At 44.5% G+C, this 57,671-nt stretch carries 53 protein-coding genes (2 of these 53 only partly in view); 27 read left to right on the forward strand and 26 right to left on the reverse strand.

The genetic code is table 11. The features are described from left to right. Positions 1 to 295 carry the start of a DNA internalization-related competence protein ComEC/Rec2 gene (locus MN199_RS06705; RefSeq protein WP_335738850.1) on the reverse strand. The gene continues 1,949 nt to the left of window position 1, outside the view, so 295 of the gene's 2,244 nt are visible here — the first part of the coding sequence; the start codon lies at positions 293 to 295; its stop codon lies off the left edge, out of view. Positions 296 to 319: 24 nt separating this feature from the next. Here MN199_RS06705 and MN199_RS06710 point away from each other — a divergent pair, with 24 nt between their 5' ends. Continuing rightward, complete coding sequence (locus MN199_RS06710; RefSeq protein WP_132583682.1) at positions 320 to 850, forward strand: DUF2062 domain-containing protein; 531 nt, start codon at positions 320 to 322, stop codon at positions 848 to 850. Here MN199_RS06710 and MN199_RS06715 read toward each other — a convergent pair. Genes MN199_RS06715 through MN199_RS06725 form a run of 3 tightly spaced genes read right to left on the reverse strand, consistent with a single transcriptional unit; the run spans position 847 to position 3,953 of the window. Next, positions 847 to 2,085 carry a lipoprotein-releasing ABC transporter permease subunit gene (locus MN199_RS06715; protein ID WP_335738851.1) on the reverse strand — a complete coding sequence of 413 codons (1,239 nt, stop codon included), beginning with the start codon at positions 2,083 to 2,085 and terminating at the stop codon, positions 847 to 849. The two genes, MN199_RS06710 and MN199_RS06715, sit on opposite strands and share 4 nt — an antisense overlap. Next, positions 2,078 to 2,761: a lipoprotein-releasing ABC transporter ATP-binding protein LolD gene (lolD, locus tag MN199_RS06720; RefSeq protein ID WP_335738852.1), complete on the reverse strand. Its 684-nt coding sequence runs from the start codon at positions 2,759 to 2,761 to the stop codon at positions 2,078 to 2,080. The genes MN199_RS06715 and lolD overlap by 8 nt, the downstream gene beginning before the upstream one ends. Further along, positions 2,754 to 3,953 (reverse strand): lipoprotein-releasing ABC transporter permease subunit, encoded by a 1,200-nt coding sequence (locus tag MN199_RS06725; protein WP_335738853.1) that lies wholly within the window; start codon positions 3,951 to 3,953, stop codon positions 2,754 to 2,756. The genes lolD and MN199_RS06725 overlap by 8 nt, the downstream gene beginning before the upstream one ends. 96 nt (positions 3,954 to 4,049) lie before the next feature. Between MN199_RS06725 and MN199_RS06730 the strand changes: the two genes are divergently transcribed. The 11 genes from MN199_RS06730 (at position 4,050) to rimO (ending at position 18,716) form a co-directional block, all read left to right on the forward strand. Further along, on the forward strand, positions 4,050 to 4,649 hold the full coding sequence (locus tag MN199_RS06730; RefSeq protein ID WP_132583690.1) for a PilZ domain-containing protein: 600 nt from the start codon (positions 4,050 to 4,052) through the stop codon (positions 4,647 to 4,649). A gap of 36 nt (positions 4,650 to 4,685) precedes the next feature. Further along, entirely contained in the window at positions 4,686 to 8,162 is a 3,477-nt protein-coding gene (mfd, locus tag MN199_RS06735; protein ID WP_335738854.1) for a transcription-repair coupling factor, read from the forward strand. Next, on the forward strand, positions 8,159 to 9,244 hold the full coding sequence (locus tag MN199_RS06740) for a CsiV family protein (RefSeq protein ID WP_335738855.1): 1,086 nt from the start codon (positions 8,159 to 8,161) through the stop codon (positions 9,242 to 9,244). The genes mfd and MN199_RS06740 overlap by 4 nt, the downstream gene beginning before the upstream one ends. Before the next feature lie 154 nt (positions 9,245 to 9,398). Beyond that, positions 9,399 to 9,680, forward strand: coding sequence for a hypothetical protein (locus MN199_RS06745; RefSeq protein ID WP_132583696.1), 282 nt, complete (start codon positions 9,399 to 9,401; stop codon positions 9,678 to 9,680). Between the two features lie 106 nt (positions 9,681 to 9,786). Continuing rightward, positions 9,787 to 10,722, forward strand: coding sequence for a ribosome biogenesis GTPase YlqF (gene ylqF, locus MN199_RS06750; protein ID WP_132583698.1), 936 nt, complete (start codon positions 9,787 to 9,789; stop codon positions 10,720 to 10,722). Between the two features lie 69 nt (positions 10,723 to 10,791). Next, the gene (locus MN199_RS06755) at positions 10,792 to 11,121 is read left to right on the forward strand and encodes a cobalt transporter (RefSeq protein WP_335738856.1); all 330 of its coding nucleotides are present in this window, start codon (positions 10,792 to 10,794) and stop codon (positions 11,119 to 11,121) included. Positions 11,122 to 11,172: 51 nt separating this feature from the next. Beyond that, on the forward strand, positions 11,173 to 12,435 hold the full coding sequence (locus MN199_RS06760; RefSeq protein WP_335738857.1) for a TolC family protein: 1,263 nt from the start codon (positions 11,173 to 11,175) through the stop codon (positions 12,433 to 12,435). 2 nt (positions 12,436 to 12,437) lie between these two features. Beyond that, entirely contained in the window at positions 12,438 to 13,397 is a 960-nt protein-coding gene (locus MN199_RS06765; RefSeq protein WP_132583704.1) for an efflux RND transporter periplasmic adaptor subunit, read from the forward strand. Between the two features lie 9 nt (positions 13,398 to 13,406). Next, on the forward strand, positions 13,407 to 16,526 hold the full coding sequence (locus tag MN199_RS06770; RefSeq protein WP_335738858.1) for an efflux RND transporter permease subunit: 3,120 nt from the start codon (positions 13,407 to 13,409) through the stop codon (positions 16,524 to 16,526). A gap of 109 nt (positions 16,527 to 16,635) precedes the next feature. Continuing rightward, the gene (locus tag MN199_RS06775; protein WP_132583708.1) at positions 16,636 to 17,148 is read left to right on the forward strand and encodes a DUF1993 domain-containing protein; all 513 of its coding nucleotides are present in this window, start codon (positions 16,636 to 16,638) and stop codon (positions 17,146 to 17,148) included. Between the two features lie 164 nt (positions 17,149 to 17,312). After that, positions 17,313 to 18,716, forward strand: a complete 1,404-nt coding sequence (gene rimO, locus MN199_RS06780; protein WP_132583710.1) for a 30S ribosomal protein S12 methylthiotransferase RimO — start codon at positions 17,313 to 17,315, stop codon at positions 18,714 to 18,716. A 34-nt stretch (positions 18,717 to 18,750) separates the two neighbouring features. On the opposite strand, the gene MN199_RS06785 is transcribed toward rimO, so the two are convergent. The 3 genes from MN199_RS06785 to MN199_RS06795 are packed head-to-tail and all read right to left on the reverse strand — an operon-like array spanning position 18,751 to position 21,393. Beyond that, positions 18,751 to 19,320 carry a dienelactone hydrolase family protein gene (locus tag MN199_RS06785; protein WP_132583712.1) on the reverse strand — a complete coding sequence of 190 codons (570 nt, stop codon included), beginning with the start codon at positions 19,318 to 19,320 and terminating at the stop codon, positions 18,751 to 18,753. Next, complete coding sequence (locus MN199_RS06790) at positions 19,320 to 20,489, reverse strand: vWA domain-containing protein (RefSeq protein WP_132583714.1); 1,170 nt, start codon at positions 20,487 to 20,489, stop codon at positions 19,320 to 19,322. The genes MN199_RS06785 and MN199_RS06790 overlap by 1 nt, the downstream gene beginning before the upstream one ends. A 58-nt stretch (positions 20,490 to 20,547) precedes the next feature. Continuing rightward, positions 20,548 to 21,393: an AAA family ATPase gene (locus MN199_RS06795; RefSeq protein ID WP_132583716.1), complete on the reverse strand. Its 846-nt coding sequence runs from the start codon at positions 21,391 to 21,393 to the stop codon at positions 20,548 to 20,550. Positions 21,394 to 21,504: 111 nt separating this feature from the next. On the opposite strand from MN199_RS06795, the gene cysK reads away from it, so the two are divergent. Further along, a complete protein-coding gene (gene cysK / locus MN199_RS06800) occupies positions 21,505 to 22,479 on the forward strand; it encodes a cysteine synthase A (RefSeq protein WP_132583718.1) in 975 nt (324 codons plus the stop codon). Positions 22,480 to 22,583: 104 nt separating this feature from the next. Then, positions 22,584 to 23,024, forward strand: coding sequence for a hypothetical protein (locus tag MN199_RS06805; protein ID WP_132583720.1), 441 nt, complete (start codon positions 22,584 to 22,586; stop codon positions 23,022 to 23,024). Between the two features lie 9 nt (positions 23,025 to 23,033). Here the strand turns inward: MN199_RS06805 and MN199_RS06810 are convergent, their stop codons facing one another. Together MN199_RS06810 and ggt are read right to left on the reverse strand one after the other, a co-directional pair. Continuing rightward, a complete protein-coding gene (locus tag MN199_RS06810) occupies positions 23,034 to 23,774 on the reverse strand; it encodes an enoyl-CoA hydratase (RefSeq protein WP_132583722.1) in 741 nt (246 codons plus the stop codon). A gap of 12 nt (positions 23,775 to 23,786) precedes the next feature. Beyond that, positions 23,787 to 25,547 (reverse strand): gamma-glutamyltransferase, encoded by a 1,761-nt coding sequence (gene ggt / locus MN199_RS06815; protein ID WP_335738859.1) that lies wholly within the window; start codon positions 25,545 to 25,547, stop codon positions 23,787 to 23,789. Between the two features lie 195 nt (positions 25,548 to 25,742). Here ggt and rrtA point away from each other — a divergent pair, with 195 nt between their 5' ends. Continuing rightward, positions 25,743 to 26,333 carry a rhombosortase gene (gene rrtA, locus MN199_RS06820; RefSeq protein WP_335738860.1) on the forward strand — a complete coding sequence of 197 codons (591 nt, stop codon included), beginning with the start codon at positions 25,743 to 25,745 and terminating at the stop codon, positions 26,331 to 26,333. Here the strand turns inward: rrtA and MN199_RS06825 are convergent. Then, entirely contained in the window at positions 26,314 to 26,988 is a 675-nt protein-coding gene (locus tag MN199_RS06825; protein ID WP_132583726.1) for an RluA family pseudouridine synthase, read from the reverse strand. The two genes, rrtA and MN199_RS06825, sit on opposite strands and share 20 nt — an antisense overlap. Positions 26,989 to 27,094: 106 nt before the next feature. Here MN199_RS06825 and MN199_RS06830 point away from each other — a divergent pair, with 106 nt between their 5' ends. Together MN199_RS06830 and mscL are read left to right on the forward strand one after the other, a co-directional pair. Further along, positions 27,095 to 27,781: an RluA family pseudouridine synthase gene (locus tag MN199_RS06830; RefSeq protein ID WP_335738861.1), complete on the forward strand. Its 687-nt coding sequence runs from the start codon at positions 27,095 to 27,097 to the stop codon at positions 27,779 to 27,781. A gap of 128 nt (positions 27,782 to 27,909) precedes the next feature. Further along, positions 27,910 to 28,311: a large-conductance mechanosensitive channel protein MscL gene (gene mscL, locus MN199_RS06835; protein WP_132583730.1), complete on the forward strand. Its 402-nt coding sequence runs from the start codon at positions 27,910 to 27,912 to the stop codon at positions 28,309 to 28,311. A 92-nt stretch (positions 28,312 to 28,403) separates the two neighbouring features. Here the strand turns inward: mscL and MN199_RS06840 are convergent, their stop codons facing one another. Together MN199_RS06840 and MN199_RS06845 are read right to left on the reverse strand one after the other, a co-directional pair. Continuing rightward, on the reverse strand, positions 28,404 to 30,875 hold the full coding sequence (locus tag MN199_RS06840) for a S9 family peptidase (protein WP_335738862.1): 2,472 nt from the start codon (positions 30,873 to 30,875) through the stop codon (positions 28,404 to 28,406). Positions 30,876 to 31,060: 185 nt separating this feature from the next. Next, complete coding sequence (locus tag MN199_RS06845) at positions 31,061 to 31,669, reverse strand: FMN-dependent NADH-azoreductase (RefSeq protein ID WP_132583734.1); 609 nt, start codon at positions 31,667 to 31,669, stop codon at positions 31,061 to 31,063. 180 nt (positions 31,670 to 31,849) lie between these two features. Here MN199_RS06845 and MN199_RS06850 point away from each other — a divergent pair, with 180 nt between their 5' ends. Together MN199_RS06850 and MN199_RS06855 are read left to right on the forward strand one after the other, a co-directional pair. Next, complete coding sequence (locus MN199_RS06850; protein WP_243695478.1) at positions 31,850 to 32,503, forward strand: sigma-70 family RNA polymerase sigma factor; 654 nt, start codon at positions 31,850 to 31,852, stop codon at positions 32,501 to 32,503. Next, entirely contained in the window at positions 32,487 to 33,176 is a 690-nt protein-coding gene (locus MN199_RS06855) for a ChrR family anti-sigma-E factor (protein WP_335738863.1), read from the forward strand. Before MN199_RS06850 ends, MN199_RS06855 begins: the two co-directional genes overlap by 17 nt. A gap of 85 nt (positions 33,177 to 33,261) precedes the next feature. On the opposite strand, the gene MN199_RS06860 is transcribed toward MN199_RS06855, so the two are convergent. Both MN199_RS06860 and fadR read right to left on the reverse strand, forming a co-directional pair. Next, a complete protein-coding gene (locus MN199_RS06860) occupies positions 33,262 to 35,502 on the reverse strand; it encodes an aminotransferase class V-fold PLP-dependent enzyme (protein WP_132583738.1) in 2,241 nt (746 codons plus the stop codon). Between the two features lie 132 nt (positions 35,503 to 35,634). Beyond that, positions 35,635 to 36,351 (reverse strand): fatty acid metabolism transcriptional regulator FadR, encoded by a 717-nt coding sequence (gene fadR, locus MN199_RS06865; protein WP_132583740.1) that lies wholly within the window; start codon positions 36,349 to 36,351, stop codon positions 35,635 to 35,637. A 171-nt stretch (positions 36,352 to 36,522) separates the two neighbouring features. Between fadR and dsbB the strand changes: the two genes are divergently transcribed. After that, on the forward strand, positions 36,523 to 37,059 hold the full coding sequence (gene dsbB, locus MN199_RS06870; RefSeq protein WP_132583742.1) for a disulfide bond formation protein DsbB: 537 nt from the start codon (positions 36,523 to 36,525) through the stop codon (positions 37,057 to 37,059). Positions 37,060 to 37,120: 61 nt separating this feature from the next. On the opposite strand, the gene MN199_RS06875 is transcribed toward dsbB, so the two are convergent. The 8 genes from MN199_RS06875 to prmB all read right to left on the reverse strand — a co-directional run bounded on the left by MN199_RS06875 (position 37,121) and on the right by prmB (position 44,237). Beyond that, positions 37,121 to 38,173 (reverse strand): alkene reductase, encoded by a 1,053-nt coding sequence (locus MN199_RS06875; protein ID WP_335738864.1) that lies wholly within the window; start codon positions 38,171 to 38,173, stop codon positions 37,121 to 37,123. Positions 38,174 to 38,216: 43 nt separating this feature from the next. Beyond that, positions 38,217 to 38,684, reverse strand: coding sequence for a GNAT family N-acetyltransferase (locus MN199_RS06880; protein ID WP_335738865.1), 468 nt, complete (start codon positions 38,682 to 38,684; stop codon positions 38,217 to 38,219). Positions 38,685 to 38,785: 101 nt separating this feature from the next. Beyond that, positions 38,786 to 39,403 carry an FKBP-type peptidyl-prolyl cis-trans isomerase gene (locus MN199_RS06885; protein ID WP_132583748.1) on the reverse strand — a complete coding sequence of 206 codons (618 nt, stop codon included), beginning with the start codon at positions 39,401 to 39,403 and terminating at the stop codon, positions 38,786 to 38,788. Positions 39,404 to 39,491: 88 nt separating this feature from the next. Beyond that, positions 39,492 to 39,782 (reverse strand): YfcL family protein, encoded by a 291-nt coding sequence (locus MN199_RS06890; protein WP_418338076.1) that lies wholly within the window; start codon positions 39,780 to 39,782, stop codon positions 39,492 to 39,494. A 1-nt stretch (position 39,783) separates the two neighbouring features. Then, entirely contained in the window at positions 39,784 to 40,914 is a 1,131-nt protein-coding gene (locus MN199_RS06895; protein WP_335738866.1) for an ATP-NAD kinase family protein, read from the reverse strand. Between the two features lie 84 nt (positions 40,915 to 40,998). Continuing rightward, the gene (locus tag MN199_RS06900) at positions 40,999 to 42,156 is read right to left on the reverse strand and encodes an MFS transporter (protein ID WP_132583753.1); all 1,158 of its coding nucleotides are present in this window, start codon (positions 42,154 to 42,156) and stop codon (positions 40,999 to 41,001) included. A 9-nt stretch (positions 42,157 to 42,165) separates the two neighbouring features. After that, a complete protein-coding gene (gene aroC, locus MN199_RS06905; RefSeq protein ID WP_335738867.1) occupies positions 42,166 to 43,284 on the reverse strand; it encodes a chorismate synthase in 1,119 nt (372 codons plus the stop codon). 2 nt (positions 43,285 to 43,286) lie between these two features. Beyond that, the gene (gene prmB, locus MN199_RS06910; RefSeq protein WP_335738868.1) at positions 43,287 to 44,237 is read right to left on the reverse strand and encodes a 50S ribosomal protein L3 N(5)-glutamine methyltransferase; all 951 of its coding nucleotides are present in this window, start codon (positions 44,235 to 44,237) and stop codon (positions 43,287 to 43,289) included. Positions 44,238 to 44,290: 53 nt separating this feature from the next. On the opposite strand from prmB, the gene smrB reads away from it, so the two are divergent. Further along, on the forward strand, positions 44,291 to 44,833 hold the full coding sequence (gene smrB / locus MN199_RS06915) for an endonuclease SmrB (RefSeq protein ID WP_335738869.1): 543 nt from the start codon (positions 44,291 to 44,293) through the stop codon (positions 44,831 to 44,833). Positions 44,834 to 44,847: 14 nt separating this feature from the next. Here the strand turns inward: smrB and sixA are convergent, their stop codons facing one another. Continuing rightward, entirely contained in the window at positions 44,848 to 45,336 is a 489-nt protein-coding gene (gene sixA, locus MN199_RS06920; RefSeq protein WP_335738870.1) for a phosphohistidine phosphatase SixA, read from the reverse strand. A gap of 200 nt (positions 45,337 to 45,536) precedes the next feature. Here sixA and MN199_RS06925 point away from each other — a divergent pair, with 200 nt between their 5' ends. Beyond that, positions 45,537 to 48,332: an insulinase family protein gene (locus tag MN199_RS06925; protein ID WP_335738871.1), complete on the forward strand. Its 2,796-nt coding sequence runs from the start codon at positions 45,537 to 45,539 to the stop codon at positions 48,330 to 48,332. Between the two features lie 79 nt (positions 48,333 to 48,411). Continuing rightward, positions 48,412 to 50,610: a putative bifunctional diguanylate cyclase/phosphodiesterase gene (locus tag MN199_RS06930; RefSeq protein ID WP_335738872.1), complete on the forward strand. Its 2,199-nt coding sequence runs from the start codon at positions 48,412 to 48,414 to the stop codon at positions 50,608 to 50,610. Between the two features lie 43 nt (positions 50,611 to 50,653). Here the strand turns inward: MN199_RS06930 and MN199_RS06935 are convergent, their stop codons facing one another. Next, a complete protein-coding gene (locus tag MN199_RS06935) occupies positions 50,654 to 51,001 on the reverse strand; it encodes a MaoP family protein (RefSeq protein WP_132583767.1) in 348 nt (115 codons plus the stop codon). Positions 51,002 to 51,130: 129 nt separating this feature from the next. On the opposite strand from MN199_RS06935, the gene hdfR reads away from it, so the two are divergent. Continuing rightward, positions 51,131 to 52,003, forward strand: coding sequence for an HTH-type transcriptional regulator HdfR (gene hdfR, locus MN199_RS06940; protein WP_335738873.1), 873 nt, complete (start codon positions 51,131 to 51,133; stop codon positions 52,001 to 52,003). Positions 52,004 to 52,023: 20 nt separating this feature from the next. On the opposite strand, the gene fadJ is transcribed toward hdfR, so the two are convergent. Further along, positions 52,024 to 54,159: a fatty acid oxidation complex subunit alpha FadJ gene (fadJ, locus tag MN199_RS06945; RefSeq protein WP_335738874.1), complete on the reverse strand. Its 2,136-nt coding sequence runs from the start codon at positions 54,157 to 54,159 to the stop codon at positions 52,024 to 52,026. After that, the gene (gene fadI, locus MN199_RS06950; RefSeq protein WP_335738875.1) at positions 54,159 to 55,469 is read right to left on the reverse strand and encodes an acetyl-CoA C-acyltransferase FadI; all 1,311 of its coding nucleotides are present in this window, start codon (positions 55,467 to 55,469) and stop codon (positions 54,159 to 54,161) included. Before fadI ends, fadJ begins: the two co-directional genes overlap by 1 nt. A gap of 198 nt (positions 55,470 to 55,667) precedes the next feature. Here fadI and MN199_RS06955 point away from each other — a divergent pair, with 198 nt between their 5' ends. The 3 genes in view from MN199_RS06955 to MN199_RS06965 are tightly spaced (each overlapping or abutting the next) and all read left to right on the forward strand, a layout consistent with a single transcriptional unit that may run on beyond the window. After that, positions 55,668 to 56,621: an AAA family ATPase gene (locus MN199_RS06955; protein WP_132583775.1), complete on the forward strand. Its 954-nt coding sequence runs from the start codon at positions 55,668 to 55,670 to the stop codon at positions 56,619 to 56,621. Further along, positions 56,590 to 57,564, forward strand: coding sequence for a DUF58 domain-containing protein (locus tag MN199_RS06960; RefSeq protein ID WP_335738876.1), 975 nt, complete (start codon positions 56,590 to 56,592; stop codon positions 57,562 to 57,564). The genes MN199_RS06955 and MN199_RS06960 overlap by 32 nt, the downstream gene beginning before the upstream one ends. After that, on the forward strand, positions 57,557 to 57,671 hold the beginning of the coding sequence (locus MN199_RS06965; protein ID WP_335738877.1) for a DUF4381 domain-containing protein. The gene runs 371 nt beyond the window's last position; only the first 115 of its 486 coding nucleotides appear in the window; the start codon lies at positions 57,557 to 57,559; the stop codon falls past the right edge of the window. Before MN199_RS06960 ends, MN199_RS06965 begins: the two co-directional genes overlap by 8 nt.

Consider the following 57,671-nt stretch of genomic DNA (forward strand, 5'->3'; position numbering starts at 1 on the left):
TATCAAGCTGCAGCTTAAATTGGCTATACTCGGTATAATGCTGTGGCGTATCGACAATAACGCCAGTTAAAGGCTGTTGAGATAACAGTAATGCGTGCTGTGTATCTTGGTAAGCATAAAACTGCCAGCTCCAACTGGCTATAAAAGCGATAACACCGGCACCGAATAACCTGCCGGATCTTGGTAAAATAAAAATTACCGCTATCAGCAAAAATATTATGAAAAAAGCTGGCACTATTGGCAAAAACAACGACAATAGGCTGCCAGCTAACACGCCAATGCAAAAAGATTTCATCTTCGTTTTTTGTGAATAGGTTGTATGCCAAAGAACTTTATTAAGAAATATTTACCATCGCCAGAAAAAATCAAGCAACAAAAGTTGTTGAGAATGTTCGGCACTTTATTACATGATAGCAACTTATGGCATTTAAACCGCCGCTCGGCGCGCGGTGCAGTCGCCGTTGGGTTGTTTTTTGCTTGGATCCCAATCCCATTTCAAATGGTAGCCTCAGCCGCCGTTGCTATTCCGATGCGCGTTAACTTGCCGCTGGCGGTGTCTTTAGTGTGGTTAACTAACCCGCTAACCATGCCGGTATTATTTTATTTAAGTTATTTGGTTGGCTGTGTGGTGTTACGAACGCCAATTGAACACTTTGCCTTTGAGGCAAGTTGGGCTTGGTTACAACACAGTATTAGCTCAATAGGTAAGCCGTTTTTAACCGGTTGTTTATTAATGGCAATTTGCTCTTCTATTATAGGTTACTTTACTATTGACTGGTTATGGCGCATCTCGATACGCAAAGCGCAGTTAGTAAAAAAACTAAAGCGCAATAAAACCCAAGCAGATTAACGCTGGCCAAGTACAAACGCGGGCTGCACTTTACTTGCCCGCCAAGCTGGGTAGAGAGTTGCTAATAAACTCATGACTAACGCGACACCCAGTGTTAAAGCAACATCCTGCCATTGCAGCAAAGAGGGAATAAAATTAATAAAGTAAATGCTTGGATCGAGCAGCGAATGTCCTAACAACTTTGTAACTAACGCAAATAGCGGTTCAATGTAATACGCCAAAGCCACACCCGTAACCACACCAATTAAGCTACCGACCAAACCATTAAGCCAGCCTAACCACATAAAGGTTAAAATAATAGTGCTGGGCGCTACGCCCATGGTAAGTAAAATAGCAATATCGCCCTCTTTCTCACGTACTGCCATTACTAAGGTGGCGACAATATTAAAACAGGCTACGGCAATCACTAATGCCAGGACTAAATAAAGAATGCTGCGCACCATCTGAATATCTTGATAAACGTGGCCTTGAGTACGAAACCAGTCCAGTGAGTACATGTAGTCTTCTGACACTCGGCCTAGCTCGCGTGCTAATTGCGGTGCCTGAAAAATATCGGTAACGCGAACGGCAAAGCCCTGAATAGTATTAGGTTCAAACGCTAACAGTTCTGCTAAGGTATGCATGTTTAACCAAACATGGCTGTAATCTAACTGCCCGCCAATAGCGACAATAGCACTTACTGTTAAACTTGCGCTGCTGTGGCTTGCTAAGCGACCATCGTCCGTTAGCTTTGGTAGCATAAGTTGTACCTGCTCGCCTACGCTAACACCCAACGCATCAGCAATGCCTTGGCCAAGTACAATGTCCGTTTCTGCTAAAGTATCTAATTGCCCGGCACTAACGTAAGACGAAAAATCGCTAATTTTTTTCTCAGCTGCCAGTTCAATACCTCGCACTTCGGCGGCCTTTACCGCGCTGCCAAAACGCAACATACCGTTGGTTTTAATATAAGGCGCAACCGCGTCTACCCCAGCAACCGAAGCAAATACCTGCTGTTTACGTGGCCAATCGCCTATTTTCTGTTGTACTGCATCTAGTTCTACATGCGGAATAACCGACAACAAACGTTGTTTTAACGCCAGTTCAAAGCCGTTCATTACCGATAGTGCTAAAATAAGAATCGCTACGCCCAAGGCAATACCGGATGTAGAGCTGGCAGAAATAAACCGGATAAACCCGCTGCTGTGGCGGGTATTACGATAACGTTTTGCCAGTTGCCAAGCCAAACTAGCCATGGCGGGTCTCCAAACGACCATCACGCATTAGTACATGACGGTCTAAACGTGACGCTAATTGCAGATCATGGGTAACAACAATAAAACTGGTTTTTAGCTCTTGGTTTAAACTACGCAGTAACTGATAAACCGACTCAGCAGTGTGCTGATCAAGATTACCAGTAGGCTCATCGGCAAGCACCAATGCGGGTTCGCCAACCAAAGCTCGCGCAATAGCAACACGTTGCCGCTCGCCACCACTTAACTCAGCTGGCCGGTGACTAGCTCGATGGCTTAAGCCTACCCGCTCTAGCATAACCGCGGCACGTTTTTGTGCGTCTGCTGCCGGTAAACCACGAATTAGCAGTGGCATTGCTACGTTTTCTAACGCGGTAAAATCCATTAACAAATGATGAAACTGGTAAATAAACCCGAGTTTCTCATTACGTAACTTTGCTTTTTGGCTTGCCGTTAACGCCGCAACGTTTTGATCAAGAATGCTCAAACGCCCAGTGTCAGGTTTATCCAAGGTGCCTAAAATATGCAATAACGTACTTTTACCTGAACCTGAACTCCCGACAATAGCTAGCATGTCGCCACGGTTAATACAAAGATCAACATCGTGTAAAACGTCAGTTACTTGTTCACCATCGCGATAACTCTTACAGATTTTTTCTGCCGTTAATACGTTATTCATCTCGTAATATATCCGCCGGATTAATACTTACCGCCCGTTTCGCCGGATACCACACGGCAAGCAGAGTTAGGGTTATTGCACTGAGTAAAATTAAACAAAGTTGACCAAACTGAATATCTACAGGCAAGGTAATTCCCGCCGCCAGCTGCATACCTAATAGCGCTAATAATGGGTTTAATTGCCAACATAGCAGCACACCAACTATCACGCCGGTAACGGCGCCAATGACGCCATTAATTAACCCTTGCACAGCAAATATGGTAAATAATTGCCGGTCAGTCATACCTAGGGTTTTTAAAATGGCAATTTCAGCTTGTTTATCAGTGACCATCATTACCAAAGCAGAAACAATATTAAAGGCAGCAACAGCGACAATTAATAATAACATTAACCACATCATCGCCTTTTCCATTGCTACTGCGGCAAATAACTTGCCTTGGCTTTGGCGCCAATCGGTAACTTGTAACTGTTGTTCGCTGGCCAGCTTTAACGCAAGTTGCGGCGCTGAAAAAGGCTCGGTTAACGTTACGCGCCATTGCGACTGTGTATTATTGACACCCGCTAAGCGGGTTAAATCAGATAAATTTGTTACGGCAAGGTGCTTATCAACGTCAGAGCCAGTTTCTAAAATACCTGCCACGCTAAACAAGCGTTGCCGCGGTACCCAGCCCATCGGCGTATAACTACCGGCTTGTGGTAACATAAACCTTAATGAGTCACCGACTGATACTTCAAGCTGCTCGGCTAGCCCTCGCCCGAGCAGTACGCTATAGCGCTGCAAAGAAAACTGCTGCCAGTCACCGACTATCAAGGCTTGTTGCATAAAATGTGGCAAAGCATCAACAGTTACACCTTGCAGCAACACACCGGTGAGCTGTCGTGGTGACTGCACTAAGGCTTCAACTTGCAAAAATGGGGTAATTTGCTGTACCAGTGGATTTTTCGCAAGCGCAGGCTGCCAATGATTAACGGTTTCGAGTGGCGCGGTAATAACTAAATGTGGGATCACGCCCAAAATACGTTTTTTTAATTCGCCTTCAAACCCGTTCATTACTGAACTGACAATAGTTAGCGCCATAACGCCCAGAAAGATCCCTGCCACAGAAAATAGCGTAATAAAGGAGATAAAGGCATTTCCCGAACGGCTTTTGCTATAGCGAAATCCGACGAACAAACTGACAGGTAACGACATCCTAATATTCAGGACAAGGCCCACGTTAGATGGTAAAGTGGCGACGATCATAGAGATTATTGTCAGTTATGACAAGCAGCTTGCGAAGGTAACGCAATGAGTGACTTAACATTAAAACAGCTAGCTGATACCTATCAGGATTATTTCAGTGTTGAGCATGGTATTAACATTAACGCTAAAGCCATTAATGGCCCACTACCGTCAACTGCAGCATTAGACGCGGCAATTCCACCGCCATTTCTGCTCGCATCTAATGTGAATAGCTTAAGTGGTTCAGCGTTGCGTTCATTAAACCGGCTAGGTGAAATGGCTGAAGAGCTGGCAAATTATTTACAACAACAAGCACGCAAAATTGATTTATTGCTTCATTATGTATTGCAGCAACAAGACAATGCTAACGAGCGCTTTATTACGCAAAGCTTTGGTGCTAGTGGCTGTAGTTATTTAGCAAACACACCGTTGGCGCCGCTTACCGTACTAGAGTTAAAATTATTTCTTGATAATAACGACGGTGCGGTTTTTTGTTATGCGCAGGTGCTTAGCTGCGAGCAGCAAGCAGAAAAATGGCAAATAAAGGTTGTATTTACACGCATCAGAGACGAAGATCGCGAACTGATTGTGCGTGCTAGCTTGCATCAGCAATCAAAACTATTAAAACAGAAAGCCGAGCAACGTCAGCAACATTCATCATCTTAGTATTGGCTATGGCGCATTAAAGGTTAGTCGTTTTTCATGGATCTGATCTCAGTATTACCACAAATTAAGCATAATACCGACCAATTGCATTGGGGCAATTTACAAGGTGCTGCCTTGCCGTTAGCTATTGCACAACTATTGCAGCAGCAAGCCGCACCCTATCTGTTATTAGTGCCGGATACACCTAGCGCGTTGCGTTTAGAACAAGAACTCAGCGTGTTTTTTCACAATGTTGAGTGTCCAATCCTCACGCTGCCTGATTGGGAAACTCTGCCCTACGATATTTTCTCACCGCATCAAGATATTATTTCTCAGCGCTTAAAAACACTGTACCAATTATCACGGTTAAAGCGCGGCGTAGTTATTGTGCCAGTAAGCACACTGTTGCTGCGTATCTGTCATCGCGATTATTTAGAGCAAAACAGCTTTTTAATTAAAAAAGGCCAACAAGCAGATTTAGCCGCAATAAAATTGCAATTAGCGGCTGTTGGTTATCGCAGCGTTGACCAGGTCATGGAACATGGCGAGTTTTCAGCCCGCGGTTCAATACTTGATCTTTATCCAATGGGTGCAAGCGTACCCTATCGAATAGACTTTTTTGATAACGACGTTGATGGTATCCGTACCTTTGACCCCGATAATCAACGTAGCCAAGCTCAAGTTGATTATATTGAATTGCTGCCAGCGCATGAGTTTCCCACTGACAAAGCGGCAATTGAACGTTTTCGCATGGCGTATCGCGAACGCTTTTCGGCAAGAAATGAAAAAGAATCTTTATATCAGCAAGTTACTCATGGCATATTGCCAGCAGGTATTGAGTATTATTTACCGCTATTTACTGAAAAAACCGCAACCTTATTTGATTACTTACCTGTCGATACCCGCTGTCTATTATTAGGCGATACCGAACACAGCGCGGAACGGTTTTGGCACGAATTAAGACGACGCTACGACGACAGAGCAATAGATTTACTGCGGCCTATTTTGCTACCCAACGAGCTTTACTTATCGGTTGATCAGTTATTTGGCAGCTTAAAAGCATACAGCCGCATTCGTTTAAGCCAAGCCGCGCTGCCAGAACGTGCGGGGCAAGGTAACGCTCTGGTAACAACACTGGCTGATCTTAGTGTCAATCATCAATTAAAAAATCCACTACAAGCCTTACAACAATTTATTATTCAGCTTAAACAGCAGCAAGGCCGAGCCCTATTTTTTGTTGAAAGTGAGGGCCGTCGCGAAAGTTTGCTGCAGTTGCTGCACAAAGCTGGAATGCGTATTGCGCAGTTTGACGACCTAACCGCGTTTAGTGCCAGTAAAGACGATTTAGGTATTGTTATTGGCGCCTTAGAGCAAGGCGTGCTAATTGAGCAACCAAAACTATTTGCTCTAATTAGTGAAAACGAGCTATTTGGTCAAAAAATTAGCCAACGCCGGCGCCGTAAACGTAGCCAACAAGTGTCAAGCGACACGGTTATTCGTAACCTTGCAGAGCTAAATATTGGCCAACCGGTTGTCCATTTGCAGCACGGTATTGGCCGCTACCAAGGGCTGCAATTACTTGATGCTGCGGGTATTAGCGCTGAGTTTGTTACCATAGAATATGCCGGCTCAAGCAAGCTCTACGTGCCGGTAACCTCGCTACACTTACTTAGTCGTTATAGTGGTAGCGATGCGGAACACGCACCGTTGCATAAACTGGGTAACGATACCTGGGAAAAATCACGGCGCAAAGCTGCCGAAAAAGTACGTGATGTCGCGGCAGAGTTACTGGATGTGTATGCTCAACGCGCCGCACATAAAGGCTATGCCTTCGCCTTAGACGAGAGCCAATATGTAATATTTGCCGATAGCTTTCCGTACGAAGAAACCCCTGATCAACAAGATGCCATTGATGCGGTGTTACGCGATATGCAAACGCCACAACCCATGGATCGCTTAGTGTGTGGTGACGTTGGCTTTGGTAAAACTGAAGTTGCCATGCGCGCAGCTTTTGTTGCGGTCAATGATGGCAAGCAGGTTGCAATACTAGTGCCGACCACACTTTTGGCGCAACAACACTTTGAAAACTTTAAAGACCGCTTTGCGAACTGGCCAGTGCGAGTAGAAGTGCTGTCTCGTTTTGTCAGCAGTAAAGAGCAAAAAGCCATTTTAGAAGATGTGGCAAACGGTAAAGTGGATATTTTAATTGGCACGCATAAGCTGTTGCAGGATGACATTAAACTGCATGATTTAGGTTTACTTATTGTCGATGAAGAACACCGTTTTGGCGTTCGGCAAAAAGAAAAGATTAAAGCCCTACGCGCGAATATCGACATCTTAACCCTCACCGCTACGCCAATACCGCGTACGCTAAATATGTCCATGTCGGGCATGCGTGACCTCTCTATTATTGCCACGCCACCAGCACGGCGTTTAGCGGTAAAAACCTTTGTTCGTGAATATGAAAATGGCTTGATCCGAGAATCGGTAATGCGCGAGATATTACGCGGCGGTCAGGTCTATTTTTTACATAACGATGTTGCCAGTATTGAAAAAATGGCCAGTGACTTAGCTGAATTACTACCTGAAGCCATTATTGGTATTGCCCATGGCCAAATGCGCGAGCGTGACCTTGAACAAATTATGGCTGATTTTTATCATCAGCGTTTTAATTTGCTGCTGTGTTCTACCATCATTGAAACGGGCATAGATGTCCCTACTGCTAACACTATTATTATTAATCGCGCCGATAATTTTGGTTTAGCACAACTACATCAGTTACGTGGCCGTGTTGGCCGCTCGCATCATCAAGCTTATGCCTATTTGTTAACACCTCCGCCAAAACGTCTTACCAAACATGCCGAAAAACGGCTAGATGCCATTGCCAGCTTAGAGGATTTAGGTGCAGGTTTTGCCCTAGCTACCCACGATTTAGAAATTCGCGGTGCCGGTGAACTATTAGGTGATGAGCAAAGTGGCCAAATAGAATCAGTCGGTTTTAGCCTGTATATGGATATGTTAGAGCAAGCGGTAAATGCATTGAAAAACGGCCGAGAACCCAGTTTAGATGCTATGCTCAGCCAACAAACAGAAATAGAATTACGCATACCCGCACTGTTGCCAGAAAGCTATATACCCGATGTTAACTTGCGGCTATCTTGCTATAAAAAGCTGGCATCAGCACGTAATATTGACGAGCTAGACGAAGTACAAGTAGAGTTAATAGACCGTTTTGGTTTACTACCCGATGCGGCAAAAAACTTAGTCGCTATTTCCGAATTTAAATTACAAGCACAAACACTGGGCATTCGTCGTATCGAGGCCAGCAGCAAAGGCGGTGTGGTAGAATTTGGTGAGAAAACAGCCGTGTCGCCAGCTTACATCATTGAATTAATTCAAAAGCAGTCAAGGGTATTTAAACTTGAGGGTGGACAAAAGCTACGTTTTAATATCGTCGCAAATGATGGTGCTGAACGCCTAAGCTTAATTGCCAATATGCTGTCGGATTTTGCCAAACATAGGGTACAAAAATGAGTAAAGCGGTAAGTCTGGGTTTAATATGCGCAGCTTTGTTTAGCACTGCATTAAGTGCGCAAGAGCAGCGCTGGTTTGAAATAGAGTTGCTGGTATTTAGCCAGACACCGGCGGCTGAATTACAAGAAACCTTTAGCGATACCGTCACACCAATAAAGCCTGGGCGCGCTTATGATTTACTAACACCACGCTACCAAACCGACTTAACAGGTCTATTGGAAGCATTACCTTTGTGTAATGCTGCGCCGACGTTAGCAACAGAATATCGCTTTAACCTAAACCTACCAAAACAGCTTTGTCTGTTCGAACCGCAGTTACCAAGTTGGCAGCAAAACAGTGTATTTGAATCACGCTATATAAACAGTAAACTGCCCTATCCTGCGCATATCGGCCCACTTATTACCGGAAATGGCGAGCAGCAAACTCAGCCTTATTTGGCTGAGCAGTCGTCGCTGCAACTAACTGACCTTGCTATTAAAATTAAACGCCAAGCGGGTGTTAACCTATTATTGCATACCAGTTGGCGCCAAGCTCCGGTAACAGAGCGACGCGCTATAGCAAGTCGCTGGTTTGCCGGCAAAAACTTTAGCCAACAATTTGATTATTGGGGCCAGCCAAAAACGACGGCACAAAGTAGCAACGATACCGCTCTGCTTAATGACACGAATCAAGCAGAACAACTACGCCTTAATAGCAGCGCTCAATCGTCAAGCGAGCTTATCGCTAACATTGAGCAATTGTTACAACAACTTAACGCTAATAATCAGTTACCTGAGCGTCCCGCCTCAGCGTTAGAACAAACGAGTAGCAGCGATAGCTTAGCCGTCCGTAATCTGCCAGATCAAGTATGGCAACTTGATGGTCTATTTAAACTGCATTTAGACCACTATTTGTTTGTAAATACCGAGTTTAATTTACGCATACCTGCTAAAGCCAGCTTACAAACTGTAAACGTAAGACAAAGCCGCAGAGTAATCAGTGGTGAAATACATTATCTTGATCATCCTTATCTCGGTATTGTGTTGCAAATACGTCGTTATGAGCCAGCAATAGCAACCGAAGAGCTAACGGCACAGCCATAATATTATCTCGTGACCTTTGTAGCACTTTTGTTGTAAAATAAGCCCTAAACGTAAAGCCTGTTACAGGATTACACTTTTATACAAAACAATACGGGTAAATAATGCTATGTTTTCTTATCATTAGCTTATCCGTTTTGTTTAAGTGCAGAGTATCATGCAGACTTTAGCTCCAAAGCTGGAATTTTCTCCTCAGCAATACTTAACATTATTGGCATTATTAGTCTTAGCTAGTGTATGTAATCCAATGTTAGCTTGGCTATTTCCATCTATTGCCGGCAGTGTATGGTTAACTGTCTTGCCTCCTCTGATTGGTATTTATCAGTTACTGCTGTTTTTTCGTAATCTTGGTATTATTAGTTTACCTAACGCCGCATACTACTCCGCGTTATTAGCCCCTTTATTTGCATTAAGTTTTTACTCGTTTGTACTGCATTAACATACCTTTAGTCATTTTTAAGTTATTATAGCGCCCACTCTGACAGTGTGGAGGGCATATGCACCTCTTTAGTTGTTTGTTATTCGCTATTTTAAGGTACTAACTAATGTCTATTAACTGGTTTCCGGGCCATATGCACAAAGCCCGCAAAGAAATTGCCGAAGTCATGCCGCAAGTCGATATCATTATCGAAATGTTAGATGCGCGTATCCCCTTTTCCAGTGAAAACCCATTAGTCCCGCAGCTTCGTCGCAACACGCCCTGCATTAAAGTATTGAATAAAGCTGATTTAGCCGACCCCATATTAACCCAGCGCTGGGTCGAGCATTTTGATAGCCAGTCAGGGGTTAAAGCCATTCCTATTAGCCAGCAAAACCCTGAGCATATTCGCGCCCTACTACAACTATGTAATGACATGCTGCCCGAGCGAAACCTTGAAATTCGTGGTGCTCGAGCCATGATCATGGGTATACCTAACGTGGGTAAATCTACATTAATTAATACCTTAGCTGGGCGTATTATCGCCAAAACCGGTAACGAAGCCGGAGTTACAAAAACACAGCAACGGATTAAGCTAGATAACAACGTTACCTTAACCGATACGCCAGGCTTTTTATGGCCCAAACTTAGCCCGCCGACTTGTGGTTATCGCTTAGCGGTAACGGGCGCGATTAAAGATACCGTATTTGATTATGCCGATATCGGCATGTTTGCCGCAGAATATCTATTAGCTACCTATCCGCAAGCCGTGATGCAGCGTTTTGGTTTAACCGAGTTGCCAGAGAATGATCTGGCCTTAATGGACGCTATAGGCATTAAACGTGGCGCCATGCGTAAAGGCGGTATTGTCGATTTAGAAAAAGTTGGCAGCATACTGATCACCGAATTACGTGCCGGCAACCTTGGCGCTATTACCCTCGAAACACCAGAAATGGTTAGCCAAGAACAAATTGACGCTAAAGCGGCTGAAGCAAGCAAAGCCATTGATAAAGCGCAGCGTGAAGCAGAACGTAAGCGCAAAGCGCAAAAGAAATACCGCTAATGGTAAGTCACTTTATGCTTGTTGATGTTGTAGCTGCACGTTACTATAGCAAGCTTATTTGAGGCTGAGATGCTGCGCAAAACCATTGGCTTAGTTATATTACTGATCATTATGCTTAACCATGCGGTTGTGGCGTGCGATGCTATGATTATACATATGCCTGATCATGCCCATGCCTATGCCAGCTTAACCGATACCCACCTCAATCAGGTACATAACAACGATCACAGCAGCAAAGACGATGCAGACCAACACAGCGCGCATGCCCATGTCAGCTGCCATATTGCCTTTTTTAATGGCGTAGAATTACTTAATTTTAATAATTCAGCCATCAGCTGCGCTAACCTTAGCTGCCAAACCATAAGTTACAGCCCACCAGTACCGCCTCCTAACGTTTAATCCTGTTCGCTTTTTACCCTAATATGAACTTACAGGAGCATACCTATGTGTATGAGATATTCTTTGCCAGCACTGCTGGCTGCTATTTGCTATTGTCTAAGTGCAAGTGCTGAGCCGCTATCTTTAACGCAAGCATTACAGCAAACCTTGCAACACAACCCAGCGTTACAGGCCTATTCATATCAGCTACGGATTGCTGAAGCTAGCTTGCTGAATGCTGGCAATAGTCCAACGCCGCAACTCGATATTGCTATTGAAAACATTCTGGGTCGTGGTGATAATCGTGGCTTAGCTGGTGCTGAATTTACCTTAAGCTTAAGCCAACAAATTGAGTTAGGCAGTAAACGCGAACGCAGGCTAGATGTGGCCGGCTGGCGAAATAAGTTACAGCAAAATAATTACGAACTAACTCGTTTAGATGTGTTAGCCGATACCACCAAGCAATATATTCAACTCCTGAACCTGCAACAGCAAAGAGTGCTGACTGAGCAGAAAATTACTCGCGAAACCGATTTGCTTAATACGGCGTTAGAGCGCGGCAAAGCCAGCAACTTGCACGAAGCGGATATCAGCCGCATTAAGTTAAAATTACTTCGCAGTGAAATAGCACTGGCAAACATTAACCAACAACTAGAACAACAGCGCTATCAGTTGGCAGCTAACTGGAATGCAGAGCCCAACTTTAGCGAGGTAACCGGTGATCTGGCGGTTCTACCCTTGCTACCTGCGTTGTCGGAGCTACAAACCGAACTACAACGTAGCCCACTAACTAGCCGCTATCTAACGCAGCAACGCTTAGCTCAAAGTTTGCTACAGCAAGCCGAAGCAAACAGCAAAGCTAATATAACTGTATCAGCGGGTATACGCCGTGATGAAGCACAAAATGATACCTCATTAGTGTTGGGGTTTAGCCTACCGCTTTATACTGCTGCAGCCAGCAAAGCAAACCAGCTAGCGGCAGAAGCTGAGCAAGAGCTTGCAAGTTCACAGCAGCAGCTTAACCATACCCAGCTTAACTTGCTTCTAACGCATTATGTCCTGCAATTAAATACCTTACGCTCAGTATCCACCGCTATTACTAACCAGCTTTTGCCACAGGCCAAACATTTGTTAGCAACCAGCATGGCTGGCTATCAGCAAGGCCAAATTGATTTACTTAGCGTGTTAGCCGCCGATGAAGAACTGCTGCAAGCCAACTTAGAGTTAGTTGAAAGTCAACGTCACTTTCACCTAATAGTACTAGAGCTAGAACGCCTAACCGGACAGCCGCTGGTGTTATCAGGCCCAGTACCATTTGCCAAAATAGAGAATTAATTATGCCACTACTAACAAAAAAACGACTGAAAATGCAATCGACGTTGCACCGTCTGCTACTGCTAATCGTATTTAGCGCCAGCCTACTTAATATATCGGCACAGGCCAGTGATGATGCACACGACGACCATCATGATGAGCATAGTGACGAACAACCACTTAATATCAGCCAGCGCATGCTAGCGCTAAACCAAATCAGTACAGAAACCGCAACAGAAGTTACCTTGCAGCAAAAGACGCATCTGTTTGGCATCATTACCGCCATTCCTGAACAGCAAGCAACAGTTAAAGCTCCTTATACCGCAACGGTTGATAACGTTATGGTAAAACAAGGCGATAACGTCAGCAAAGGTCAGGTATTGGTTAACCTAACTAATATTAGTAGCTTAAAAAGCTATCAACTACGTGCACCGCTAGCAGGAATTATTACTCAGCGTTATATCAATAATGGTGAGCTGGTGCGAGATGAAGCACTGCTTGAGATTGCTAACTACAACAAAGTATATGTAGAGATGTCGGCCTTTCCATCTGATACTGCGCGGATAAAACCAAACCTGCCCGTCAATGTTTTTAGCCTGCACCAGGCCAAACAAGCTGACACCCACATCAGTTATATTTCGCCGCAAATGAGCAATAGCCATATTACCCGTATTCGCGCAATTATTGACAACCAAGATGGTTACTGGCGCCCAGGTATGCATATTAAAGCTGACATTCAAACTGCAGAAATTATGGTGCCGATTGCAGTTAGAAAAACTGCATTACAACAGATCGACAATGAACCCGTAGTATTTGTCCGCCATGGCGATAAGTTTGAAGTGCACAAGCTGACACTTGGCCGTGAAGACGATAACTATATTGAAGTACTAACTGGATTAGAGGTTGGCAGTGAATATGCCAGCAAAAACAGCTTTATTCTTAAAGCTGACGTACTTAAATCTGGCGCAAGTCACGAACATTAGGAGCGCGCTATGATTGACCTAATACTAAAGCAAGCATTACAGCGGCGTTATTTAGTGTTGTTGCTTACGCTACTAATGGCGATGGCCGGTTTGTGGCAGGCACAGCAGCTACCAATGGATGCAGTACCTGATATTACTAACGTGCAGGTACAAATTAACACTTCAGCAGCGGGCTATTCACCGCTGGAAACCGAGCAACGACTTAGCGTTATTATTGAAAATGCCATGGCCGGCTTACCCAAGTTGCAGTATAGCCGCTCATTATCACGCTATGGCATGTCGCAGGTAACCGTTGTTTTTGATGAAGACACCAATATTTATTGGGCGCGTCAGCAAGTAGCCGAACGTTTACAAAGTGTACGCGACAATCTACCTGCCGATAGTCAAGCTAGCCTTGGTCCGATCACCAGTGGCTTAGGTGAAATTTTTATCTACTCCGTAACCGCCAACGCTGATGCGCGCACAGCTGAAGGTAAAGCTTACACCCCTGAAGATTTACGCACCATGCAAGACTGGTTGATTAAACCACAACTGCTCAAGGTTAAGGGGGTAACAGAGGTTGATGCTATTGGTGGTTATCAGCGTCAATATCAGATAGCCCCTGATCCTGCTCGGTTATTAGCGTTTAAACTAACGCTGGATGATATTGCTGCGGCAGTGCAACGGAACAACAGTAATGTTGGTGCAGGCTATATTGAACAGCGTGGCGAACAGTGGCTAGTGCGCTCGCCCGGGCAACTTAAAAACCTGAACGATATTAGCCAGCTGGTTATCGCCAAACGCGGTGACGCGCTGGTAAGGCTGCATGATGTGGCTGACGTAATATATGGTAAAGAATTACGCAGCGGCGCCGCGAGTATTAACGGTGAAGAAACCGTGCTTGGTACAGTATTTATGTTGCTGGGTGAAAACAGTAGAACCGTATCTAGTGCGGTGGCAGCAAAGCTAGATGAGATAAACCTGCGTCTACCTGATGGCGTAACCGCTACTGCCGTATATAACCGCACTACACTGGTAGATAAAGCCATTGCTACCGTTCAAAAAAACCTATTTGAAGGCGCAATACTGGTTATCGTAGTGTTGTTTATCTTTTTGGGTAATATTCGCGCCGCACTAATCACCGCACTGGTGATCCCACTGAGTATGCTGTTTGCCATCAGCGGTATGGCGTTGAATAAAGTCAGTGGTAACTTAATGAGCTTAGGTGCTATCGACTTTGGCTTAATTGTTGATGGTGCAGTTATTGTTACTGAAAACTGCTTGCGACGCTTAGGGTTGGCCCAACATCGGCATGGCCGCCTACTTACATTAGAAGAGCGCTTAGCGGAGGTTTATCAAGCAACGAAAGAAGTATTCACCCCAGCCGTATTTGGTGTGCTTATTATTATGCTGGTGTTCTTACCCATTTTTGCTCTACGCGGGGTTGAGGGCAAAATGTTCCACCCTATGGCTTTTACTATTATCGTCGCGTTGGCAGGAGCGGTGTTATTGGCCATTAGCTTTGTACCGGCAGCTATTGCTATTTTTATTCGTGGTAAAGTAACGGAACAAGACTCGGCCTTAATGCGTATATTAAAGCAAGGTTACTCACGCTTACTGGGCATCAGTATGCACCAGCCATTGTTAGCGCTAACCTCGGCTTTTATCTTGGTTGCAGTGGTATTTTGGCAAGGCAATAAGCTTGGCACTGAGTTTATGCCACAACTTGATGAAGGTGATATCGCCCTGCATGCGTTACGTATTCCTGGCGCCAGTTTGTCACAGTCATTACAAATGCAGTTGCTACTAGAGCGTGAAATTGGCACCTTAGCGCAGGTTGAACGAGTGTTCTCAAAAATGGGTACTGCAGAGGTTGCTAACGACCCAATGCCGCCGAATGTCGCCGATACCTATGTAATGCTTAAACCTCACTCTGCATGGCCAGATCCTAGCTTAACTAAAGCCGAATTTATAGAACAACTGCGCCAGATAGTAGAAGCTATACCGGGCAATAACTATGAATTTACTCAGCCAATACAAATGCGCTTTAACGAACTAATAGCCGGTGTTAGAGCCGATCTGGCGGTACGCATTTATGGCGATGATTTAGCCGAACTGACCAAGGCCGCAGAAGCCGCTAGCCTATTACTTAGTAATATTGCCGGCGCTAAAGATGTGCGGATGGAACAAACTACGGGTTTACCTATGTTGTCGATTGAACCAGACAGTGAACATCTCGCGTTACTAGGAATAGACGTAGCGACGTTACAAAACACGATACAAACGGCCATTGGTGGGCGTCAATTGGGGCAAATTTACGAAGGTGATAAAGCCTTTGCCCTTGTATTGCGTTTAGCTGACGATATTCGTGAAGATCCGCAGCAGCTAAAGCGTTTACCGGTAGCTCTGCCTTATACCGATGCTGAGTTATCTTACGTACCGCTGGGTGAAATTAGCCAGTTTAATGAAATTAACGCCGCTAATCAGATCAACCGAGAAAGTGGCAAGCGTAATATTGTTGTTAGCGCCAACATAGCCGGCCGTGACCTTGGTAGCTTTATCGCAGAAACCCGCCAAGTTATGGATTCTCAACTAATATTACCGTCTGGTTATTGGTTAGATTACGCTGGCACCTTTGAGCAGTTGCAATCAGCATCCACAAGGCTAGCTTGGTTAGTACCAATAACACTGCTGCTTATTTTTGGCTTACTGTTAAGCGCGCTTGGCAGTGTGCGAGACAGTGTTATTGTCTTTAGCGGCGTACCACTGGCGTTAACTGGAGGCTTGGCCGCGTTAATGCTACGCGATATGCCGTTGTCTATTTCTGCTGCGGTTGGTTTTATTGCACTATCAGGTATAGCGGTACTTAATGGTGTGGTTATGCTCACTGTAATTAAACAACTACGAGAGCAAGGCATGCAATTACAGCAAGCTATTACACAGGGTGCAATAATGCGTTTAAGGCCAGTGCTAATGACCGCGTTAGTCGCCAGTTTAGGCTTTATTCCCATGGCGCTAAACACGGGTGCAGGCGCTGAAGTTCAGCGCCCACTAGCAACAGTGGTTATCGGCGGTATTATCTCAGCAACAATATTAACGCTATTACTGCTGCCATCACTGTACAAGTTGGTACATAACAAACGCAGTTAATAAGCATAAAAAAGACGGTGCTATATGTTTTAGCACCGCCATTGTTAAACGTTATGCACAGCCCCATCTACAGTGATGTACTTTAGCAACCGATCAGAAGGGTTAATCTATGTTTTATGATATGACAGTAGTGCAATTTAGCAAAATGCTACAAAATTTAACGGCTATCCTCAACAAGGGTGAAGCCTTTGCCCAAAGCAAAAAAATTGACGTTGCTGTTTTACTCAATTCACGTTTAGCACCGGATCAGTTTAATTTAATCCGTCAGGTGCAAATTGCCTGTGACACCGCGAAGTTAGGTGTAGCACGTTTAACCGGCAAAACAGACTCAGCACCTAAGCACGCTGATGACGAAACGACATTAGAGCAATTGCAGCAGCGTATTGCCGACACCGTGGCTTACTTAGCCACCTTTAGCGAAGCTGATTTTAACCAAGCCGCAACGCAGCACGTAACGCAGCCGCGCTGGGAAGGTAAATACCTGACTGGATCTGACGCTTTAATTCAGCACATAATCCCGAATCTGTATTTTCACGTCAATGCTGCCTACGCCATCTTACGCCACAATGGCGTAGATATTGGTAAACGAGATTATCTGGGCGTTATGCCTTATAAATCTTAACCTTTCGCCAATTATTAATTGGTCAAAAAAATGCCGAGTATCTGCTCGGCATTTTGTTTTAACGTATTTTGTGCTTAGTATTTAACCATTCACACCTGTTTCTTGCGCTGCTTTGAGGTATAATCCGCCGACTTTTTTCGGCGCAGCCAACTTCAAGAGACACTATGACAGTACAGACCTTTGATCCGACACAAACCACCACCTTGGACACGCCAGTTAAAAGCCTTACGGCACAGGCTTTAGCCAGTTCAAGTAAAGGTAATACCATTGGCTTCGTTAGCCTTGGCTGCCCGAAAAACTTAGTCGATTCAGAGCGCATTCTTACGCAATTAAAAAGCGAAGGCTACAATATCGTGCCGACATACGACGACGCGGCCTTAGTTATTGTTAACACCTGTGGCTTTATTGACAGCGCAGTACAAGAGTCGTTGGAAACTATTGGCGAAGCCTTAGCCGAAAACGGCAAGGTTATTGTTACCGGTTGTTTAGGTGCACGCGAAGATGAAATTCGCCAAGTACACCCCAATGTATTAGGTATTACTGGCCCGCACTCTTACGAGAACGTATTAAAGCAAGTACACGAATTTGTGCCTAAACCTAAGTACGACCCCTTTACCATGTTAGTGCCCGATCACGGTATTAAATTAACCCCCAAACACTACGCCTATGTAAAAATTTCTGAAGGCTGTAACCATCGCTGCACCTTTTGCATTATTCCGTCAATGCGCGGTGACTTAGTCAGCCGTCCAGTAGGTGAAGTATTAGATGAAGCGCAGCGTTTAAAAAATGCCGGCGTAAAAGAGTTACTCATTATTTCTCAAGACACCAGTGCCTATGGTGTTGATGTAAAACATCGTACCGGGTTTTGGAATGGCTCTCCGGTTAAAACCTCAATGCAATCATTATGCGAAGCTTTGGGTGAGATGGGTATTTGGGTGCGTTTGCACTATGTTTATCCGTACCCGCACGTAGATGACATTATTCCATTGATGGCAGCCGGTAAAGTACTGCCTTATTTAGATATTCCGTTTCAACATGCCAGCCCGCGTATTTTAAAACTGATGAAACGCCCAGGTCAGGCGGACCGCGTATTAGAACGGATTAAGAAATGGCGTGAAATCTGCCCAGAGCTAACCATTCGTTCCACCTTTATTGTTGGCTTTCCTGGCGAAACTGAAGAAGATTTTCAAATGCTACTCGACTGGTTACAAGAAGCCCAGTTAGACCGAGTTGGCTGCTTTAAATACAGCCCTGTAGTGGGCGCTAAAGCAAATGAATTAGCTGATCCGGTAGCAGATGAAGTAATGGAAGAACGCTATCATCGTTTTATGCAAACGCAACAAGCCATTAGTACTGCGCGGTTACAAGCTAAAATTGGCCGCACCATTAAAGTGTTAATTGACGAAGTAGACGATGAAGGTGCCATTGGCCGCAGCCATGCTGATGCACCAGAAATCGACGGTGCAGTGTATTTAAACGGCTTAACCAAGGTAAAACCGGGCGATATTATTAATGCTGTAGTTACCGAAGCCGATGAATACGATTTATGGGCGACAATTGCTGAGTAACTAAATTAAAACACTAAATCGCATTAGTTTACGGTTATTGCTTTAAACGGGTAATAACCTGCAATAAACGTTGTAAGCCGTATTGGTACGCTACGTCATTAAATGCAGGTGACGCGCTATTCATAAAACCATGCTGATAAACCGTTTTATTAGCGCTAATCGTGGTGTTAGCGCTTAACTGTTGCAGCATGTCATCGACATTAAAATGATGTTCTTGTTCGCCAAATATCAGCTCTGTAGCGATGTTTGGCGATTTATCTTGATGCAAATGTAGTTGCCCAGGATAAAACAACACTAAATTTTTAATACTAAGAGGTTTAACATCTGCAACTGCACGCCATAAAGCGGATGCGCCCGCGCTAAAGCCTATAGCAAGATTGGGCTGCTGTGTTAACGCTTGGGTCACACCTTGTGTATAACCGTCATGGCCAGTCTGGGCAATAAATGCCTGATAAGCGCTAAGCTCGGTATCAAACTGCTGTAGGCGACCTTGGTAAGGATCAACGGTTTGTACGGTTACACCTGCGTTTTGTAAGCAATCAATTAAAGATTGTAATACGTCACCATAGCCAAAAATATCGGTTGCAATCAGTACTTTTAGCATTATAACAATGCCTTTATTGCCAGGTTTAACCCCTGTAAAGTTAACGGATACATACGCTTACTGACAATACCTTCAATCATTGAAATTGAATGATAGTGCGGCCACCACGCTAACGGCTGAGGATTAAGCCACACGGCTTTAGAATATTGCGCTAACAAGCGCTGTAGCCATACTTTACCTGGCAGTTGATTAAAGTGCTCGACACTGCCGCCTGGGTATTCAATCTCGTAGGGCCCCATAGTAGCGTCACCAACAAAAATTAGTTTATAGTCAGCGCCATAGGTATGAATAATATCATCTACCTTCACCTGCTCGGTGTAACGACGTTTATTATTACGCCAGACCCCTTCATATACGCAATTATGAAAATAAAAAAACTCTAAATATTTAAACTCACTTTTTACTGCCGAAAATAGCTTTTGACATTGCTCAATATGGTCGTCCATCGAGCCGCCAACATCAAAAAACACTAACAGCTTAATCGCGTTGTGGCGCTCGCGCACAAAGCGTAGGTCTAACCATCCCGCTTGCTCAGATGTTGCCTGAATAGTGCCATGTAAATCTAGCTCTACTTCAGCACCGCTGCGGGCAAACTTGCGCAACTGCTTTAGTGCCAGTTTAATACTGCGATTATTGAGTTCGCTGTCGGTGTCGAGATCTTTAAACTCACGCTGATCCCACACTTTAACGGCACGCCTAGCGCCACTGCCCTGCTGACCAATACGCACACCTTCTGGGTTAAAACCATAAGCACCAAAGGGTGATGTACCGCCGGTGCCAATCCACTTGTTACCACCACTGTGCTTTTTTTGCTGTTCTGCTAAGCGCTCACGCAAGGTTTCCAGCAGTTTATCCAAACCACCCAGCGCGTGTAACTTAGCTTTTTCCTCAGCGCTAAGTTGACGCAATACATCAGGAATAAGCCAGTCAGGTGGGATCGCAGCGGCTAAATCGACCGTTGCAACGCCGGAAAAATACTCTGCAAACGCACGGTCAAATTTATCGTATTGGGTTTCATCTTTTACTAAACATAAGCGCGATAATTGGTAAAACGCGTTGGTATCAGCAAACACCACCTGTTGCTTTAACGCATTTAGTAAATCGAGCAATTCAGTAATACTGGCTTTTAAGCCATATTTTCTTAGCGTAAAAAAGAAGTCAATCAGCATTTATCTGTTCCAACTATTGAGGGCAGCCGTAAACTTTGGCTCTGCTAAAGCAACCTATTTATCTAACTTGCCGTTTGGCCATAAAAGCTAACTTTTCAACTAACGCGACATCTTGCTCATTTTTTAATAGGGCACCAAACATTGGCATTAAACCGCCTTTTTGCTGTTTGTCAGTTAATACCTCAGCCGGAATATCTTCAGCCAATAATAACTTTAACCAATCTAATAATTCTGACGTAGATGGTTTTTTCTTTAGGCCTGGTAATTCGCGTAGGTCAAAAAACACCTCTAATGCCGTGCTAAGTAACTGCTGTTGAATATTTGGATAATGTACATCAACTATTGCCCGTAAGGTGTCGGCATCAGGAAAACGGATATAGTGAAAAAAACAGCGACGTAAAAATGCATCCGGCAACTCTTTTTCATTATTCGAGGTAATAATAACAATGGGTCGCTGGGCTGCGCTTATTTGCTCGCCGGTTTCATGCACATAAAACGCCATTCTATCTAGTTCGTGCAATAGGTCGTTAGGAAACTCGATATCGGCTTTATCTATTTCATCTATTAATAACACGGGGCGTTTTTGCGCGGTAAATGCCTGCCATAATTTGCCCGGACGGATATAGTTATTAATATCCTGCACTTTTTCACTACCTAATTGGCTATCACGCAGCCGAGATACCGCATCGTACTCGTATAAGCCATGTTGTGCCTTAGTAGTAGACTTAATATGCCATTGAATCAGCTCAGTATTTAAACTGGCGGCTAATTCTTCTGCTAACCGAGTTTTCCCAGTACCAGGCTCACCTTTAATCAGTAAGGGCTTCTCTAACGTAACCGCCGCATTAACGGCCAAGGCTAACTCATCAGACACGATATAATGCGCGGTGCTTTCAAAGGCCACTATAACTCTCCTTACTGGTGGTAAAACGTAATATCTTATAGCAAAACGCTACTTCATTTTTTGCTGCACAGGCGTATTCTTATAACCAATTTATCGTAAACGGAGTTTTTTATGGCAAACGTCTATGCAGACAACTCATTGTCTATCGGCCGCACCCCTCTGGTCAAATTAAACCGGACTATCGAAGGCGGTGCCAATGTCTACGCAAAAATTGAAGCGCGCAACCCCAGTTTTAGCGTTAAATGCCGCCTAGGTGCAGCCTTAATCTGGGATGCCGAGAAAAAAGGTACCTTAACCAAAGACAAAGAAATTGTCGAACCCACCTCTGGCAATACAGGCATTGCCCTCGCATTTGTGGCGGCCAGTCGCGGGTATAAACTCACTCTAACTATGCCAGCGACCATGAGCTTAGAGCGGCGTAAACTGTTAAAAGCACTAGGTGCTAATTTAGTATTAACTGAAGGCGCTAAAGGTATGAAAGGCGCCATCGAAAAAGCGAAAGAAATCCAAGCGTCTAACCCTAACAAATACCTTATTTTAGGTCAGTTTGATAACCCCGCTAACCCACAAATTCACTTTGATACCACCGGACCAGAAATTTTTAATGATTTAGACGGTAAAGTAGATATCTTTGTTGCTGGTGTGGGCACAGGTGGCACTATCACTGGCGTTAGCCGCTATTTTAAGCACGAAAAGCACTTAAATGTACAATGTGTTGCGGTAGAGCCAACTGAATCGCCGGTTATTACTCAGGCTAAAGCGGGTGAAGCGCTAACCCCAGGGCCGCATAAAATTCAAGGTATTGGTGCGGGCTTTATTCCAGCTAACTTAGATTTAAGCATTGTCGATAGTGTTGAGCTAGTGAATAGTGACGACGCCATTGCAGCGACGCATCGTTTAATGAAGGAAGAAGGCATTCTAGCCGGTATTTCCTCAGGTGCAGCATTGGTCGCAGCGCAGCGCTTAGCGGCTAAACCAGAAAATGCGGGTAAAAACATTGTCATTATTCTACCCAGTGCGGCTGAACGTTATTTAAGTAGCCCGCTGTTCGCCGACGTGTTTAGTGAGCAAGAGTTAACCGCTTAGTTAACTGTTTATTGAACGTTTAGGGCTACTTAGGTAGCCCTTTTACTTTACAGTTAATAAAAAAAGCTCCAAACTGGTGTTTATAACAATAATGGACCCAGCCGATGAAGTTACGTTATTTACTCCCCTTACTATTATTATTAGCCGCCTGTAGCGACGAACCTAAAGTTAATGCGCAATGGGGCACACCAGAATACATTGCCTCTGAATTTCTTAACGCTTTATATAATGAAAGAGATTTAGATAAAGCTAAAAAGCTAAGTACCAAAGAATTCGCTGAGCTAATGCAGTCTTATGGCACCGTGCGCCAAGTATCACGCACCTTAGTTAATGCCTCATTTGATACCGTTGATATAAGGGTAAACCGCAGTGGTGGTAATCTACGTGAGCAGTATGAAGATATCGCAAAAATTGCGCTACTGCTAACCGGAATACACGACGGCAAGCAAATAGATGAGCTGCGTACCGTTGAACTGATTAAACAAAACAATCGCTGGGTAGTCAGCGCGGTTCAGATTGATAAATATAGCAGCAGCGCGCGCTAAAACCCTGTTTTAGCGCTGAAAAAATGCAGCTATCCGCTGTTGGCTTTCGTCACTATTTAGCAAACGTTGAAACTGCTGTAATTCTGCCGTTATGCTTTCAAGCGTTATTTGCTGCGTTGTGCGTTTTAGTAAAGCTTTACTCGTTTGCACGGCAGCTGCAGGTAATGCAGCAAGCTTAATGGCTTTTTGTACTGCCAGCTCAGTTAGCGCATCCATCGCAACAACCTGATTTACCAAGCCCATTTGCAATGCGTCTGCGGCGGTAAAACTCTCGCCTAGCAATAGATATTGCGCCGCTCTTTGGTAGCCGACAACACTTGGTAATAGCACGCTAGAGCCCGCTTCTGGGCATAAGCCTAATTGGGTGAAAGGTAATTGAAAACGCGCGTTATCCGCGGCATACACCAGATCGCAGTGCAGTAATGCCGTCGTGCCTATGCCTATGGCTAAACCGGCAACTGCCGCAATTATTGGCTTTGGAAACTGTGCTAACTCATACAAAAACTGTACCGTTGGATGCTCAGCGTTTAACGCTCCAGCACCCAAAAAATCGTGTAAATCATTTCCGGCGCTAAAACAATCTTTAGTACCTTGTAATAACACGACGTTAATACTGTCATCTGTAGCCGCCTGCTGTAGTGCCAAAGTCAGCTCGCGATACATTTGCTGGCTAAGTGCATTTTTTTTCTCTGGCCGATTTAAATGAATATGCACGACACCGTCAAATCGGTACTGAAAAATATCCGTCATACTAACTCCCTATTACTTGCCCGCAACACTGCCTTCACGGCGCGGATCGGCGGCACCTTGCAAACTATCTGACGTTAGCATAATGACATGTAAACCGCTGTTGAGATCTTGAAGCTGCACCTTATAACCCATAGCTTCAAACGTCGCTTGTTGCTGCTCTAGCACGGTGCCCTGCTCTAATGCTAAATAATCATTTCGGTGCGTCATATGCGGCAAATTAAGCGCCTGCTGTACATCTAGTTTCCAATCTAAGATGGCAACTAGGCTTTGCGCTACATAGTTAATAATTCGGCTACCACCAGGAGAGCCGATTAACAGCACTAACTTGTTATGTTGGTCAAACACCATCATCGGTGCCATTGACGAGCGCGGCCGTTTACCCGATTCAACCCGATTAGCCACTAAATAACCATCTTGTACTGGGCTTAAACTAAAATCGGTCAGCTGATTATTGAGTAGAAAGCCGCCAACCATTAGGCCCGAACCAAATACGTTTTCAATACTCGTCGTCATGCTAACGGCGTTACCTTCAGCATCAACAATAGAAAAGTGGCTGGTATTAGGTAGCTCTGGTGAACTAGCAGAAATAAGCGCCGGTGCATCTTTAGGTTCGCCTGCAACAGCAAGTGCGCCATTTTTATGCGGATCAATAAGTGTAGCTCGACTAGCTAAATAATTTGGCGCTAACATGCCAGCAACAGGCACAGCAACATATGCGGGATCGGCAACGTAACGATCTCGATCGGCAAACGCCAGCTTTGCCGCCTGTGCCAACAGATGTGTTGCCTGGATACTGTCTGGTGCCAACTTTGCCATATCAAATTGCTGCAATAGACCTAAAATTTGTAATACCGCAACACCGCCTGAGCTTGGTGGTGCCATACCACATACTTTATACACCCGATAAGGCATACAAATCGCGTCACGCTCAATGGCTTTATAATTTGCCAGATCAGCGACACTTAGCTTACCTGGGTTAACGGGCGCTGTTTGCACGCGCTCGCTGATCGCTTTAGCCAGCTCACCCTGATAAAACGCCGCAGGCCCCTCTTTTGCTATTGCCTTTAATGTTGCAGCATAAGCTGGGTTTTTTACTATTTCGCCTTCTACCCGAGCTTTACCTTTTGGGAAAAAATACTGTTTAGGTTCATCAAATTCAGCTACGCCAGGGTTCCAGCCTTTAGCTAATTGCGTCGCGGTTCGATTAGAAAGTGCAAAGCCATGTTCTGCTGCGGCTATCGTATCGGTAAATAACTCGGCCCATTTTAATTTGCCGTATTGCTGATGTGCTTCGTACAACATAGCTACCACACCTGGCACACCAACAGATTTACCGCCAACAAAGGCTGTACGCCAGTCCATTAATTTACCGTTTTCAGTAAACAATAAGGGGGTGGCGCTCGCCGGTGCCGTTTCTCTACCATCAAACGAGGTTAAACGCTGTTGTTTATTTTGCCAGTGCAGCATAAAGGCACCACCGCCGATACCTGAACTTTGCGGTTCCACTAACCCCAGCATAAGTTGAGTAGCAATAGCTGCATCAACTGCACTGCCGCCTTTGGCCAGTATCGCCCTACCCGCTTCGGTTGCCATGGGGTGGGCAGCAGTTACCATATAGCTTTTACTCGTGACCAGTTGTTGCTGATAACGCCCGGTAGCGGCCTCTGGTTCTCGGCTTTCTTGCTGGGCTAACGCTGAATACGTAGAAAAAGCGCATAGCGTTAGACTAATGCCAAATAGCGCTGTGCGAAGGGTATTAAAAGGTAGAAACATAGTAAGTGCTGTCATCTCGCAACAAGGTAGCTATACCCTAACCAGAACAAGCGCCAATATCAATATTAACAAAGGTTACTAGGCCAACTAATAAGCAGCTTTATCGCATAAACTGACGAAGTTTGTAATATTCCTTGACCCAAACCTTCAGATCGTTTTGCATAGGCAGCATAATCTAATAACGATGACATCAGTTTGACTAACTTTACGCTAAAACATTACCTGCCTTATTTATTATTAGCCGCCATCATGCTGGTATTGGCATGGCTACCAGAGCAGTGGCAAAACATGCTGCAATACAATTACACCGATATTACTGCTGGCGAATATTGGCGCTTAATAACGGGGCATCTGCTGCATAGCAATACTTGGCATTTAGTAATGAATATTGGAGGCTTATTGCTTGCCATGGCGCTGCACGCGGTTTATTTCAGCTACCGTCAGTTAGCATGGCAATGGTTACTTTGTGCCGTAGCGATAGGTTTAACGTTATATTATTTTTCGCCAGATATCCGGATTTACGTTGGTTTATCGGGGCTGTTACACGCCATGCTGGCGTTAGGCGCAATAAAAGACATACAACTAAAAATGACCACGGGCTGGCTATTACTCATAGGGCTAGTGGCTAAGGTAATAATGGAGCAATGCTTTGGCCCAGACACCGATTTAGCCGAGCTAATTAACGCCAATGTTGCAGTAGATGCACACTTGTATGGCGTTATTAGTGGTATTACGCTGGGTGTTATTAGTAGCGTGTTTTATCGTATTAAAACGGTGCTGGCGTAGTAAAACTCAGTACGTCACCCGTTAACGGATGAGTAAAACGGATATATTCGGCGTGCAACATTAGGCGCGGGCTTTTGGCCGCAATGTCTGGTGTAGCATACAGCGTATCACCAAGTATCGCATGCCCCAGCGCTAACATGTGCACACGTAACTGGTGTGAGCGCCCAGTTACAGGCTCTAACTGCACTCGACTTTGTAGGGTTTCACTAGCAAAATTTAAGCGATGATAACGGGTAACCGATGGCTTACCTGTTATATGACACACTTTATATAGCGGCCGGTTTTCTGTATCTGCGCCAATAGGTAAATCAACTACACCTTTAGCTTGCGCCAGCCGGCCATCAACCACGGCCACATAATGTTTTTGCACACTACGCGCTTGAAACTGTTTACTAATATCAGATAACACACGCTTGGTTAGTGGCAGCAGCACTAAGCCAGAAGTATCGTAATCCAGTCGATGTACTACTTGTGCCGAAATAAACTCACGCTGTACTCGAGTAATAAGACAATCTTGATTTTCTGGATGTCGACCCGGCACCGTTAATAACTTGGCAGGTTTATTTACTACCAACAGCACATCGTCTTCATAAACGATTTGATAAGGCTCGGTAGTGGCAGGCAGTATGGCTAAACTTTCAGCGCTATCAGTCATAATGGGCTCTTAGCAATTAAAACGTTGGCTATTATGCCGTAAAACCCAGTTGTCTGCCGAGTAAATTCAGCTAAGCTAGACACATTAATCTCTAACCGATAATGCTATGAGCGATCTGTTTATTTATCAGCCGCCAACTGAACCTTGGCTTGAGGTGATCTATCAGGACAAAGATCTAATTGTGTTAAATAAACCTAGCGGCTTATTAACTAACCCCGGTCGTGGTCCACATTTAGCCGATTGCCTATTAAGCCGCGTACAACAACAATACCCGCTAGCGCAGTTAGTACACCGATTAGATATGGCAACCTCCGGCGTGGTGGTGATCGCGCTGCGACGTAAAGCTGAAGCCGCGTTAAAATTACAGTTTGCTAACCGTAGTGTCAGTAAACGCTACTTAGCTATGGTTTGGGGCACTCTGGCCCAAACCAGTGGCAGCATTGATGTACCGCTAATTGCTGACTCAGAGAATTTACCCAAACAAAAGGTCTGCCTGCAAACCGGCAAAACAGCCGTTACCCATTATACAGTGCTACAACAATTAACTGATCGTGCATTGGTCGAGTTAAGGCCCGTAACCGGCCGTTCGCACCAGTTACGCCTACATATGTTACATTTAGGCCACCCTATTTTAGGCGATGCATTTTATGCCCATACTGAAGCACTGGCTGCGGCAAGCAGATTACAGCTGCATGCCGCATCATTACAGCTTAATCAACCTTACAATGGTGAGCGCTTAAGTTTTAATGCTGATAGCGATTTTGTTACGGCCGCGGGTACGCTCATTGTGTAACTAAACGTAAAAAAACAACAAAACCGATTAATGACAAAAAACCTGTATCTAGCTATAGTGCGAGGGTTGCCAAGCGAAAATTGAGCCTTGGCCAAGCAAACAATAAAAAATAACACAGGAATATAAATATGAGTATGCTGCAGGAATTTAAAGCATTTGCCATGCGTGGCAACGTAGTGGATATGGCAGTCGGTATCATTATTGGTGCGGCCTTTGGTAAAATTGTCTCTTCTTTTGTTAGTGACGTTATTATGCCACCTATTGGTGTGTTGCTTGGTGGCGTTAACTTTCGCGACCTTGCAGTGATCATTCAGCAGGCTACGGAAACTCAAGCTGAAGTAGTGATTAAATATGGTATGTTTGTGCAAACTATCATCGACTTTATCATTATTGCTTTTGCCGTTTTTGTTGGTGTTAAAGCGATGAACTCGTTAAAGAAAAAAGAAGAAGCACAGCCTGAACCCACACCAGCAGCAACACCTGCGGATATCCTTTTATTGACAGAAATTCGTGATTTACTGAAAAAGTAATAATTACTTATACTGGTTTAGTAATAAAAACGTCTCCCTTGGGAGACGTTTTTATTTGCTCAGTACTATTTATTTCATACTAATTACAGAGATTATAGGTTTTGTTCAAACAACTTATAAATCCGACGATATTCATCTAACCAGCTGCTTGGCTGGCGAAAGCCATGTGCCTCAACCGGATAAATTGCCGTTTCAAAGTTATTGTTTTCTTGTTCAATTAAGCGCTGCACTAAACGTACAACATCTTGGAAAAACACGTTGTTATCAACCATAGGCGCGTTAATTAGCAGCGGCTTTTTTAAACCTTGGCTAAAATAAATGGGTGAACTGCGCTCATAAGCAATAGGGTCAATAGCCGGTGAGTTAAGTATATTTGACGTGTAACCATGGTTGTAATAAGCCCAATCGCTCACTGGACGCAGTGCCGCGCCGGCCTGAAATAAATCAGGTTGTGTAAACAGTGCCATAAAGGTCATAAAGCCACCGTATGAGCCACCGTAGGTACCAATGCGCTTGCGGTCAACATTGGCGTTGTCGACTAACCAGTTAACACCATCGGCCAAATCTTCAATTTCTGGCGTACCCATTCTACGGTAAATTGCAGTGCGCCAATCGCGGCCATAACCCGCAGAGGCGCGATAGTCCATATCCAATACTACATAACCTTGTTGTACCAACAGGTTATGGAATAAAAACTCACGAAAGTATCCCGACCAACCTAAATCGCTGTTTTGTAAATAACCCGCACCGTGGTTAAAAACAACTGCCCGACGCTTATCGCCTGCTTTATAATCTGCCGGTAAATACACTTTAGAAAACACCGGCTGCTTACCATGGCTTGATGGCACGGCTACCACTTGTGGCGCAACTAAAGGCAACTTTTTAAACTGTTCCGACATCGTGTCGGTAAGGCGTTTGGCCGCTGCATTTGGCGTAGCATCTGCAACATATAATTCTGGCGGTAATAAATTAGTCGAGAACTGCAGTAAGAGCTTTTGTTCATCTGGCGACAAAGTAAAACTCGTACTGCCGCCTAGGTTGGTTAGCTGCTCAACATCGCCACCGGTAGATGCAACCCGATATACCTCGTAATTGCCTGGGTGGGTTTTATTAGCTTTAAAATAAATATAAGCATCATTGCTAGTTAATACTGGCTCGCTAACTTCAAAGGTGCCTTGGGTTAGTTTTTTCGCTTTACCTTTTAGCGGTTTAACGTATAAATGCGAATAACCGCTTTCTTCGGATAAGTAATACAAGCTGTCGCTGTTATTTAACCAGCCAAAATCATTAAATGAGTAATTAACCCATGCAGTGTCATGCAACCGATGCTGTGGTACTAAGGTTTTGTTTTTAATATCTACTGTCGCTATCCAGCGATCTTTGTTATCTAGTGCTTTTAACATCAGTGCCACTTGCTGGCCTGATGCATGCCAACGAATTGCTCCTTGGCTCCAATACCAATCATCCATTAAACCAATATCGCGGATCACCTTCTCAGATTTATATTTTTCACCTTTGGCTTTGGCGTTTTCAGCCTTTACTTCTGCGAGCACATCTTCGTTATAGCCAGGCAAGCTGGTATAACTTAGCTCGGTACTACTGCCATCAAGCAGGCTTAATAACATAATACGCTGTGGCTCTGGCGTAACATCGTTTACCCTAGCGCGCACTGCTTCAGCGGCGATATCACCGTTGCTGGTAATATAGTTAGGCATGATGTCTTTTTCGTTGCGTTTACCCGCTTTACGCACCGACACCAGCATATAATCTGCTTTAGGTGACAGGCTAGCGCCAACCACCTGCATGCCCTTACCCAGATAAAACGCAGCCGCGGCAATGTTACTATTTTGTTGCTGCAATTGCTGTTTGGCCGCAAAACGTTGCTCCGCGTTTTTTTGCTGCAAAGCGACAAACTCAATCAATTTATGCTGCTCTTGGGCTAAATAGCCTTTTGGCTTAGTTGGACCTTTAGGTTGATCTTCTGTTTTAAGGTTCACTAATTCAATACGTTGGCCGCTGGTTAAATTTTCGGCATACCAGTTCCAACCTTCACGGTAAGTTAAGCGGCCATCAAGTAAAAACTCTGGCGCATATTGTGTGGCGTTGTCTCGGGTTAATTGCGTTAGCTTGCCACTTGCCATATCTCGAACATAAATATCACCTTCAAACGCATAAGCTTGCAAGCTGCGATCAGCATTGTATACCGCGTTTGCGCTACCGGCTTGATGTTGCTGCGCCAATGTAACAGCGCTGCCATTATCGTTAGCCGCTAGCGGTCGAGCAAACCAATCGCGTAATTCACTACCCTGCTGTTTACGTTGGTAATATACCTGCTGGCTGTCATAGCTCCAGTGTGCACTTTCGGGCTCACGGCCCAGCCAATCGGGATCCGCCATAATTTGCTCTAGGGTTAACTTAATACTTGGGTCGGCGGTATATACGCTAGGCACACTAATGGTGGTGGTTTGATAACTTTGTGGTTCTGACTTTTTTGCTTGTAATGGGCTGGTCAGTGCCAAGCTACACAAGGCAACCGCCAACACAGAATAACGAATATTGGGCATAGTTAAATTCTTATAATAAGTAAAAGACTAGCTGTTATACAAAGCCTTGAGTGCTAACGCAAGATGACATACCTCAGATGCGGCTGACAGCGGACCAGATAAGATTAATAGACAGAAAAAAGCCGGTCTAAACTAGACCGGCAAATAGTGTGTAAATAAACAATAATGGCATAGCTAAAGCAAAATTAAGCGGCTATTTTTGCGCTGATTTCAGTTAAACTAACCATGGCCGCATTAAGCGCAGCTTGTTGCGACTCAGCCCCCATATTAAGGCCTTCGGCATAAATAAACTGGAGTTTTTTTAAGCCAACAAAGTTAAAGAAACTTTGTAAAAATGGCGTCTGGCTATCCATAGTTGAACCTTGATAAACACCGCCGCGAGTGGCAAAAATAACTACGGGTTTGTCATCCAGCAAGCCTACGGGGCCTTGCTCAGTGTATTTAAAAGTAACGCCAGCACGCGCTACCCGATCGAACAAGGCTTTTAACTGTGACGGTATGCCAAAGTTATACATAGGTACACCTAAAACAATCACATCGGCTAGTTTAATTCTGGCAATAATATCATCAGAAATAGCCGCCAAACGCTGCTGCTCAATGCTGCGTTGATCTACCGGTGTCATCCACGCTGCCATTTCTGTCATATCCAAATGCGGCACCGGTGTGACGTTTAAATCCAGCGTATCCAGTTTGAAGCGGTCTTGTGGCAATTGGGCGATAAATTGTTGTGCTAACTGAACCGAATGACCTTTGTCACCGTTAATAGAACTGTTAATCACTAAAATGTGTTTCATGAACGTCTCCCGTTAGTAGTTTGCTTATAATACAGTGTTTTTTTAGGTAGAAAATCGCAATAAAACGCACATACCTTTCTACTTTTTAATTTAATTAAACTTAATCCAATACCGGTTCTCACGCGTAAATATGGCTATATCGCAACAATGTTGGTAGCACCCGATGCAGGAACATAAAACATGTTGAAGTTAACTACAGGCTCAGGGCATGATGTACGTCCCCATTCAAACGTGGATACTGCACAGCTAATGACCGCGCAAGAACAGACACACCAACAATGGGAAGAAGCTCTGACCTTTGTTGCGTTAAAACGTGACAAATTAGCCTACGCCGAACTTTTTAATTACTTTGCGCCAAGGTTAAGAGCCTTTGGTATGAAGATGTTTGGTAACGAGCAACAAGCGTTAGAAATGGTGCAAGACACCATGTTAAATGTATGGAAAAAAGCGGCACTATTCGATGCTACTAAAGGCTGTGCTTCTACCTGGATTTATACCATTGCTCGTAACGTGCGCTTTGATATGCTGCGCAAAAAGCAAAGCCGTAAAGACGACATTAGCGCTGATGATCTATGGTTAAATGGTGAATACCCTGAGCCTGAGTCTGAAGACGCATCTGCACAATGGGATATCCAGCTGTTATCAGAAAAACTTGCACCACACTTCAACTTACTACCGCCAGCTCAGCGCGATGTAATGGAAAGAGTATATCTACAAGAAAAAACCCACCAAGAAGTATCAGACGAATTAGCCATTCCGCTGGGTACCGTGAAATCTCGGATCCGCTTGGCGTTAGACAGATTAAGAGAGGCATTAGATGGCACACGCAATTAAGTTTCACCCTAGCACTGCATTGCTAGAACAATTTGCTGAAGGCTGTTTAACTGCTGATGTGTCGTTGGCGCTTGCCGCGCATATTGACCTATGCCCACATTGTCAGCAATTAAGCCAAGATATTACCAATGATTTAGCCGGTCAGTTTGTAGAGCAACGCGTTACCACAAGCTCCACAGACTGGGATGCGATGCTCAACAGTGTGCTGGCACAAACTGAACAAACGAGCATGAAGCCAATAGCTAACGCGGTAACATCCAGTAACGCGTTGCAATCTATCATGGTTTCACAACGTGAATTTAAACTGCCCCGTGCGTTGCAGCGTTTATCGGCGAGCCACGGTAAATGGTTGCATTTAGGCGGCATTGCTACAGCAACATTACCAACTAGCAGTGATCACCATGTGTCTTTGCTCTATATCAGCAAAGGTACAGAGGTACCGCAGCATACGCATTTAGGCCTTGAAATGACGTTAGTATTATCAGGTAAAATTGTCGATGAAAATGGCGAATACCATGCTGGTGACTTACTAATTAATTCACCAGATGACACGCATACACCACGCACCCTACCCGACGAAGATTGTTTGTGTCTGTCAGTTCTAAGTGCGCCATTACAGTTTAAAAAGGGCTTAACGCGATTATTAAACCCGTTACAACAGTTCTTTTTTTAATAGCGCCACTAAAAATATCAGCCTTTAACAAATAAAAAAGCGCCAATTGTGTTGGCGCTTTTTTTGTTTTTAACCCCCGAGTAACCTAACGCAATAGTGCGGTGCCACCTTTTAAATTAAATACTTGTTTAAAACCTAAGCGCCCTAACACCTTACATGCCACTAAACTGCGGTTGCCCGAACGACATACCAGTAAAAAAGGTTGTGCCGGTGTAATAACATTATTGATAAGCGCATCGGCGAGTTTTGATAAGGGTATTTCTAATACGGGGTAACGCTGCGGCAAATACTGGGTTAATGCCCCCGCACTTTGCTCATGCGGCTCGCGAACATCCACAACCTGTAAATCTGGCCACTGCTGCATAAAACCCGTTAACTGCTCTACAGCAATAACATCAGTAGCGTCTGATAAGCTTACTTCAACTAAGCCACAAAGATGCTGACTCAACTTTTGTAATTCTATTGCCTGCTGCTGTAATTGCTGCTGCCATTGGCCATTGTCTATATTTTGTAGCAAAGCATGAAGTGCCGGCAGTTCTTGTTGTGCTAAAGCCAGCGTGGTGAAAAAGCGCTGGGCGTAATCATGGCTAGATAAAATTAACGTATCTTCATTAATTGTTGCCGCCAATAGCCGTATACTCTGTGCCAGAGCCGCCATGTCACCACCAGCTAAGTCAGTGCGGCCAACTCCACCTGGTAAGATTAAGTCACCAGCAAACACCGCACAAAGCTGCTTAGCTTGCTGCAGTAGAATACTCACTGCCTCTGGCGTATGTCCAGGTGTAGCTAATTTGGTTAAACTATAACGGCCACAACTTAGGGTATCAACCTGTAGCGGCCAACCTAAAGCATCGCATGGCTCTTTTTCGGTGCAGTCGCCAAGCAAAGCAATAATTTCTTGGCGGGCTGATAAATGGTCACGATGTAAATGGGTATCTAATACTGCCTTTAGCTTTAAACCTTGGCCTTGAATAATACTAGCTATACGACTCGCTAATGGTAAAACCGGATCAATTACCATTGCTACGCGGCTATCCTGACAAATAAGTACATAGCTACACAGCGCTTCATGTTTTAATTGCAATAAACCACTGGCATGAATTTCTAGTGTTGGCGTTGCGTCAGTTAAGACTAAACAATGCTTATTCACAATATCAGCTAATGGCTTAATAGCGGCACAAGCTTGCTGACATTCTTGTTGAGTCATCGCTGGGCCAAACGACAAGCGAATGGCACCCTGTGAGCGCCATGGTTCCAGCCCCATAGCATCAAGTACAAAACTAGTAGGCACTTTTGAACTACAAGCCGAACCTGAGCTTACACGAATACCGGCGGCGTCGAACAAGTCCATAATGTCTTTGCTGTAAAAGCCCGGTACCGAAAAGTTAATAGTGGTTGGCACCACATAGGGTATATCACTATTGAGCACCATTGCTGGAAATACGGTTTTTAATGCCGTAATTAAATCGTTCCGGTACTGCCACAGCACTTCTTCGGCTTGAAACGCCGAACCTTGTGTTTTTGCCAGCTCAGAAAAAATCGCATGTAAAGCAGCAATACCAGGTAAGTTTTCTGTGCCTGAGCGTAGGCCACTTTCTTGGCCGCCACCGGCAATAAAGGCTTTATAAGGGGCATTTTTTCGTACATATAAAAAGCCGATGCCTTTGGGCGCATAAAGTTTATGTCCACTAAAGGGCGCGTAATCAATACTGGTTGTGGCAATGTTTAATGCCATTTTGCCAAGTGCTTGTACACAGTCGACCATCCAATACACCTGCGGGTTAGCGCTACGAATTAGCTGCTCTAGCTTGGCTAGGTCTTGCTTTACGCCGGTTTCATTATTGGCCGCCATAGTGCAAATCATCGCCGCTTGTGGCAGCATTTTTGTCATAAATGCGCTATCGAGTATGCCGTTGTTATCAACCGGAATGGCCATTACTGTGGCATTTAGGTTAAGCACCTTGTTCCAATGTTTAAGGCTTTCAGGCACAGCTTTGTGTTCAGTTGAGCCATAAAGCAATAAGGTAGCTGGCCCGACAAGGCCGCGTTCACGTGCAGCTAGTAACGCTGAAACAATAGACGTTTGAATACCTTCAGTCGCGCCTGAAGTAAAAACAATATCACCGGTGCAAGCACCGATAAGCTGACGTGCTAAGGTTCGCGTGGCTTCAAGCTCAGCCTTTGCCTTAATGCCTGTTGCGTGACTACTGCTAGGATTACCAAAACCACGCTGCATAGTGTGCATTGCAGCTGCCGCTGCTGCTGGCAATACCGGTGTAGTAGCGTTGTTATCAAGATAAATTTCATGATGCAACTGGCTGGTCATGCAAGGGCTCCCTTATTTATAACCAAAAAGAATAAGATATATCGCTTAATAATAACTGCCATCAGCTCTAAGCTCAAGCGTGGTGACGACACAAAAAAATAAACCGCCAAAAGGCGGTTTATTTAACACTATTTATTCAATTAAATCTTTAGGGATCTGGGGCCGTAATTCCGACCAGATTAAACCGCTTTCTTTACCGTATTTACGCACAGCAAATACCACTTCATCAAACTTACCGTTTTCAGCGTATAGCTTAATTTGATGATAATAACGACGTGCTAACTCGCGTGCCGCAGGATGCGAGAAGTAAAAACGGGCAATCTTGTTATATAAGCCACGAAAACCATTTAAAATCAGCACATAAATCCGATTAGCTGAATGCGATGCTAATTCATGGTTTAAATTATAGTCAAATGCAGCAAAGGCTTCAGCTGTATCATCTAACGCCTCAGCGCCAGCAAAAAGATCAACAACTTGTTGCGGATGGTTTTTAATGGCACCACGAATATAAATAGCACTAATATTGGTTCTTGCTGATAACAACTCATCAACCAACTCTGGCATATGTTCTTCATCTAAACGCGCTAGCGTTTCAAGAATATTTAACCCCGAAGTTTGCCAGAAATTATTTACCTTAGTTGGCTTACCGTGTTGAATAGTTAACCAGCCATCACGGGCTAAACGTTGTAATACTTCACGTAACGTAGTGCGGGTAACGCCTATAAGTTCTGATAATTCACGCTCTGCAGGTAATATGGAGCCAGGTGCAAATTTTCCATTCCATATCGAGTCGACGATATACTCTTCGGCGAACCCAGCAGGGCTTTGCGCTTTAATCAGATTAGTCATGCGGATCTATCCGTCTTCTGGTTTACAAATTTGCACTGATTGTACCAGAGCGCCATCAGTTAACAAGACACAGTCAAAAAATAGCCGGCTGTACGAGCCGATTGTACATTGTTAATAAATGCCGTAAATTAGCGACAGCACACGAAAAAATCCCGTTGAGAAGGATAAAAAATGCTACAAAATTTCAAACGTTTATCGAAGCAACGCTGGGCTTGGGCGTTAGTTGCTTTATCTTGTTTAACATTATTAGGTACCGCGTTGTATTTCCAATACGGCCTTAATATGCAGCCCTGCATTAAATGTATTTATGTGCGTAGCGGTTTCGCTGGCATTCTATTAGCAAGCCTTATCGGATTTTTAGCGCCAGCGTCTATGCTGCTGCGTGTTACCGCGCTGCTAGGTATGTTAGCAGCGGCTATATTTGGCATATTCCAAGCTAATGAGCTGTTAGAGATTGAACAAATGCTGGCAGAAGGTGGCTTTTTTAGTTGTGCCCTATTTGCTGATTTTCCTCAGTGGATGCCACTAGATAAATGGTTACCCGAAGTATTTGAACCTACCGGCAGTTGTGGCGACACCAACTGGCAACTGCTTGATAAAAGCATGGCGTTTTGGAGTGCAGTAGCACTGTATAGCTATGCAACTGTAGCAGCAGTAATGCTATTAGTTCAGCCAGTTAGGCTAAGTGCCAATCCTTACCGCGGTTAATTTGCTCTGTTATACTGATTATTAGATTTAGCCGCACTTAACGTGCGGCTAAATCTATCTATTACTCTAATGTTGGATAATCGGTATAACCTTGCTCACCATCACTGTAAAACAATTCAGGTTTAGCCGCATTTAGCGGCGCGTCTTTAGCAAACCGCTGCACGAGATCAGGGTTAGCAATGTAAGGCACGCCAAAGGCAACCGCATCCGCTATACCATCAGCTAAAGCTTGGTTTGCTGAGGCTAAATCAAATTTCTCGTTACTTATGTACACGCCGCCGAATTGCTGTTTAAGTATTGGGCCTAAGCTGTCATCTGCTTGGGCTTCACGCGCACAAATAAAAGCGATATTACGCTTACCAAGTTGACGCGCAACATAAGCAAAGGTATCAGCGCGCTGTGAGTCGCCCATAGAATGCGAATCGGCTCGTGGTGCTAAATGCATACCTACTCGTCCTGCGCCCCATACTGAAATCACTGCATCAGTAACCTCGAGCATTAAGCGCGCACGATTTTCAATGCTGCCACCGTAGTTATCAGTGCGTTGGTTAGTACTGTCTTGTAAAAATTGATCTAATAAATAGCCATTAGCGCCGTGTATTTCAACACCATCAAACCCTGCTAACTTGGCATTTTCAGCGCCTTTACGATACGCCTCTACTATTGCCGCAAGTTCTTTAGTTTCTAAAGCACGCGGTGTGACATAAGCTTTTTTCGGCCGCATTAAACTAACATGCCCTTGTGCGGCAATAGCGCTAGGCGCAACCGGTAATTCACCATTTAAATAAAACGGATCGGAAATACGGCCCACGTGCCACAACTGCAGCATGATTTTTCCGCCAAGCTGATGTACGGCATCGACTATTTTGCGCCAACCAGCAACCTGTTGCTCAGACCAAATACCCGGTGTTTTAGGATAGCCCACGCCCATTGGCGTAACGGCAGTGGCTTCGGTTAAAATTAAACCGGCACTAGCCCGTTGACGGTAATACTCAATCATTAATTCATTGGGTACTCTATCTTCGCTGGCTCGACAGCGAGTTAAAGGTGCCATAATAATACGGTTAGAAAGTTGTAAATCACCCAATTGCAGTGGGTCGAATAAAGTTGGCATCTGTAATCCTATTAAAACCTAGTTCTGTGAAAGCATAACTCAATTAACTAACCCGTTTTTCCATGACAAAATTGGTTAAGGTTACACCGTGAATTTCAACCTGCTGTTCTGTGACAATATTAAAACCACTACGCAAAAAAAACGGTTTAGCCGTAATACTGACATTCGCATAAAAGCGTTTTACACCATAACGGCGCCCCATTTTCAGCAAGTGCTGCATCAACGCTTTGCCTACGCCTTTGCCTTGATAATCTTGATGGCAAAAAAAGTAATCAATGTAGCCGTCAGCTTGTACATCAGCAAAGCCGACTATCTGCTCATTATGCACAGCAACAAAGGGTTCGCTTTGTGCCATCCGTCTGGTCCATGCATTGATATCAAACCGCGTTGGCGCCCACGCCGCACATTGCTCGGCGCTATAATCACCAAGGTTTACATTACGTATCGTGTTATAAAATAGTTCACGTAACTGTGGCTCTTCACCAGGTTGATAAGGGCGAATTTGGTACATACAACACCTTTTAATAACTCGAATAACAATTAACACTATTTTAGTGCGGCAAAAACAATAAGGCCCTGCATTGCAGGGCCTTATTTACTAAGCTCGCTGTATTACAGAATGGCTAACAGTTCTACATCAAAAATTAGTGCACTAAAAGGAGCAATTGCATTACCTGCGCCACGCTCGCCGTAAGCAAGTTCGTGAGGAATATATAAGCGCAATTTGGCACCTGGTGACATCAGTTGTAAAGCTTCAGTCCAGCCGGCAATAACGCCTGATACTGGAAACTCAGCTGGCTCGCCACGCTGATATGAGCTGTCAAATACCGTACCGTCAATTAGCGTGCCGTGATAATGCGTGCGCACGGTTGAGTCGCGGCTTGGTTTTTCACCGTCAGCTGCTACCAATACTTCGTACTGTAAACCTGATTCCGTAACCGTAATTTCTGCACGCTTAGCGTTTTCTGCTAAGAAGGCTTCACCTGCATCGGCCAATAATACGGCTTTTTCAGCTTGCTCTGCTTGCATACGTTCGCTAATTACTTTGAATGCATCACGAATTTGCTCGTCGCTTACTTCTGGCGTTTTCTCAGAAAATGCGGCAATAACACCAGCGGCAACGGCATCAATATCTAAACCGTCAAACGGGTTATCTGCAAGCTGCTGGCCCATTTGTAAGCCAATACCGTAACTAGCGTGTTGTTCAAGCTTTGTATATTTATCTGACATGAGTTTCACTTATGCTGACGAAGCTTTTCGCTTCGGGTTAAAAAAGTGCGGCTATATTAGCGCAAAAGCAGATCAATGTCTTGTCGGCTTATGCGGCAAGCTGCTGAGCTTGTGACCAGATCTTATTAACATGCTGCTGATCTTCCGGGTTTAGCTCACCATTACCTATTGCTAACTCCAAGGTATTATTTACTTGGGTTATTACGTCGATAGCAGCAAAAGGCTCGCCATCTACCTGCAATGTGCCGACGGCTAAATCAAAGTGGCCGCGTAAATAACCTGAGGCAAATAGCTCATCGTCAGTTGCCACTGGCACTAAGGCATCAAATAACTCCGCTACCGCATTAATAAATTGCTCAGGTATTGCTAATGCACTCATGTTATTCCTCATCTTCGTACCCTAGGCGGTACATTACGTAATCATTATAACCAGTCAAAATATTAATTAAGCCGGTTAACTGCTTATCTAAGGTGCTATCGCCAGTATCAGCAATTAATGGCCTGCCCTCTAGTTGTTGTAACTTGGCTTTATCGGCAATAAGTAAAATATTTTCTCGGCCAATAGCGCGAATAACCGCCGGTGATAATTGCTGATTACCTCGACCGAATATATGGCCCTGCCCACCAATTAGCGTAATAATTAACTGGCTAGGATAATCGCTAACCAATGCCAATAATTGGTTGGCAGTAACGTCTTTGGCAATTAATTGGCCATTTTCTACTACGTCTACGCCCAATAAGGTGTTGTCTAGGCCAAGTTCGGCCATAACGGCGGCAACAGTTGAGCCTGAACCCATAACATAACGTACGTTGTCATCCATCTGGCTAGTGACATACGCGGCTAAATCGGCCAAAACCAACTCTTCCGATTCACGACCACCCATTTTTACACTTTGTACATAGCGTAACTGCGCGGGAATGCGCATTTCACCAAAACGACGGGCTTTTACTATACCCGCGCTAAATGCCTGCTCGTCAATATCCATGACAGGAGCGTCGCTTAACGAAACCAGCTCGCCGGTAACCAGCTTAGCCACCAACTTACCCGCAGCCTGAGGCGATATAGCATAAACTCCAGAATGAATTTTCACTCCAGCTGGCACACCTAACACGGTTGTATGCTCTGACACCGCTGTGCAGATATTACGAGCAGTACCGTCACCGCCGGCGAACAGCAATAAATCAACGCCCTGCTCAGCTATTAACTTAGCTGCGATTTCAGTATCGCGCGCAGTTGAAGGTAAAGTGCTACTGCGATAAATAATCTGATGACTAAAACCAAGCTCAAGACAAACATTTTCGCCCATATCGCCAGCGACGGTAAGCACTTCAACTAGGTGTTTTTGTGGCAATAGCTCTTGCAATGCGGTTTTTACTCGATTCATCGCTTGAGGCACGGCACCTAATGCTAACGCCTGCTCTGCCTTATCGTCAGAGCCTTTTAAACCGACACTGCCACCTAAACCAGCTAACGGGTTAATAATTAACCCTAAGCGAAACACACTTGCCATATTGCGATACCTTTACAGCGCTAAAAATGAGCGCCATTGTAAGGCGTAATGTTACTTTTTTACAGCCCAACTTTTTATGGTTTATTAATGCTTAGCTGTTTTTGTTGGCAAACTAACTGCTAACAGCGTGGCGGCTAAAGCTAACAAGGCAGCAATACCAAAAGTTAAGCTGGCACCACTGCCGTTTTGCCACAATAAGCCGGAAAAATAGGCACCTATGGCTCCTCCGCCACCGAAGATCACGCCCGCATATAACGCTTGGCCGCGGCTGCGTAATTTTTTCGGGAAAAATTGCTGAATAAATTGCATGGCACAGCTGTGCGCGATAGCAAAGCTGCCTGCATGCAGCAGCATGCTAAAACAGAGCAGCCAAACATTATCTGCAAAGGCAGCAAGCAGATACCAACGCACTACAGTAATGCCGTAGCACACACCAAGCAATAACCGATAACTGCGATTACGCATAATGTTACCGGCAAAATAAAATGCCACTATTTCGGCAGCTACCGCCAAACCAATAAATAAACCAGTTTGGCTACCGCTATAGCCTAAATCACGGCTATACAGCGTAAAAAAACCATAAAACGGCGAGAAGCTCATTTGCAATAATAACGCTGCCAGCATAAAACGTAGTAGCACACTGTTTTTTATTAGCGTACTAAAACGCACATGCTCGTTGGTGAGTTCCGCATGAATACTCACTTTGGGCAGTAAAAATAAGCTAGCGAGTAATAACAGTAAAAACAACAACGCCGAAGGCGGTAAAAACTCGCTACCGTAGCGCTCAAATAACCAACCACCCAACATAACTAGCACAATGTAACCGACGCTACCTGCAGTACGGATACGGCCGTAAGCTTGGGTATTATCATTTAAAAAGGCAAACGCCGACACTTCAAGCTGCGGCAAAATAGCGGTCCAAAAAAAACTGAATAAAGCAAAACCACAGAGTAACGGCCAAAAACCGTAATCGGCAAAACTACTTAACCAACCTATCGCCGCCAATAAAGCGCCAATGCGCATTATCCATAGGGGTTTGCCACTGCGTTCAGCGGCTAGCGCCCACACTGTTGGCCCAACAATACGGCTGGCGGTAACAATAGCTAATAACAAACCGATGTCTGCCGAGCTTAAACCTCTGCCATCAAGAAATAGGCTAAAATAGGGTACAAAAATACCTAGCACGCCAAAGTAGGTAAAATAGGCCAGCACTAAGGCTGGCCGAGCAGAGATTAACGCCATAAAACGCAGTTATTCTTGTGTTGGTTGAGCTGATTGCTTACGCGCAATATCCGGTGTTGTTACCTGAACGTGCATATTTTGCGCGCGATGACGTAAGTAATGATCCAGCAATACTATTGCTAACATCGCCTCAGCAATAGGTACTGCACGAATACCAACACAGGGGTCGTGTCGGCCTTTAGTAATAACATCAACCACTTCTCCACTGGTATTAATACTTTTACCGGCAATGCTGATACTAGATGTAGGTTTAAGTGCCATGCTTACCAGTAAATCTTGGCCGGACGAAATACCGCCTAACACACCACCGGCATGATTAGCACTAAAGCCGTTGGGCGTTAGTTCATCACGATGCGTTGAACCGCGTTGCTCAACCACCGCAAAACCGTCACCAATTTCAACGGCCTTAACCGCATTGATACTCATCATCGCATGGGCAATATCGGCATCAAGCCGGTCGAATACCGGTTCACCCCAGCCTACTGGCATATTGGTTGCCACCACATTAATACGCGCGCCGACCGAATCACCGTCTTTTTTTAGCTGACGCATGTAGTCATCTAAGGCTTCTAGCTTGCTCGGATCTGGGCAAAAAAACGGGTTATTGTGTACTTCATGCCAATGCAATGCTTCAGCTTTTATTGGCCCAAGTTGGGCTAAATAACCACGAATTTCAATGCCACATTGCTCGCGCAGGTATTTTTTTGCAATTGCACCGGCCGCGACCCGTACTGCAGTTTCGCGCGCAGATGAGCGGCCACCGCCACGATAATCACGAATACCAAACTTATGCCAGTAGGTGTAATCAGCATGCCCCGGGCGAAATTGGTCTTTAATGTTGGAATAATCTTGTGAGCGTTGGTCGGTATTTTCAATTAACAAACCAATGCTAGCGCCGGTAGTGGTGTTTTCAAATACGCCAGAGAGTATTTTTACCGCGTCCTCTTCTCGCCGGGCCGTGGTGTAACGCGACGTGCCGGGCTTACGCCGATTTAAATCCTCTTGTAAATCTTCAACCGTTAGTGTCATTCCTGGTGGGCAACCATCAACAATACCACCAATAGCTGGCCCATGGCTTTCACCAAAGGTGGTTACTTTAAATAACTGCCCTATGCTATTTCCAGCCATGGTTACTCCTTAAATAAATGCTGACAGCGCTCTAATTCTGCTTTGCCAATAGCAAAAACACCTAAGCCGCCGCGGGCAAACTCCAGCCAGTCAAAGCCAACGTCAGGATAATCTTGTTGTAATTGCACCATACTGTTGCCCACTTCGCATATTAGCATACCGTCATCATGCAGATGCGCCGCAGCATCACGTAAAATACGCCGCGTTAATGCTAAACCATCATGACCCGAGGCTAAACCTAACTCAGGTTCATGGCGATATTCGTCAGGTAAGTCAGCCATGTCTTCAGCATCGACATAGGGTGGATTAGTGACAATTAGATCATATTTGGCGCCAGCCAATGCTTGATAGCCATCCGATAAAATGGGATACACGCGGTGTTCAAGATCATGATTTTGAATGTTGTACTGCGCAACGTCTAACGCATCTTCACTAATATCTACGGCGTCTACTTCAGCATCAGCAAAGGCATAAGCACAAGCAATGGCAATACAGCCCGAACCGGTGCACAAATCGAGGATCTGTTTTGGTGCTTTACCATTAAGCTGAAACATAAATTTATTAGTAATAAGCTCTGCTATAGGTGAACGCGGTACTAGCACGCGTTCGTCAACATAGAAGGCTAAATCAGCAAAATAAGCCTGCTGAGTTAAATAAGCCACCGGTATACGCTGTTCAATGCGTTGCTGCAATAAGCTAATAAAAGCCTCACGCTCAGCACAAAGTAGCTTGGTATTAAATAGCTTTTCATCGGTCAGTGGCGGTAAATGCAGTACATACGTTAATAAACTCGCCGCTTCATCCCACGGGTTGTCGGTGCCATGGCCTAAATACACCTCCGCTTGGCTTAATTTAGAAACGGCAAACCTTAGCCAGTCATGTACTGTCGTCAGTTGGGTAATGGCATCGCTGATTAGCTCAGGGGTAAATAATAATTTGTCAGTATCAGACATGATGAATGTAAGCTCTTTTTGTAATAAACGCTCAGTTTGAGTAAACTTGCGCCATGCAGAAAAAAGTCAATTTAGCCTCAGCCGGTATTAGTGCCGAAGAAAGCCAACTGTTTCGCGAATCGATAACAGGCGCTAAGCCTATTGCGCAAGACAAGATACCGCCAGTTGTGGCGCCTCGCAAGCTAAAAAGACGTACGGACGTCCTAGCCAAAGCGCTTGATGATAATTTATTCTACTTTTCTGATGAATTTGAAGGCTATATTGCCGAAGGTGTAAGTTTAAGTTGGACAAAAAGTGGTGATGACCCACATTTAACCGGCCGGTTGCGCCGAGGTGAATTTCAACCACAGGTAATCTTAGATTTACACGGTATGACCACACGAGAAGCTAAAGCCGAGTTAGCTGGCTTGTTAGCTTACTGTGCAAAACAGCATATTAACTGTGCCTGTGTTGTGCATGGCAAAGGCTTAGGGATCTTGGCAAAAAAAGTGCCAAACTGGCTGATTCAGCATCCTAATGTCCGAGCTTTTCATACCGCTCCAAAAACCTGGGGCAAACATGGTGCGCTACTGCTATTGCTTAGTGTTGAAGACTAAAGCATAAACTAGTACTAAAAGCTTTTTAACGCCAATTCTTGCGGTGATAGTGTTTTCAATAACTTCCCGCCATGCTCAATCGAATAATCGATACAAGCCAACTGCGCAGTATTAAAAATAGGGGTTTGATCAGGTGCAGTAAAAGCTTCAACTAAAAAACTTACCAATGGCATATGCGATACTAATAGCACTCGTGCATTAGGCTGCTTACTAATACAAGCATCAAAATAGGCTTTTAATAGCGCAGCATCAGCATCAGGCTGCAATTCAGGCACAATATCTACCTGGCTAAATGGGGCTTGCTTGGCTAATATTAATTCTGCCGTCTGGCGGGCACGTATATAGGGGCTAACCCATATCCAATCAAACGCCCTGTAATGCTGTTGCAACCAATGCGCCATCTGGTTAACTTCATGCTTACCGCGGGTAGTAAGCTGGCGCTGACTGTCCATCGCCGATAGCGGCTCTGCTTCGCCATGACGCATGATAACGAGATTTACCATTTATTTAACACCATACTGCTCAAGGTTTCCTGTTAACTAAGGTGACAGATAACAAGACGCCGAGTAAAAATTGTGCGCTATGATAATGAAAGTTGGCGCGAAGAGTAACTGTTAATAACGCATAATAGCCACTTTGTTTATTACTTATCGCTATGGCACGCCCATTATGTGTATAACAATAGCCTAAAAAGGTAACTCGATTGGAAAACGCTCAGATCCTGCAAAGCCCCAACGACAACAGCCAATATCAATACCTGACGTTGGCTAATGGCCTTGCCGTATTATTAGTGCATCAAGCAGATAGTGAAAAAAGTGCTGCGGCATTAACGGTAAATGTTGGTCACTTTGATGATCCGGCCGATCGCGAAGGTTTAGCCCATTTTTTAGAGCATATGTTATTTCTTGGCTCAGTAAATTATCCTGACGCGGGTGAATATCAGCAATTTATTAATCACCATGGCGGCAGCCATAATGCATGGACAGGCACTGAGCATAGTAGCTTTTTTTTTGATATCGATACCCAGTTTTTTGCGCCTGCCCTTACCCGTTTCGCTGATATGTTCAGCCAACCACTGTTCAGTGCCAAATACGTTGAAAAAGAACGCCATGCCATAGAAGCTGAATTTTCACTTAAATTAAAAGATGACGGTCGGCGTATTTATCAAGCGCATAAAGAAAGCATCAACCCTGAACACCCGTTTGCTAAGTTTTCAGTAGGTAATCTAAACACGCTCGCAGACACCGCGGATGGCAGTTTACAGCAAGCGTTAAAAGATTTTTTTCAGCAACAATACAGCACTAGCCGTATGACACTAACGCTAGTGTCATCCTTACCGCTTGTGCAGCAAGCACAATTTGTTAAGCAACATTTTAACGTTTTACCCGCCCATTTAGCGGCGAAAAAGCCGTTAGATATTCCGCTATATCTGCCCGAGCATCAAGGCATACAACTTAATATTCAACCGCATCGCGACACACAAAAGTTAGTGGTTAGCTTCGCCATGCCGGATATTCAACGCTGGTATAAACATAAACTGATTAGCTTTATTGCCCACTTACTGGGTGACGAAGGGCCAGGGTCTTTACTTAGCTATCTTAAGCAACAAGATTTGGTTAATCAGCTAAGCGCTGGCGGCGGTATTGACGGCAGTAATTATAAAGATTTCACCATCGCCTTTGAGCTTACCGATAAAGGTATAAGCGCTCGAGATACCATTTTACAGGCGCTGTTTAGTAATCTCGCCATGCTAAAAGCGCAGCCACTACCTACGGTGCAGTTTGCCGAACGACAAAAGTTATTACACTGGGCCTATCTATTTCAAGAGCCATCAACCGCGCTGGAAACGGCAAATCATTTATCGGTTAGCATGCAACATTATCCGATAGAAGATATCATCTTTGGTGACTACCGGATGGAACTGCCACCCGATACGTTATACCGGCAAGTATTAAGCTACTTTACCAGTGACAATATGCGCCTAATGCTGATTGCGCCAGGAGTGCCAACCAACTGCAATGCCCGCTGGTATGACACACCCTATAGCATAGAGCCCCTGCCCAAGGCGTTGCTTCATGCACTTAACAACACTAAAGCCATAGCAGAATTACAGCTTCCGCCAAGTAATCCGTACCTTACTGGTGACGTCAGCTTATTGGCTAAACATCAGCATATGGCCGCACCAAACTGTGTTATTGACGAGCCATCAATCAGTATTTGGCACAAAGCAGATACCGATTTCACTAGCCCCAAGGGCCATGTTTTTGTCCAATTAAGCCTACCCAATAGTGTAGGTAATAACCGGCAACTGGCCGGAACTCGACTTTGGGTCGAGCTATTTTTAGATAGTATTAATCAACAGTTTTATGCCGCTACAACTATCGGCTTGGTGTATCGTCTGCACGTGCAACGCCAAGGCATTAGCATACATACCAGTGGCTTAGTCGCTAATCAGCTCATCTTACTGCAAGATTTATTGCAACAAATGCACGCGCAAAAATTTAGTGAACATCGCTTTTATGAGTTAAAACGCCAACTGAGTAGACACTGGCGTAATAGCAGTAAAAGCAAACCTGTGGCGCGTTTATTTAGTCAGCTCTCAGCACTATTACAACCATTGAATCCAGAAATAGATATCCTAACCGATGCGCTAGATCAGCTTAGTTTTACCCAGTTTTTAGCGTTTCATCGCCAGCTGTTGCAACAGGTACACATTGAAAGCCTACTGCTAGGTAATTGGGCAACTGACCACGCCCAACAGCTAAAGCACATACTTAAACAATGGCAAACGCGATTACATAGCTCTGGCAAACGACTTTCCAACCTAGCCTATAATATCCAAGGCCAAGGGCCGGTATGGGTACAGTTAGATGTAGAGCATAGCGATCACGCGTTGGTTATTTACTTACCCGCACAACAAGCGACACCTGAAAACATGGCGCTGTTTATGTTAGCAAACCATGTGTTATCACCAGAGTACTTTCATCAGCTACGCACTGAGCAACAATTAGGCTATTTAGTGGGTACCGGCTATGTACCTATTAATACCTTGCCGGGCATTGCCTTTTACGTGCAATCACCCAAGGCAGATTGTGAGCAAGTTTACTTAGCAACAGTCACATTTTTTCGCGAGTTTTTAGCCGACACAGAAACCCTATCTAGCGAAGAATTTGCTGTTATTAAACAAGGCATTTTGGCGCAACTTAATGAACGGGATAACAGTTTAGGCGCACGAGCTACACGTTACTGGTTAGCGCTAGGCCAACAAGACTATAGTTTTGCGCTAACTCAGCGTATTATTGATGCCATGCAGCAACTTAGTCTCGCTCAATTTGTCGCCTTTTTAAAACAGCTGCTGTTAGCAGAGTACGATGCCATATTTTTAGCTACTGACGGAAAGCCAGTGCATAGCCATTTACGCTTTAGCAGCACAGCAGAACTTCAGCAACAACTAACACAAACTCAAATTGCTTTTGACACTATAGATAAAGTTATATAACGTGACACACCTTATTATCAACTAGTTGTTACAAGTGCAGTTAAAACAAAAAATAACGATAATAATCAGTATATTCTCATTGAGTGCTTGGTCTAGTCAGTTGCAGGCTGCTAATTGGGATTATTGGCAACCCTACTCGCTTAGTGCGGTATTACTCTGTGCATTTTGTGCATTAGTGCTAGCCCACGTTAGTATTGTTAAAATGCGCCGTTATCAAGCAAAACTTGAGTACAGCGAAGAACGGTTGCGTCTATCACTATGGGGTAGCGGCGATGAACTATGGGACTGGAAAGTGAGTAGTGGCGAATTATACCGTTCAGGTTCTTGGTTGCATCCAGTTGAAGCACAACCTAACGCTTTAGATTTTCCGCCGAATAAAGCGCAAATACATCCGCAAGACTTGGCTCGTGTAACTCAGTTGCTACAAGACCATCTAGATGGCAAAAGTAGTTATTTTGAAGCTACTTACCGCTTAAAAACTATCGATAACGATTGGACATGGGTATTAGACCGCGGTAAGGCTGTTGCCTTTGAGTATAATGGTCAGCCGAGTAGAATCACCGGCACCTTAAAAAGCATTCAACAATTAAAACAAACTGAAGAACAGTTACAACTTTTTGCTCGTTGTTTACAAACTATCTCTGATGCCGTGGTGATATGCGACACTGATTTTACTATCCTTGAAGTTAATCCATCTTTTAGCAAAATTACCGGTAAAACACGTGCCGAAGCGCTAAAGCAACGCTTTGAACTAAGCCTTTATCCAAGCACCTTTATGCAAGACATCCGCAGAGCCTTAGCAGATACAGGCACGTGGAATGGTGAAGTTCAAGAACAACACCCAAACGGCAATATTTATCATATAGAGCTTACCTTTGACCAAACTAGAGACGAACAGGGCATTATTAATCAATACGTTGCAGTTTTTTCGGATATTACCGAGCGTAAGCGCAAGGAAGTAGAGCTGCATAAATTAGCAACAACTGACACCTTAACAGGTTTACCAAATCGCTCGGCTTTTATGCAAAAGCTCGCCTCTTTGGTTAAAGACACAACTGAACATGCTTTATTGGTGTTTGACTTAGATAATTTTAAAAAGATTAACGACTCGCTAGGTCATGAGTTAGGCGATAACTTACTGTGTAAGTTATCGCAGCGCTTAAGTAGTTATAACAGCTACAATAATAAACTTTACCGGCTTGGCGGTGATGAGTTTGCAATTTTACTGGATAATACCAATGACTTGTATCTAATAACCTCAGCGGCCAAAGAGTTGCTATTGCAAATTAACCAGCCGTTAATTGTCAACCAGCACGAGTTAGCCATCACTAGTAGCATTGGCATAGTATTATTTCCTGACGACGGTAAGGATCCTCAAGCCCTTCTTCGCAATGCCGATACCGCCATGTACCATGCAAAAAGTGAAGGTGCTAACCGGTATTTGTTCTTCAACGATTCGATGAATAAACAAGCAGTAAAACGGCTACAACTCGAAAACCTAATGCGCCACGGCCTAAAGGAAGATTATTTTTCTGTCTATTATCAACCCAAAATGGACATTGTCAGCGGCCAGTTAGTTGGCATGGAAGCATTAGTCCGCTTTATAACGCCTAAAGGCGGTGTAATAAGCCCAGCCAGTTTTATTCCAATCGCAGAAGAAACCGGCCAGATTATTGAAATTGGTGAAGTTGTTTTATATAAAGCCTGTCTAGCAGTCAAAAACTGGATCAACCAAGGGTTATTTCACGGTCGAGTAGCGGTAAATTTATCATCCAGTCAGTTTAGCCTGCCATTTTTATGTGATTTAATTGATGATGTATTGCAGCAAACCGAATTGCCGTCTTATCACTTAGAATTAGAAATTACTGAAGGCACAGTAATGCAATCTCCGCCCAAAGCGATTGAAGTAATGAAAAAGCTGCGGGCTCGAGGCATTCACCTGGCAATGGATGACTTTGGTACTGGATACTCGTCACTTGCCTATTTAAAGCAGTTTCCGCTAAATACGCTAAAAATTGATAAAGCTTTTATTGATGATATGAATACCGCACGGGGCCGCAACATGGTCGATACCATTGTTACGCTTGCCCATAACTTAAGTTTAAACGTGGTAGCAGAAGGTGTGGAACAAGAAACACAATTAGCAATATTGCGTAAGTTACGCTGTGACGTAATACAAGGGTATTACTACAGCAAACCCTTATCAGAAGAAGATTTTAGCAAATTCTTACAAGAGCAAAAATTAAAGCACGCTAAATTAACCGCCGTCTCGGTTTAAGCTGTGTCAGTTACAAAAAAGCCCCAATTTATGGGGCCTTAGGCTAGTCGGTGTCAGTATCGACGTAGGAGAAATCTTCACCACCGTCGGCAATGCGTTTCTTACCAAACACCGTATGAAACTTCCGTTTCTCGGCTAACCGCTGTTTATACTTTAACCAGGTTTTTTCAAATGCGGTAGTAGCCGGTTCTTCACCTTTGCATACGGCAACAAAACGTTTTTCTTCGTCATTTACTGGTGCACGATTACCCTGCTCCAGCTCCTGCATTGCTACCCCATGCTTCTCTAACAAATTACCTTCTGCCAGAGTAAAGCGCCCCGATCTGGTAAACCCTTTAGGGAAATTACCGTCATCGAAAAAGCGACGGTTAGCGACAAAACTTTGCTGCATCACTTTTTTCCTCTAATCTCGTTGAATATCAAGCCAGCCCGTTTAAACTGTGCGGAGTATGGTTAACAATATTCCTGTCGTAAAACAAATATTTTTTATCGACATGACAAATATAACTAAGGGTAAGATTTGGATACCGAACTGCTTAAAACCTTTATTGAAGTTCAGCGTACCAGACATTTTGGTAAAGCGGCTGAAAACCTCTATTTAACCCAATCTGCGGTTAGCTTCCGCATTCGTCAACTTGAGCAGCAACTTGGTGTTAACTTATTCAGCCGTTATCGTAACAATATTCAACTAACCCCATCAGGCGAGCGCTTACTGCCCCATGCTGAAGCCATGCTTGCTGCACTACAACGCGCAAAGTTAGATGTAATAAGTGCAGAGCAAACGATACAGCTCTCTATAGCCGGCACGACAAACGTGTGGGACGCTTTTTTATTGCAAGGTTTTATTAAAATTCAACAGTCGCTAACTAATTTGACATGGCGCGCCGACTCTATGGGTAAAGATCAAATAGCCAGACAAGTGCTAGAACGCAATTTAGACTTAGCCATATTATTTGACGCGCCGAAAATAGATGAAATGAAAATAGACAAACTAGGCGATATTAAGCTACTGCCCGTTACCACCTTTACTGATAATAGTGCCGCTAATGCCATGCAACAGCATTATATTCAAATTGATTGGGGTACGGCTTTTGATATTCAGCATGCGCGGTTTTTTCCAGAGTTACCATCTCCCTATCTACGCACCGGCAGTGCACGTATTGCCTTAGAACTAATGCAACAAAGCGGTGGTTCAGCCTATTTGCCGGACACTATGGTACAAAACCTATTACTCAACAAAAGCTTAACGTTAATCGAGGGTGCACCAATTCTGACCCGAGAGCTATTTGCTGTTTCTTTGCCTAACGCGACCTTGCATCAGCAAATTAGCGATATTACCGCGCAGTTACGTACACTCTTTACTACGGGTACAAAAACAGCGGCGCTAGTATAGCGCCGCTTTTAACTCAAAAACTACTCGCTATAAAAGCGCTGTTGTTGCTCAGCCATAGCCACTAGACGTGGTGCAGGGGTAAAGCGGTTACCAAAGCGGCTTTCAAAGTTCCGTAACTGCGCAACAAGATTTGCGGCACCTAACTGATCAATGTAACGGAATGGGCCACCTAAAAATGGGGGAAAACCGATACCAAAAATTGCGCCAATATCACCATCGCGTGGCGAGGCAATAATGCCCTCATCTAAGGTACGCACCGCTTCGTTTAACATTTGTACCATACAACGATTTGCGATTTCATCACGGCTTAGCTTAGCTGACGGCGTAACACCTAACACCGCATAAACACTTTCGTCGACCAGTTTTTTGCCTTTTTTGCTGCTTTTACCGTATAAATAAAAACCTTTCTCTGTTTTTTTGCCCTTACGGCCACTGGCTAATAATTTATCAAAGGCCGCTGGCGCAACAAAACGCTCACCCAGTTCAGTTGACAAAATAGGTGATATTTTTGCTCCCACATCGATACCTACTTCATCGAGCAAGGTAATAGGCCCTACTGGAAAACCAAATTTAACCAAGGCTTGGTCAATTTTTTCTATTGGCTCGCCTTCCAGCAAAATATTCGCCGCTTCATTCATATACAAAGCTAAAATGCGGTTAACGTAAAATCCAGCGCCGTCTTTCACTACAATGGGTGTTTTACCTTGCTTACGGGCAAACGCCACCGTAGTTGCAATCGTTTGTGCAGACGTCGTTTTATGGGCAATAACTTCTACTAACGGCATTTTGTCTACTGGTGAGAAATAATGTAAACCGATCACATTTTCTGGGCGCTCGGCCTTCGCGGCAATTTGTGCTATTGGTAATGAGCTGGTATTACTGGCAAAGATGGTATTTTCACCACAATGCTGCTCAATATCTGCAACCATATTTTGCTTAAGCGCTAAATCTTCAAACACCGCTTCAATTACGATATCTGCATCGTGAAAACCGCTATAATCGGTAGTACCGGTGATCAGCAGCATTTGTTTTTGCATTTCACTGTTGCTAATAAAGCGACGTTTAAATTTTTTCTGCAATAAGGAATAACTGTATTTTAAGGCGTTACTGATGCCCTGCTCACTAATATCTTTAATACGCACCGGTACACCGGCTTTTGTTGCCGTAACATTAGCTATGCCACCGCCCATTAAACCACCGCCTAATACGGCAGCTTTTACCACCCTATTAGGTTTAGTGTCGCCAGCGCCACTCTCTTTTTTCATTTGCGTAGTAGCAAAAAACAGGCTGCGCAACGCTTTAGATTCTTTACTCAGGCAAAGCTCGCCAAAAGCTTTCGCTTCAGCCGCTAAACCGGCTTTTATACCGTTATCAACTCCGGCTTTAACCACCTCAAGAATTTTAAGCGGTGCCGGATAATTGCCCTGAGTTTTATTTAAGGTTTGCTTACGCGCTTGGCTAAATATAATATTACGACCAATTGACGTGCGTTCAAGCAGCTTGCCCAAAAGGTTAAGCTTGGGTAACTCGCGAGTTACTTTACCCTTTAAGGCCAATTTTACCGCGACATCTAACAAAATACTTACTGGCACCACGTCATCTACCAAGCCGGCTTTTTTCGCCTGCGTCGCACGTAGTTGCTTGCCGGTTAGGATCATATCTAGTGCTTTTTGTAGGCCCACCAAACGCGGTAAACGCTGCGTACCGCCACTACCTGGTAATAAACCTAACTGCACCTCTGGTAAACCTAAGACTGTTTTGTTATCAGAGCTGGCAACGCGGGAATGACATGCCATGGCTAGCTCTAAACCGCCACCTAAACAAGGGCCATGAATAGCTGCGACTAAAGGAATATTAAGCTGCTCCAGCTGGTCGAACATTTGCTGCCCCATCCGACCTATAGTTTCTGCTTCGATAGCGGTTTTACAGCCATCAAGCATCGAGATGTCAGCACCTGCAATAAAAGAGTCTGGCTTGCCACTAATGAATACCAAGCCTTTTAACTTGGTATTGGTTTTAATTTCGGCTAATAAGTTGGTTATTTCATCTGCAAACGCGGCTTTTAATACGTTCATCGACTCGCCAGCGACATCCATAGTAATAACACCTATCTGGTCATCGCGAACCTGCAAGCTAAAGCTATTTATTGTTGTCATTATTCGCTCTCCAAAATCATTGCCACACCCAAACCACCTGCCGCACAAGCTGTGGTTAAGCCGGTACCACCGCCGCGACGTTTTAATTCATTGAGCGTTTGCACAATTAAACGCGTGCCCGTAGCGGCAAACGGGTGCCCATAGGCTAACGAACCACCTTGTACGTTAAATTTCGCCATATCTATTTCGCCAATCGCACTACTACGGCCAAGTTTTTCTGCAGCAAATTTTTTGCTGGCAAACATTTGTACGTTGGCTAAGGTTTGTGCTGCAAAAGCTTCGTGCATTTCTATTAGGGTTAAATCACTTAACGACATGCCCGCGCGGTCTAGTGCAATTGGCGTCGCATAAGATGGCCCCATAAGCATATCCTCGTGCACGCCAATAGCGGCAAAGCCATAACTACGAATATAACCCAGTGGCACATAACCCAAGGCTTTAGCTCGGCTTTCCGTCATCATAATTACCGCTGAGGCACCATCGGTTAATGGTGTCGCGTTAGCCGCGGTAACAGTACCGTGTGCTTTATCAAATACCGGTTTTAACTTAGCGTAACTTTCAAGTTTTGAATCTTGACGAATATTGTTATCAATATCTAAATAACGTGAGTACGGTTCAATATGTGCGCTCATTACTTCATTTTTCATCACGCCGCTTTGCCATGCTTGCGTAGCTAAGGTGTGCGAGCGGTGTGCCAAAGCATCTTGATCAGCACGACTAATACCATAGGTTTTCGCCATCTGCTCGGCGGTATCACCCATTGATAAACCTGTGCTGTACTCCGCTACCGCTGGTGGCACCGGCAATAAATCTTTTAAACTTAAACGGCGAAATATCGCTAACTTTTGGCCGAAGGTACGAGCTTTGTTTAAATCGACAAGTGCGCGCGCCAGCTTTTTACTAACGCCAATAGGTAATACTGAGCTTGAATCAGCTCCGCCAGCCACGGCAATGTGTGTAATACCTGTCATCATTGACTCAGCTACACTGACTACCGACTGGAAGCTGGTGGCACAAGCACGAGTAACACTAAACGCATCCGTATGTACATTCATGCCTGTACCCAGCACAATTTCACGGGCAATATTTGGCGCTTCAGGCATTTGCACTACCTGGCCATAAACCAGCTGCTCAATTAGCTTTACGTCAAGCTCACTGCGGATCAGCAGCTCGTTTACTACTAGCTTGCCTAAGTCTAGCGCTGATACGCCATGAAACTCGGTTGCCTGTTTGGCAAACGGTGTACGCAAGCCTGAAACAATCGCAATACGATCGCCCTGACGTGTAGTAAGGTTAATTGGTGAGCTCATAGTGTTCCTCTAATAACTAAATTACAGGTCAGACCTGTTTTGTATCAATCGATTGTAACGACAGTCGACGAAAATTAAAACACTTGTTTTAATGCAAACTGAACCATATTTAAGTTATAACGTCTTAGCCTAGCCCGTTTTTATGGCTAATGGCGATAAAACAATCAATAAATCCAATTAATTAAGACTGATAACATTATGGTAAACGCATTTTCTAATTTAAAAGCCTACCTCGACAGTCAGGTGCTTGGCCAGTCTGAACTGACTGAAGGTATTTTGCTGGCATTACTGGCCAATGGTCACTTATTAGTAGAAGGCCCGCCAGGGCTAGCAAAAACCCGCGCAGTTAATGCATTAGCCCACTGTGTTGAAGGTCAGTTTCATCGAATTCAATTTACGCCCGATTTGTTACCTGCCGATTTAACCGGTACGGATATTTACCGGCCAGAAACCGGTAAGTTTGAATTTCAAAGCGGGCCATTATTTCATCATATTATTTTAGCCGATGAAATTAACCGCGCACCCGCTAAAGTGCAGTCGGCTCTGCTTGAAGCAATGGCTGAAAAACAAGTTACCGTGGGGCGTAATACGTATCCACTACCAGAACTATTTTTAGTCATGGCAACGCAAAATCCACTAGAGCAAGAAGGTACTTACCCTTTACCTGAGGCGCAACTCGACCGGTTTTTATTGCATTTAAAGGTAGATTACCCGGATGCCGTAACCGAGCTGGCCATATTACACCTAACTCGCAATGAAGCGCTTAGTGGCGAACACGCCGCGGTATCACCTATTAGCCAAGCTGATATTTTTGCTGCGCGTAAAGCCATTTTACAATTGCATATGGCCGATAGCCTTGAGCAATATATAGTGCAACTTATTATGGCCACCCGTAACGCCAAAGCATACAGCGACAAACTTGCCAGCTGGATTGGTTACGGCGCCAGCCCGCGTGCGACTATTGCGGTAGAACGTTGCGCCCGCGCTAAAGCCTGGCTTGCCGGGCGAGATTTTGTTACTCCAGATGATGTACAAGCGGTATTTCACAATGCACTGCGCCATCGCATCATTCTAACTTATGCTGCCGAAGCAGAAGGCATTAGCACGGATAAAGTGTTAAGTGAAATTTTACGTTTGGTACCATCAGCCTAATATGAGCCAGATGTCACCTCAGCAATGGCTGCAGCAAAACGGGGCTAACGGCACAAGCTTAGCGCTACCCGAGCTGTTATGGTATCAGCGCTATACCAAGGTATTGGATTTAACACCCGGTATGGCTATTCATAGCAAACTGGCCGGTACTTACTTGGCAAAAAGTAAAGGCCGAGGTATGGAATTTGACGAAGTTCGCCATTACCAAAATGGTGACGATGTACGCACCATCGATTGGCGCGTAACCGCTCGCACTGGCAAAGTTCACACTAAGTTGTTTCGTGAAGAAAAAGAGCGACCGGTGTTTATTCTAACCGATCTTGGCAACAGCATGCGTTTTGGCTCAAATTTACTGTTTAAATCGGTGCAAGCAGCACATTTAGCCGCAGTTATCGCTTGGCATGTTAAACAACGCGGCGATAAACTCGGTGGCTTGGTGTTTAGCCAACAGCAGCATATTGAACTTAAACCGCAAAGCCGCAGTAATGGCGTATTGCGTTATTTTCATGCGCTTACCGAGGTACATCAAGCACAATCGGGTAGCCGAGGCTTAAACCTAAATGAAGCGCTTAGCCAAATACGGCGCTTAGTGCGCCCCGGTAGCATGCTGTATATCTTGTCTGACTTTAACGATTTTGACGACAACGGCTTACGCCATATTCGTGCCATTCGTCAGCATAATGAAGTTAGCTGTTGCGCTATTACCGATCCTTTAGACTTAATGCTACCCGATAATAGCCAAGGTCTTGCCGCTATCAGTGATGGCCAAGATACCCGTTATATTGAGCTTGGCAGCGCGGTACTAAAACAACGTTATGCGCAACAACAGCAAGCGTGGCAGCAACAGCTAAAACACCACACAAGCCAACTTGGCTGTAAGTGGTTAGCCGTAAATGCTGCCGAGCCTGTACTTAGCCAATTAGAGAGAAAGTGGTATGGCTGATACACCTTCGCCATTAGAACAACTGGCTGACATTAGCGAGCCAGAACTAATATTAAACTTTGCCTTAGCCCCGATCTGGTGGCTATTAATCGCGCTGCTGCTTATTG

This window comes from Rheinheimera metallidurans (assembly GCF_036983985.1).
Taxonomy (GTDB): Bacteria; Pseudomonadota; Gammaproteobacteria; order Enterobacterales; family Alteromonadaceae; genus Alishewanella; species Alishewanella metallidurans.

Bases quoted from the DNA above. Each gene is read 5' to 3' on its own strand.
- MN199_RS06790 (WP_132583714.1), bottom strand. From the start codon at position 20,489: ATGCTGATTGACTTCTTTTTTACGCTAAGAAAATATGGCTTAAAAGCC.
- MN199_RS06715 (WP_335738851.1), bottom strand. From the start codon at position 2,085: ATGGCTAGTTTGGCTTGGCAACTGGCAAAACGTTATCGTAATACCCGC.
- MN199_RS06875 (WP_335738864.1), bottom strand. From the start codon at position 38,173: ATGCCAACTTTATTCGACCCACTGCAATTGGGTGATTTACAACTTTCT.
- mscL (WP_132583730.1), top strand. From the start codon at position 27,910: ATGAGTATGCTGCAGGAATTTAAAGCATTTGCCATGCGTGGCAACGTA.
- smrB (WP_335738869.1), top strand. From the start codon at position 44,291: ATGCAGAAAAAAGTCAATTTAGCCTCAGCCGGTATTAGTGCCGAAGAA.
- MN199_RS06850 (WP_243695478.1), top strand. From the start codon at position 31,850: ATGTTGAAGTTAACTACAGGCTCAGGGCATGATGTACGTCCCCATTCA.
- sixA (WP_335738870.1), bottom strand. From the start codon at position 45,336: ATGGTAAATCTCGTTATCATGCGTCATGGCGAAGCAGAGCCGCTATCG.
- MN199_RS06830 (WP_335738861.1), top strand. From the start codon at position 27,095: ATGAGCGATCTGTTTATTTATCAGCCGCCAACTGAACCTTGGCTTGAG.
- MN199_RS06760 (WP_335738857.1), top strand. From the start codon at position 11,173: ATGAGATATTCTTTGCCAGCACTGCTGGCTGCTATTTGCTATTGTCTA.
- lolD (WP_335738852.1), bottom strand. From the start codon at position 2,761: ATGAATAACGTATTAACGGCAGAAAAAATCTGTAAGAGTTATCGCGAT.
- MN199_RS06710 (WP_132583682.1), top strand. From the start codon at position 320: ATGCCAAAGAACTTTATTAAGAAATATTTACCATCGCCAGAAAAAATC.
- MN199_RS06810 (WP_132583722.1), bottom strand. From the start codon at position 23,774: ATGACGGATATTTTTCAGTACCGATTTGACGGTGTCGTGCATATTCAT.
- MN199_RS06880 (WP_335738865.1), bottom strand. From the start codon at position 38,684: ATGTACCAAATTCGCCCTTATCAACCTGGTGAAGAGCCACAGTTACGT.
- ggt (WP_335738859.1), bottom strand. From the start codon at position 25,547: ATGTTTCTACCTTTTAATACCCTTCGCACAGCGCTATTTGGCATTAGT.
- MN199_RS06895 (WP_335738866.1), bottom strand. From the start codon at position 40,914: ATGGCAAGTGTGTTTCGCTTAGGGTTAATTATTAACCCGTTAGCTGGT.
- ylqF (WP_132583698.1), top strand. From the start codon at position 9,787: ATGTCTATTAACTGGTTTCCGGGCCATATGCACAAAGCCCGCAAAGAA.
- fadJ (WP_335738874.1), bottom strand. From the start codon at position 54,159: ATGACAACAATAAATAGCTTTAGCTTGCAGGTTCGCGATGACCAGATA.
- fadR (WP_132583740.1), bottom strand. From the start codon at position 36,351: ATGACTAATCTGATTAAAGCGCAAAGCCCTGCTGGGTTCGCCGAAGAG.
- rimO (WP_132583710.1), top strand. From the start codon at position 17,313: ATGACAGTACAGACCTTTGATCCGACACAAACCACCACCTTGGACACG.
- MN199_RS06890 (WP_418338076.1), bottom strand. From the start codon at position 39,782: ATGAGTGCATTAGCAATACCTGAGCAATTTATTAATGCGGTAGCGGAG.
- MN199_RS06775 (WP_132583708.1), top strand. From the start codon at position 16,636: ATGTTTTATGATATGACAGTAGTGCAATTTAGCAAAATGCTACAAAAT.
- MN199_RS06845 (WP_132583734.1), bottom strand. From the start codon at position 31,669: ATGAAACACATTTTAGTGATTAACAGTTCTATTAACGGTGACAAAGGT.
- MN199_RS06935 (WP_132583767.1), bottom strand. From the start codon at position 51,001: ATGCAGCAAAGTTTTGTCGCTAACCGTCGCTTTTTCGATGACGGTAAT.
- aroC (WP_335738867.1), bottom strand. From the start codon at position 43,284: ATGGCTGGAAATAGCATAGGGCAGTTATTTAAAGTAACCACCTTTGGT.
- MN199_RS06840 (WP_335738862.1), bottom strand. From the start codon at position 30,875: ATGCCCAATATTCGTTATTCTGTGTTGGCGGTTGCCTTGTGTAGCTTG.
- MN199_RS06825 (WP_132583726.1), bottom strand. From the start codon at position 26,988: ATGACTGATAGCGCTGAAAGTTTAGCCATACTGCCTGCCACTACCGAG.
- MN199_RS06900 (WP_132583753.1), bottom strand. From the start codon at position 42,156: ATGGCGTTAATCTCTGCTCGGCCAGCCTTAGTGCTGGCCTATTTTACC.
- MN199_RS06955 (WP_132583775.1), top strand. From the start codon at position 55,668: ATGGTAAACGCATTTTCTAATTTAAAAGCCTACCTCGACAGTCAGGTG.
- MN199_RS06755 (WP_335738856.1), top strand. From the start codon at position 10,792: ATGCTGCGCAAAACCATTGGCTTAGTTATATTACTGATCATTATGCTT.
- MN199_RS06860 (WP_132583738.1), bottom strand. From the start codon at position 35,502: ATGACCAGCCAGTTGCATCATGAAATTTATCTTGATAACAACGCTACT.
- MN199_RS06855 (WP_335738863.1), top strand. From the start codon at position 32,487: ATGGCACACGCAATTAAGTTTCACCCTAGCACTGCATTGCTAGAACAA.
- MN199_RS06740 (WP_335738855.1), top strand. From the start codon at position 8,159: ATGAGTAAAGCGGTAAGTCTGGGTTTAATATGCGCAGCTTTGTTTAGC.
- dsbB (WP_132583742.1), top strand. From the start codon at position 36,523: ATGCTACAAAATTTCAAACGTTTATCGAAGCAACGCTGGGCTTGGGCG.
- MN199_RS06885 (WP_132583748.1), bottom strand. From the start codon at position 39,403: ATGTCAGATAAATATACAAAGCTTGAACAACACGCTAGTTACGGTATT.
- MN199_RS06745 (WP_132583696.1), top strand. From the start codon at position 9,399: ATGCAGACTTTAGCTCCAAAGCTGGAATTTTCTCCTCAGCAATACTTA.
- MN199_RS06785 (WP_132583712.1), bottom strand. From the start codon at position 19,320: ATGCTAAAAGTACTGATTGCAACCGATATTTTTGGCTATGGTGACGTA.
- MN199_RS06805 (WP_132583720.1), top strand. From the start codon at position 22,584: ATGAAGTTACGTTATTTACTCCCCTTACTATTATTATTAGCCGCCTGT.
- fadI (WP_335738875.1), bottom strand. From the start codon at position 55,469: ATGAGCTCACCAATTAACCTTACTACACGTCAGGGCGATCGTATTGCG.
- cysK (WP_132583718.1), top strand. From the start codon at position 21,505: ATGGCAAACGTCTATGCAGACAACTCATTGTCTATCGGCCGCACCCCT.
- MN199_RS06730 (WP_132583690.1), top strand. From the start codon at position 4,050: ATGAGTGACTTAACATTAAAACAGCTAGCTGATACCTATCAGGATTAT.
- MN199_RS06725 (WP_335738853.1), bottom strand. From the start codon at position 3,953: ATGTCGTTACCTGTCAGTTTGTTCGTCGGATTTCGCTATAGCAAAAGC.
- mfd (WP_335738854.1), top strand. From the start codon at position 4,686: ATGGATCTGATCTCAGTATTACCACAAATTAAGCATAATACCGACCAA.
- MN199_RS06765 (WP_132583704.1), top strand. From the start codon at position 12,438: ATGCCACTACTAACAAAAAAACGACTGAAAATGCAATCGACGTTGCAC.
- MN199_RS06770 (WP_335738858.1), top strand. From the start codon at position 13,407: ATGATTGACCTAATACTAAAGCAAGCATTACAGCGGCGTTATTTAGTG.
- prmB (WP_335738868.1), bottom strand. From the start codon at position 44,237: ATGTCTGATACTGACAAATTATTATTTACCCCTGAGCTAATCAGCGAT.